This is a genomic window from Frankia sp. Allo2, from assembly GCF_000733325.1.
Taxonomy (GTDB): Bacteria; Actinomycetota; Actinomycetes; order Frankiales; family Frankiaceae; genus Frankia; species Frankia casuarinae.
Map to the genome: position 1 here is coordinate 42,076 of NZ_JPHT01000020.1, position 47,656 is coordinate 89,731.

General features: G+C 69.3%; 27 protein-coding genes, 1 tRNA gene, 2 pseudogenes and 2 riboswitches. Of the genes and pseudogenes, 15 read left to right on the forward strand and 15 right to left on the reverse strand.

The genetic code is table 11. The features are described from left to right. The coding region (locus tag ALLO2_RS14405) for a HAMP domain-containing protein (protein ID WP_157493406.1) at nucleotides 1-1,140 on the reverse strand (1,140 nt) is incomplete at its 3' end. A gap of 172 nt (nucleotides 1,141-1,312) precedes the next feature. Here ALLO2_RS14405 and ALLO2_RS14410 point away from each other — a divergent pair. Beyond that, on the forward strand, nucleotides 1,313-3,613 hold the full coding sequence (locus ALLO2_RS14410; protein WP_035732678.1) for a SpoIIE family protein phosphatase: 2,301 nt from the start codon (nucleotides 1,313-1,315) through the stop codon (nucleotides 3,611-3,613). 225 nt (nucleotides 3,614-3,838) lie between these two features. After that, nucleotides 3,839-4,684 carry an ATP-binding protein gene (locus ALLO2_RS14415; RefSeq protein WP_011438421.1) on the forward strand — a complete coding sequence of 282 codons (846 nt, stop codon included), beginning with the start codon at nucleotides 3,839-3,841 and terminating at the stop codon, nucleotides 4,682-4,684. Between the two features lie 238 nt (nucleotides 4,685-4,922). On the opposite strand, the gene ALLO2_RS14420 is transcribed toward ALLO2_RS14415, so the two are convergent. Both ALLO2_RS14420 and ALLO2_RS14425 read right to left on the reverse strand, forming a co-directional pair. Beyond that, on the reverse strand, nucleotides 4,923-5,369 hold the full coding sequence (locus ALLO2_RS14420; protein ID WP_011438422.1) for a hypothetical protein: 447 nt from the start codon (nucleotides 5,367-5,369) through the stop codon (nucleotides 4,923-4,925). Between the two features lie 372 nt (nucleotides 5,370-5,741). Then, nucleotides 5,742-7,160 carry a diaminopimelate decarboxylase gene (locus ALLO2_RS14425; RefSeq protein ID WP_023840993.1) on the reverse strand — a complete coding sequence of 473 codons (1,419 nt, stop codon included), beginning with the start codon at nucleotides 7,158-7,160 and terminating at the stop codon, nucleotides 5,742-5,744. Between the two features lie 618 nt (nucleotides 7,161-7,778). On the opposite strand from ALLO2_RS14425, the gene ALLO2_RS14430 reads away from it, so the two are divergent. From ALLO2_RS14430 to ALLO2_RS24610, 6 genes are all read left to right on the forward strand, one after another. Continuing rightward, nucleotides 7,779-9,401, forward strand: coding sequence for a diaminobutyrate--2-oxoglutarate transaminase family protein (locus ALLO2_RS14430; RefSeq protein WP_035732680.1), 1,623 nt, complete (start codon nucleotides 7,779-7,781; stop codon nucleotides 9,399-9,401). A 161-nt stretch (nucleotides 9,402-9,562) separates the two neighbouring features. Beyond that, nucleotides 9,563-11,242 carry a pyridoxal-dependent decarboxylase gene (locus ALLO2_RS14435; RefSeq protein WP_051875276.1) on the forward strand — a complete coding sequence of 560 codons (1,680 nt, stop codon included), beginning with the start codon at nucleotides 9,563-9,565 and terminating at the stop codon, nucleotides 11,240-11,242. Then, a complete protein-coding gene (locus ALLO2_RS14440) occupies nucleotides 11,239-13,257 on the forward strand; it encodes an IucA/IucC family siderophore biosynthesis protein (RefSeq protein ID WP_035732682.1) in 2,019 nt (672 codons plus the stop codon). Before ALLO2_RS14435 ends, ALLO2_RS14440 begins: the two co-directional genes overlap by 4 nt. 71 nt (nucleotides 13,258-13,328) lie before the next feature. Then, nucleotides 13,329-14,771 carry a SidA/IucD/PvdA family monooxygenase gene (locus tag ALLO2_RS14445; RefSeq protein WP_035732725.1) on the forward strand — a complete coding sequence of 481 codons (1,443 nt, stop codon included), beginning with the start codon at nucleotides 13,329-13,331 and terminating at the stop codon, nucleotides 14,769-14,771. Then, entirely contained in the window at nucleotides 14,768-16,918 is a 2,151-nt protein-coding gene (locus ALLO2_RS14450; protein ID WP_035732684.1) for an IucA/IucC family siderophore biosynthesis protein, read from the forward strand. The genes ALLO2_RS14445 and ALLO2_RS14450 overlap by 4 nt, the downstream gene beginning before the upstream one ends. Nucleotides 16,919-16,929: 11 nt before the next feature. Then, nucleotides 16,930-18,642 carry a glutamine synthetase family protein gene (locus tag ALLO2_RS24610; protein WP_304413241.1) on the forward strand — a complete coding sequence of 571 codons (1,713 nt, stop codon included), beginning with the start codon at nucleotides 16,930-16,932 and terminating at the stop codon, nucleotides 18,640-18,642. Here ALLO2_RS24610 and ALLO2_RS14455 read toward each other — a convergent pair. Continuing rightward, nucleotides 18,563-20,824: pseudogene (locus ALLO2_RS14455) on the reverse strand (MMPL family transporter); the annotation flags it as partial. The gene ALLO2_RS24610 and the pseudogene ALLO2_RS14455 sit on opposite strands and share 80 nt — an antisense overlap. A 109-nt stretch (nucleotides 20,825-20,933) precedes the next feature. On the opposite strand from ALLO2_RS14455, the gene ALLO2_RS14460 reads away from it, so the two are divergent. Then, nucleotides 20,934-21,701: a TetR/AcrR family transcriptional regulator gene (locus tag ALLO2_RS14460; protein WP_051623875.1), complete on the forward strand. Its 768-nt coding sequence runs from the start codon at nucleotides 20,934-20,936 to the stop codon at nucleotides 21,699-21,701. 90 nt (nucleotides 21,702-21,791) lie between these two features. Here the strand turns inward: ALLO2_RS14460 and ALLO2_RS14465 are convergent, their stop codons facing one another. From ALLO2_RS14465 to ALLO2_RS14490, 5 genes are all read right to left on the reverse strand, one after another. Further along, the gene (locus tag ALLO2_RS14465) at nucleotides 21,792-22,862 is read right to left on the reverse strand and encodes a hypothetical protein (RefSeq protein WP_035732686.1); all 1,071 of its coding nucleotides are present in this window, start codon (nucleotides 22,860-22,862) and stop codon (nucleotides 21,792-21,794) included. Nucleotides 22,863-23,482: 620 nt separating this feature from the next. Further along, on the reverse strand, nucleotides 23,483-25,297 hold the full coding sequence (locus ALLO2_RS14470; RefSeq protein WP_051875279.1) for a GGDEF domain-containing protein: 1,815 nt from the start codon (nucleotides 25,295-25,297) through the stop codon (nucleotides 23,483-23,485). A gap of 576 nt (nucleotides 25,298-25,873) precedes the next feature. Further along, entirely contained in the window at nucleotides 25,874-26,614 is a 741-nt protein-coding gene (locus ALLO2_RS14475; RefSeq protein WP_232235106.1) for an FkbM family methyltransferase, read from the reverse strand. Nucleotides 26,615-26,945: 331 nt separating this feature from the next. Next, the gene (gene gcvPB / locus ALLO2_RS14480) at nucleotides 26,946-30,164 is read right to left on the reverse strand and encodes an aminomethyl-transferring glycine dehydrogenase subunit GcvPB (protein WP_035732688.1); all 3,219 of its coding nucleotides are present in this window, start codon (nucleotides 30,162-30,164) and stop codon (nucleotides 26,946-26,948) included. 55 nt (nucleotides 30,165-30,219) lie between these two features. Further along, a riboswitch (glycine riboswitch) is annotated at nucleotides 30,220-30,343 on the reverse strand. Beyond that, a riboswitch (glycine riboswitch) is annotated at nucleotides 30,344-30,441 on the reverse strand. Between the two features lie 2,600 nt (nucleotides 30,442-33,041). Beyond that, on the reverse strand, nucleotides 33,042-33,806 hold the full coding sequence (locus ALLO2_RS14490; protein WP_049761006.1) for a PIG-L deacetylase family protein: 765 nt from the start codon (nucleotides 33,804-33,806) through the stop codon (nucleotides 33,042-33,044). A gap of 333 nt (nucleotides 33,807-34,139) precedes the next feature. Between ALLO2_RS14490 and ALLO2_RS27310 the strand changes: the two genes are divergently transcribed. Continuing rightward, entirely contained in the window at nucleotides 34,140-34,451 is a 312-nt protein-coding gene (locus ALLO2_RS27310) for a hypothetical protein (protein ID WP_035732692.1), read from the forward strand. 137 nt (nucleotides 34,452-34,588) lie between these two features. Here ALLO2_RS27310 and ALLO2_RS14500 read toward each other — a convergent pair whose 3' ends face one another. Beyond that, nucleotides 34,589-35,584, reverse strand: a complete 996-nt coding sequence (locus ALLO2_RS14500) for a MoxR family ATPase (protein WP_035732694.1) — start codon at nucleotides 35,582-35,584, stop codon at nucleotides 34,589-34,591. Between the two features lie 1,179 nt (nucleotides 35,585-36,763). On the opposite strand from ALLO2_RS14500, the gene ALLO2_RS26470 reads away from it, so the two are divergent. Then, complete coding sequence (locus ALLO2_RS26470; protein WP_023841005.1) at nucleotides 36,764-36,928, forward strand: hypothetical protein; 165 nt, start codon at nucleotides 36,764-36,766, stop codon at nucleotides 36,926-36,928. A 110-nt stretch (nucleotides 36,929-37,038) separates the two neighbouring features. Here ALLO2_RS26470 and ALLO2_RS14505 read toward each other — a convergent pair whose 3' ends face one another. Both ALLO2_RS14505 and ALLO2_RS28300 read right to left on the reverse strand, forming a co-directional pair. Beyond that, nucleotides 37,039-37,356, reverse strand: coding sequence for a hypothetical protein (locus ALLO2_RS14505; protein WP_023841006.1), 318 nt, complete (start codon nucleotides 37,354-37,356; stop codon nucleotides 37,039-37,041). A 449-nt stretch (nucleotides 37,357-37,805) separates the two neighbouring features. Continuing rightward, nucleotides 37,806-37,955: pseudogene (locus ALLO2_RS28300) on the reverse strand (ISKra4 family transposase); the annotation flags it as partial. A gap of 984 nt (nucleotides 37,956-38,939) precedes the next feature. Here ALLO2_RS28300 and ALLO2_RS14515 point away from each other — a divergent pair. Then, complete coding sequence (locus ALLO2_RS14515; RefSeq protein WP_035732697.1) at nucleotides 38,940-41,609, forward strand: FUSC family protein; 2,670 nt, start codon at nucleotides 38,940-38,942, stop codon at nucleotides 41,607-41,609. 76 nt (nucleotides 41,610-41,685) lie between these two features. Here the strand turns inward: ALLO2_RS14515 and ALLO2_RS14520 are convergent, their stop codons facing one another. Together ALLO2_RS14520 and ALLO2_RS27315 are read right to left on the reverse strand one after the other, a co-directional pair. Continuing rightward, nucleotides 41,686-42,369, reverse strand: a complete 684-nt coding sequence (locus ALLO2_RS14520) for a hypothetical protein (protein ID WP_011438442.1) — start codon at nucleotides 42,367-42,369, stop codon at nucleotides 41,686-41,688. A gap of 374 nt (nucleotides 42,370-42,743) precedes the next feature. Continuing rightward, nucleotides 42,744-42,914 carry a hypothetical protein gene (locus ALLO2_RS27315; protein WP_232235107.1) on the reverse strand — a complete coding sequence of 57 codons (171 nt, stop codon included), beginning with the start codon at nucleotides 42,912-42,914 and terminating at the stop codon, nucleotides 42,744-42,746. Nucleotides 42,915-43,152: 238 nt separating this feature from the next. Between ALLO2_RS27315 and ALLO2_RS14525 the strand changes: the two genes are divergently transcribed. Beyond that, nucleotides 43,153-43,968 carry an SAM-dependent methyltransferase gene (locus tag ALLO2_RS14525; protein ID WP_011438444.1) on the forward strand — a complete coding sequence of 272 codons (816 nt, stop codon included), beginning with the start codon at nucleotides 43,153-43,155 and terminating at the stop codon, nucleotides 43,966-43,968. 85 nt (nucleotides 43,969-44,053) lie between these two features. On the opposite strand, the gene ALLO2_RS14530 is transcribed toward ALLO2_RS14525, so the two are convergent. Next, the gene (locus ALLO2_RS14530) at nucleotides 44,054-46,303 is read right to left on the reverse strand and encodes an MMPL family transporter (protein WP_035732699.1); all 2,250 of its coding nucleotides are present in this window, start codon (nucleotides 46,301-46,303) and stop codon (nucleotides 44,054-44,056) included. A 514-nt stretch (nucleotides 46,304-46,817) separates the two neighbouring features. Here ALLO2_RS14530 and ALLO2_RS14535 point away from each other — a divergent pair. Together ALLO2_RS14535 and ALLO2_RS14540 are read left to right on the forward strand one after the other, a co-directional pair. Next, nucleotides 46,818-46,893: transfer RNA gene (locus ALLO2_RS14535), tRNA-Thr, on the forward strand. 458 nt (nucleotides 46,894-47,351) lie between these two features. Continuing rightward, a partial coding sequence (locus ALLO2_RS14540; RefSeq protein WP_035732736.1) for a helix-turn-helix domain-containing protein occupies nucleotides 47,352-47,656 on the forward strand: 305 nt, incomplete at its 3' end.

Genomic DNA, 47,656 nt, shown 5'->3' on the forward strand with positions numbered 1-47,656 from the left:
GGCGACCCGGGTCACCTCGTCCGCAAACGACGACAACTGGTCCACCATCGTGTTCAGGGTGTGCGCGAGGCCCGCGACCTCGCCCCGGGCGTCGACGGTGATCTGCCGGGTGAGGTCGCCGCGGGCCACGGCCGCCGCGACCTCGGCGATGCTGCGAACCTGGGTGGTGAGGTTGCCGGCCATGACGTTGACCGAGTCGGTCAGGTCGCGCCAGACCCCGGAAACGCCCTTGACCTGCGCCTGGCCGCCTAGCTTGCCCTCGGTGCCGACCTCCTTGGCCATCCGGGTGACCTCGTCGGCGAACGCGGAGAGCTGGTCGACCATCGTGTTGACGGTCGACTTCAGTTCGTGGATCTCACCGCGGGCGTCCACCGTGATCTTCTGACTCAGATCACCCTGCGCAACCGCGGTGGTGACCTGAGCGATGTTACGGACCTGGCTGGTCAGGTTGCCCGCCATCGAGTTCACCGACTCGGTGAGGTCCCGCCACACCCCCGAGACGCCCTTGACCTTGGCCTGCCCGCCCAGGTTGCCCTCGGTGCCCACCTCACGGGCGACCCGGGTCACCTCGTCCGCAAACGACGACAACTGGTCCACCATCGTGTTCACCGTGGTGCCGATCCGCAGGAACTCCCCGCGCACCGGCTGGCCGGCGATCTCCAACGCCATGTGCTGGGACAGGNCCCCCTCGGCCACCGCCGCTATGACCCGCGCCACCTCGTGGGTCGGCCGGGCCAGGTCGTCGATGAGGGAGTTCACCGCCTGCGTCATGTCGGACCAGCCGCCGGGGTTGCCCAGGTCCTCCATCCGCAGGGTGAGCCGACCGTCACGGCGGATCACCTTACTGACCCGGGCCAGCTCACGCGCGTGGCGCTCCTGGATGGCGGCCAGCTCGTCGAACTTGCGCACCACGTCACCGGCGTAGCCGTCCCGCGCCGCGAGGCGGGTCGAGAAGTCGCCCTCGCACAGGCGGGNCAGCCCNTGCAGGAGATCCGCGATCAGCTCGTCGGCGGCGGCCCGCGACGCCCGAGTGTCGTCCACGGGAAGGGATGCATGGGGCACGATGGTCGCGGTAGCGTCACCGCCTGGTGCATCCAGATCATGACGAGCCGAGGGTTGCGGGTCGTATGCGGGGCTCATTGGTCTCCTACCTGAGCTCAGTCGACACGATCGTCTCGGGTCCCGGGCCGGGCGGAGGGCCCGGGTCAAGGGCGGTCTCCCACGGGCACCGGCGTGGGGCGGCGTCGGTGGACAGGTGACACCAGCCGCCAGTATCCGCCTCACGATGGACAACGCAGGAGAGACTGAGTACATGTATGGCGCAGCAGGGGGTGGGACGATGCCGGCGCGCGCCATCGCGTTGCCACCGACGCCCGACTCCCCCCGGGCCGCCCGGCGCTTCCTGCTCGAGGCGTTGCACGGGCAGCTGGACGACGACCTGCTGGACTCCGCGCTTCTGCTCGTCACCGAGCTGGTCACCAATGTCGTCGTGCACGCGGGCACCTCGGCCACCGTGGAGGTGCGCGCGGACGGTGACGGCGTGCGGGTCGGGGTCACCGACCGGCATCCGGTCCGCATCGGCATGGCCCGGGTAAAGAAGGTCGAGGACGCTGACTTCGGCATCGACGGGCTGCGCGAGGACGGCCGCGGCCTCGCCCTCGTCGACGCGCTCGCGACGAGCTGGGGGACCGAGCACGGCCGCGGTGGCAAGACCGTCTGGTTCCGCCTGGAAACCGCCGGCGACGGCTCGCCCACCGCTGCTGTGACCAGTCCCGCTGTGGCTGTGACCTGTCCCGCGCCCCGCCCGGTACCGGCCCCCGTGGTACCGGCGCCGCGTCCGGTCCGGCTGATAGCCCGGGACACCGCCCGTGCCCTCACCGCCGAGGGCGAGGTCAGTGAGCTGCTCGCGCAGCTGGTGGACGCGCTCGCGGTCACCGCCGGGCTGGTGCGGCGTCCCGGGCGCGACGGCGGCCGGTCGGAGACCGTGGCCACGCTCGGGGCCGTCGGCCCGGTTACCGAGGCGCTCTTGTTCCCGCTGGATCCGACGCAGGAGAGCCTCGGCGAACTGCTGCTCTGGCCGGCGGCCGGCGGCCGCCCGAGTGGTTCGGGCGGCACCAGCGATTCGGGCGGCACCAGCGATTCGGGCGGAGTGGGTGTCCCCGGCGACGTCCGCCGGATGGATGCCGCCGCGGCGGCCGGGCTGGACCTGGAACGCATCCGCCTGACGACCCGATGGATGGCCCTGGCCCTCGGCGGCGGCGACATGCGACGCGCCGAGGAGCGCCGCATCGGGATGCTGTCCTTCCTCGCCGAGGCGTCCGATCTGCTGGCGGGCAGCCTGGACCTGAGCCGCTCGCTGGCGCTGCTCGCGCGGTTGCCGGTCCCGCGGCTGGCCCAGTGGTGCGCGGTGTACCTGCACCGGGAGAACGCCGATCCCGCCCTGTGGGCGGCGGCACACGCGGAGGAGAACGCGGCGGGCGCCCTCACCGCTGCCGCGGTCGACCCGGACGGCCCGTTGATGGCGGCGGTGCGCTCCGCGAGCGGAGACCGAGTGCGTTCACTGACCGCGCTCGGCGGACCGGCGCTCGTGATGGTGCTGCGGGCCCGGCGGCGGGTACTCGGGGTGCTCGCGCTCGGCCGCCCCGAGGGCAACGCCTTCGCCGCGGACGAGATCGATCTGCTCGCCGACCTCGCGCGCCGGGCCGCCTTCGCGGTCGACAACGCCCGGCTCTACAGCCGGCAGGTGGAACTGGCCGGCACGCTCCAGGCGGGTCTGCGCCCACCGGAGCTGCCGATGATCGAGGGACTGGATCTCGGTTCCGCCTACGGCGCCGCGCAGTCGGCGGGTCTCGACGTCGGCGGCGACTTCTTCGACCTGCTGTGGGGTCCGCTCGGCTGGACGATCGCCATCGGCGACGTCTGTGGCAAGGGTGCAGAGGCCGCCACCGTGACCGGGGTGGCCCGCGCCGTCCTGCGGCTGCTGACGGGCCGGGGTACGGAGCTCGGCGAGGTGCTGCTCGAGTTGAACCGGACCCTGCGCGACGCCGCGTCGTCTCATCCGAACGGGCAGAGTCGGTTCTGCACCCTGGCCGCCGCCACGATCATGGCGCCGGCCGGCGGACCCGCGGAGGGCGAGCCCGCCGACACCGACACCGACACCAGCACCAGCACCAGCACCAGCACCAGCACCAGCACCAGCACCAGCACCAGCACCAGCACCAGCACCAGCACCAGCACCAGCACCAGGATCCGACTGCGGCTGTTCCTCGCCGGCCATCCCCAGCCGGTGGTGCTGCACGCCGACGGGCGCGCCTCGCTCGTCGGTCGCCCGGGAACCCTGCTCGGCGTCCTCGACGACGACGAGGTCTCGTTTCCGGGGTTCGAGATCGTCCTGCGCCCGGGCGAGTCACTGGTCTTCTACACCGACGGGGTCATCGAGGCCCGCAATGGCGGGAAGCTGCTCGGCGAGGACCGGCTCCTCGACGCGATCGGGGGATGCGCAGGCCTGTCAGCGCAGGGGATCGCGGATCGCGTCCTGGCCGCCGCCGAGCGGTTTGCCGGCGGCAACCTGCGCGACGATGTCGCGATCCTCGTGGCGCGCGTGCCCGGCTGACCGGCATGATGGACGCTTCGGGGTACCTCCGAGGCGCCTCCGCTACGCCCGCGGGCGTCCCCCCGGGCCCCGCGGGCACGAAGGCCCACGGAAAGGAGGCGCCACCGGCACCGCACCGGATGCCAGATCGACATAGCCTCAAGAGGTGCGATCCGGAAACAGAGGCTTCAATCCCCACCCAGTGGGTAGAGCCACCTCGATATCCTCGCACAGGCTTGGTGGTCGATGAGCGCGTCTTCGGTCCCGATGGATGTGGTACGGCAGGCAACGTCCAGTTGCCCACCCGCAACCCACATACTCGCCGAGCTCCCCTATCTGCCCTCCGCCGTCCCGCAGGCCCGCAGGGTGCTCCGCGAGGGCATCCGGCTGGCGGACCTTCCCGAGGACCTGCGCGGCACCGCCGAGCTGCTCGTCAGCGAGCTCGTGACGAACGCGGTCAAATACGGGCAGCCGCCGCTGTGGCTGCTTATCGAGATACGGCCCGGTCTGATCCACGCGTCCGTGTCGGACACCTCGACGGTTCTGCCGCAGCGGCGTGAGGTCGCGCCGGACGCCGAGGGCGGTCGCGGCCTGCTGGTTCTCGACACGTTGGCGGGCAGCTGGGGGACGGTGGCGGTCGAGTCAGGGAAGTACCTGTGGTTCGACCTGCCCGTGCCGGTTCCGCCGGCGCCGGTGGTGGGTCGGCGGTCCGCCTCCGTCCCCGAAGCCGACGGCGCGGCCTCCCCGGGCGCCGGGAGCTCCTCGCTGCCCGAGGGGCCGTCGTCCGCCGACGGGTCGTCACCCGCCGAACCCACCGAACCTACCGAACCCACCGAACCCACCACTGTGACCCGCTCTGCCCCGGCCGCCCGGTACTCCCCACCGATCCGTCCCGCGCCACGTCCCCCGGCCGCCTCCGCATCGGCCCTGCTGTCGTCCGCCTTCGGGATGTCCCCCTTCCCGGTCCTGTCGAGGCGGCCGGGATCGGACCGTGCCGGATCAGGCCGCACCGGAGCGGCACGCGCGGGTTGGGAGGCGGCCCGGCCAAACGACGCCGAGGCGGCCGTCACGATCATCACCAACGGCCCCTGACGCCGTCACGTCATTCCCCGCCCGGCCCTCCCCCGCAGCGGATGGGTCCGGCATGGTTGGCGAATCACCCGATCAGCGGCTCAGCGGCTCAGCGGGTCAGCGGGTCAGCGCAGAGGTTCTGTGACGCCGGTTACAAAAGGGCGTGCGCTACTTGAAAAGCAATGCGGCACTGAATCGTGACGCCGCGTGACGTCACGATCGTCCAAGCGGGCCTCGCCCCGCCGCGGGCCACGTCCCGTCAGACGACGGACGTCCATCCCTGCCCGACGACGCACCGCCAGATGCGGCCACCCGAACCGGTCGAGCCCCCGATGACGAGCTGGCCCGTGGTCACGCAGTCGGCGGGCTGCGGATCGGTGACGCTGATCCGCACCCAGGGATGCAGGATGTCGTTGCCCTGGTGGACGTTGAAGTTGTCCCCGAACACGCCGGCGCCGCCGGCCTTGTTGACGGCGAAGATGGGTTGGTTCAGATGGTCGTAGACGATGAACAGCTGGCCGTTGGGCCCGCCCGTCGACTGGATACGAAGCCCCTCAGCGCTCTGGTTGGTCGCCCGGAACACCCAGGGGTTGCCGGTGAAACCGCTCTGCGCGTAGGCGTAGCCACCGCCGCCGAGCAGCCCGCCGACAAGGGTCGCCGCGCCGAGCACGCTGATGGTCCTGAGACGATGTAGGTACGAAAACATGGGTCTTCTCCCCGATCGATACTCCCGGCCGTGTCCTGATGTGACTCCCGATCGGCAGTCACGGCTGATCTGATAGGAATGCCACTATAGATTGCTAGTTATCTATTCATTGTGACAGAAGTCCTACTTTTGACCAGCCGAACGGGCCAGAACCACGACACATCGGCCCCCGCCGTCCGCAATGTCCCGTTTGGGNGCCAAGTCGATAAACACTGCGTATCGCCCCATCAACAGATTGTCAATAACCCGAAAAATGCGACTTGGAGTAATATTGTCTAGAATGTCAGAAATAACTGCCATGGCGGCTGGAGCGATGAGCTTGAACCTGGTGCTACCTGGTGCTGAAGGAACATTCCTCTCCCGGGTATCCGATCAGCTCGACCGATCGGTGGGGAACGGAGCATGCCGTGTTCCCCGAAGCTCGATGCGCCGGGCCCGGGGGTGGCCGAGGAAATCCGGCAGTGCGAACTCGTAGCCGTACGCACCCGCCATGGGGAAGACGACGACGTCACCCGGCCGCACCCGATCGACCGTGATGTCACGGGCGAGGGTGTCCTCCGGCGTGCACAGCTCCCCGACCACCGTCACCGGACGACCTTCGACCACCGCCTCCCGCGTGTGCTCCGGCTCCGGCCCACCGTTCCGGCCCGATCTCTCCACGACGGCGAAGTTATGGACGATCTCCCACGATGTCGGCAGCGCGAAATGATGAATTCCGCCACGCAGAATCACGAATTCCGTCCCGTAGGAATGTTTGACGTCGATCACCTCGGCGGCGTACCAGCCGGAGTCGGCCACCAGCATCCGCCCCGGCTCGAAGATTACCCGAGTTCCGTCCGGCACCGGCAGCGAACTTAGTCCCTCACCAAATCGGATTAGGTCAAAGGGCCGGTCACCGCGCCGGTCCGGTTCGAACGGAACCCCGAATCCACCGCCCACGTCGACCATCCGCAGCTCGATCCCGGCCACGGCAGCCGTCCGGACGGCGAAATCGAGACACCACCGGACGTAGCCCAGATGGGCGGCGGCATCGAGATTGCCGGACACTGCGTGGACATGGAATCCGACGACGTCGATATGGGCCAGATCCGCCGCGAGTTCGAGCGCGGCGGGGACCTCCGTTTCGGGGATGCCAAACGCACTCGGCCGACCGCCCATTTGGAGGGAGCCTGCCAGGCCTACCTGGGCCGGGTTGACGCGCACCGCCGCCCGCACCCGACGGCCGAGCCGGGCCGCGACGGCGTCCAGGCGGCGCAGTTCGCCGAAGCTCTCGACGTTGACGACGTCGACGTCGGCCGAGACCAGCGCGGTAAGCAGGGTCATCGACTTTCCCGGTCCGGATGCGACCAGGCGGGGACGTCGGGCGGAGTCGACCCGGCCGTACGCTGCCTGCGCCAGGCGCACCTCGTGCGCGGAGGAGACCTCGAAACCGTCGATGCCCCGACCGCTGGCGCCGGTCCTGGCGTCGCTCCTGGCGTCGGTCGGGGTGGCGCCCGGGCTGGAGTCACTCCGTTCCCGCCCCGACCGAGGGATGTCCGGACCGGTCCCACGCAACAGGGCGTCGAGTATCGGCGGAAAGCTGTTGGCCTTGACCGCGTAGCAGACCTCCGCCCACATGGGCAGGCAGGCCCGCAGCGCCGCGGCGTTCCGCGCGGCCGCCGCCGGGTCGTAAAAGTAGGCGCTGACCTCTCCGGCGCCGGCCGGCCAGGCACGCACCGCGGTCAACACCGGACGGGGGAGGCTTTCGGCGGGCAGGGCGCGCAGCGGCGCGGCCGAGGGCGGCAGGTCCACCAGATCGACTCCTCACTCCAATCAGTCGTCACTCCATCAGTCGTCCGAGACTCCATCAGTTGTCCGAGCTCAGCCGCGTCCCTCGCCAGGGACAGGACAATCCCCTCTGCCGCCAGGCGCACTGCCGCCAGGCGCACTGCCGCCAGGCGCACTGCCGCCAGGCGCACAGGAGCGATGGCGTGTGGCGCGGGCTGCCGAGTGCGGACGCATGGTCCAGAAGGGTGGTCCAGACAGTGGTCTCGGATGGGTGGTCTCCACCTGGACCCGACGCTGTCGGTTAGCCCGATGGTGGGGCGACGAAACACGGATCGGATCCGCAAACGGTGCCTGATACATCACACGGNCCGCANCCGGCTTCCGTGCCGCCGGACGGTCGNGGGACGTTCGTCACCGCCATAACCGGTTGTCTGATTCTGATCAACGGGCGTGTAGTGGACATGCCGCAAACACCACAGCCTGAGGCCGATGTTTCTGCCGCAACCCGACTCCCCCGGACGGACTATGAAGAGACCACCACGTCTGCTTGGCACCACCATAACCTTGCGCGGAGCAACCATGGTGCGACTGGCTTAAGTTAGGCTTCCCTCAATCAGCCTGCGCGAAAGGGAGTCGCCCGCGATGACGGTTTCCGCTCGTGACGCCGCCGGCGGCTCAGCCGGCCGCACGGCGCCCCCCGCGACCGTGCCTTCCGTAACCACGAGAGCCACGACGACGCCCCCTGCGACCACGACCCCCCCGACCACGACCCCCCCGACCACGACCCCCGTCGCCGCCAGGTCCACGCCTGCAGCCCCCACCACGGGTCCCAGGTCCGCACCCACGGACGCCGCGAACCCGGCCACGATCCTCGCGCGTCAGCGTCAGCGCGAATCGGCGGCACGGACCTATGCGCGGACCCTCCCGATCGTGCCTGTCCGGGCGTCCGGAACCATGGTTCTCGGCGCGGATGGCCGCCGCTACCTGGACTGCCTGGCCGGCGCCGGAACGCTCGCGCTGGGACACAACCATCCGGTGGTAACCGAGGCGATCACATCGATGCTTGCCCGAGGCGCCCCGTTGCACACGCTCGACCTCGCCACCCCCGAGAAGGACGCCTTCACCGACGAACTCCGTGGCTGCCTGCCGGCCGGCATGGGGAGCGATGTGAAGTTGCACTTCTGCGGCCCGAGCGGCGCCGACGCGGTCGAGGCGGCCATCAAGCTCGCGCAGACGGTGACGGGCAACCAGACCATCCTCGCGTTCACCGGTGGATACCACGGAATGACGGCGGGTGCCCTGGCCGTGACCGGGAACGTCGCCGTCAAAGATCCTCTGCCGCCATCGACATCCGTCGTACGGCTGCCGTTCCCCTTCCCCTACCGGTGCCCGTTCGGGGTGGGGTCCGGTCGCGCCCCCGGTCCGGACGGTGCCGAGTTGTCCGCCCGCTACATCGAACGTCTCCTCGATGACCCGGCCGGAGGGGTAGTCAGGCCGGCGGCACTGATCGTAGAACCGGTTCAGGGTGAGGGCGGGGTGGNTCCCGCTCCTGACGGCTGGCTCCGCGCCATCCGCGAGATCACCCGTCGCCGCGGCATCCCACTGATCCTGGACGAGGTCCAGACGGGAGTCGGTCGCACCGGGAAGTACTGGGCCGCGCAGCACAGCGGCATCACCCCCGACATCATCGTCATGTCCAAGGCGATCGGCGGCGGGCTGCCACTGGCCGTCATCGCCTACCGGTCTGAGCTGGACACCTGGGCGCCCGGGGCACATACCGGCACCTTCCGTGGAAACCAGCTGGCGATGGCCGCGGGCCATGCCACGCTGCGCCTGGTGCGAGAGGACCGTCTCGACGAACGCGCCGCCCGACTCGGCACGCGCCTACTCACCGGCCTGGCAGAGATCGCCCGGAACCGGCCGCAGGTGGGCGACGTACGCGGCCGCGGGCTGATGCTCGGCGCCGAGATGGTCGATCCGACCGCAGCCCCGGACCTCGTCGGCGCGCATCCCGCCGACGCGAGACTCGCCGGTCTGGTACGTGCCGAATGTCTGCGCCGCGGCCTGATCATCGAGCTCGGTGGGCNGCACGGCGCGGTCGTCCGGCTGTTGCCACCGCTGATCCTCAGCGATGAGGAGGGCGATCGCGTCCTCGCGATCCTCGCCGACGCCATCGATGCCGCCGTCCGCAGGCTCTCCGTCCACGCGGCTTTGGGACACCCACCCGCCGATCAGGCCCACGTCCGGTTCGGATCCGCCGGATGATCCCCCCGCGCAGCCCTGACACACCTGTCGCCACCGCGCCGGCCGGAGAGTCCGCACCAGCCGGAAAGCCCACGTCGGCGGAGGAACGGGGGCGGAGGAACGGGGGGTCCACGGACGGTCCACGGAGGCGGGAGATCCCCATCCTCCCGGGGCTACGGCCGATGGTCGATCTCGCGTTGGCCGCCCTCGACGATGGCCGCCGGATCCGCGGCGGCCCGCTGCCCGCCGGTGGTCCACCGGTGGTGCGCGCCATGACCAGAGCTGCCCTCGGCCTGACTCCGGCCGATCCGGCCCCGGCCGATCCGGCCCCGGCCGATCCGGCCCCCCCGGACAGTACAGGGACCCTGCTACCGAGGACCGGAATCGGCCCGTCGGCCGCGCTGACCGGCCTGGTCGAAGCCCTGGCCGCCGGTTCCGCGGACCCGGCGGACCCGTGGTGCGCCGCCCATTTGCACTGCCCTCCGCTGGCGGTCGCGGTCGCCGCCGACCTCGCCGTGAGCGCCCTCAATCCGTCCCTGGACTCCTGGGACCAGGCTCCCGCGGCCACGACGATCGAGACCGAGGTCGTCGCGACCCTGGCCGCACTGGTCGGCTTCGATCCGGACCGGGCCACCGGCACGATCACCACCGGTGGGACCGAATCGAACCTGATGGGCCTGTTCCTCGGTCGGGACGCGGCCCGCCGTGGCCCGACCGGGCAAGACGCTTTGGGCCCGGCCGCCCCAGGTCACGATGCCGGGCACCAAGGAGGCCCCGGGCACCGAGGAGCGGACCGGCCGGCACCTCGGGTGTTCCGTTCGGCGGCGGCACACTTCTCGATTGATCGGGCGGCGTCCCTGCTCGCGATCGACGCGCCTCCGGTGCTGGTCATCGAGACCGACGACCGGCACCGGATGCGCGTCGAGGCGCTCCGTCACGCCCTGGCCGCGCACGCCGGGCCGGCCATCGTCGTGGCCACCGCTGGTACCACCGATGCGGGCGCGGTCGACCCGCTTCGGCAGATCGCCGCGGTGGTCGAGGAACATCGCCTCCGGTTAGGTGGGTCGCAGGACCCGAGCAGGCCATCGGGCATGGAGGCAAGGTCCGGCAGGGCGGCCTGCTGGTTTCACGTGGACGCCGCCCACGGCGGCGGCGCGTTGCTGTCCGAGCGGCTGGCCGGCCTGCTGGACGGACTCGACCTCGCAGATTCGGTCGCACTGGATCTGCACAAACTCGGCTGGCAGCCGGCGCCGGCCGGGGTCTTCCTCACCGCCCGCGACGACGGCTGGGCCAGCCTCGCGACACGGGCGGAGTACCTCAACCCGGAGGATGACGAGGCGGCCGGCTTCACCAGCCTGCTGGGCCGGTCGCTGCGGACCACCCGCCGCGCGGACGCCTTCCCCATCGCGGTCACCCTTCGGGCCCTCGGCCGCGACGGTCTCGGCGCCCGGGTGGATGCCTGCCATGATCTCGCGCAGCACGCGGCACGGACGGTGCGCGCCGACCCCCGTCTCGAACTCGCCTTCCCGGTAACACTCAGCACCCTCGTCTTCCGCTACCGGCCGCCACAGGCCATCTCGGATCCGACCGCGTCCGGCCCCACCGCATCCGGCCCCGCGGGCCCNCCCTCCCCCGACCGGGTGGACCGGATCAACGCCCGGCTGCGCCGGGAACTGCTCGTCGCCGGCCGGGCCGTCGTGGGGCGCACCCAACTCGGTCCCCGTCACGCGGTCTTCCTGAAGCTGACTCTGCTCAATCCCGACGCCACCACGGCGGACGTCGACGCGCTGCTCGGGCTGATCGCCGAGACCGGGGACGTCCTTGCCGCCGGTGGTTCCACCAGGGCCCGGCGGCGGTCGTGACCGGCGATCGACCGCAGTCCGAGGCCATCGCGGACGCGACCATCGCGGACGAGATCGTCACGGAGACTCTGCTGCGGTGCTGGGTGCGGGAGACAGGCGTCCGGTTACCGGCAGACGCCCGGACGCTCGGCATCGACCTACCCGCATCCGGCCTGTCCGTTCGGGCGACGTTGACGCACCACTCCCCGGCCGGATGGCACGGGTTCGGACCACCACGCCTGGTTTCCGCGGCCCGCGAACCAGCCCCGGTGGACGCGGGCCTGCTCGCCGCGCTGCTCGTCCGAGAGGTCGTCACGCGGGATGGGCTACCGCCGGCCCTCGGCGCCCAGGCGCTGGGAAGGATCATCGATTCCGCCGGCTGGATCGCGAGCTGCCTCGCGGCCCGCGGTCCCGGGCCGGACCCGGCCACCATCCCCCCGTTCCTCGCCGCGGAGCAGGCCCTGATCACCGGTCATCCGTTCCATCCGGCGGCCAAGAGTCGCCAGGGGGCTTCGCCGGAGGCACTGGCCACCTACTCTCCGGAAGTCGGCGGGTCCTTTGCGCTGCACTGGTTCGCAGCCCATCCCTCCGTGGTGACCGTCTCGGGCAGTACGACGACCCGCTCCGGAGGGCGGGACCAGGCCCTCGGCACGAACGGCCGGGGCCTGATCCGGCTGCTGGCGGATCTGGCCAGGGAAGACGCTGGGGCCGAGGAGCCGAAGTCCGACCTCTCGGCCGCGTCCGGTTCCGGACCAGACCGACATGGCCCACCCGGGCTCACGGGGTCCCCTCGGACCGGCGGACGCGATCGCCCGGACATTCCCGCCGGTTACGTCGTGGTACCCGCGCATCCCTGGCAGGCGGACGAGGTCAGCAGGCGGGAACCGGTCGCCGAGCTGCTTGCGGACGGCCGCCTGATCGACCTCGGGGTGTCCGGGCACCGGTGGTATCCCACCTCGTCGCTGCGTACCGTCTGGCGGCCGGAGATCCCGGTGATGCTCAAGCTCTCGCTGGGGATGCGGATCACCAACTCGCGCCGGGTGCTGCAGCTCGACGAGCTGCGGCTCGGCGCGATGACCGCGAGGCTGATCGACGCCGGTCTCGGCGCGGCGCTCGCCGCCCGACATCCGAACTTCCGCCTCATCGGGGAGCCCGGTTGGGTGGCCGTCACCCGACCGGGAGGGGAGGGTCGGCCCCGAACCGGCCCCGCAACACCGCTGCGGATCGGGTCCGGCGAGCGGCGCGACGGAGGGCGCGACGAGGACGGCGTCGGGCTGGAGACCGCCGTCCGGGTCAATCCGTTCGGGTCAGTCGACCGGGTGGTGTGCGCCGCGGCACTCATCGCGCCCAGGCCCGAGCGGACCACGGACAGCCGTGGCCGGGCCCGGACGGCGATGCTTCCCCGGATCCTCACGACGCTGGCTGGCTCGCTGAGCGATCCCCTCCCGACGCTGACCGACGCCTGGTTCGACCGTTACCTGACCGTGGTAGCCGCCCCGGTGGTGGACCTCTACCTGCATTTCGGGATCGGCGTCGAGGCCCACCTGCAGAACACCCTGGTCACCCTGGACGCGGCGGGCTGGCCGATCGCCGGCTGGTACCGCGACAGCCAGGGCTACTACGTGGCCACCTCCGCCACGGCGGAGGTGCAGCAGCTGCTGCCCGGCTTCGGTACCGGGCTCAACGCGATCTTCGATGACGCGCTGGTGGCCGAGAGGACCATCTACTACCTGTTCGTGAACAACGTCTTCGCCCTCGCCGGCGCGCTCGGGGTCGCGGGTGTCGCGGACGAGCGCCGCCTGCTCGGGCGGGTGCGTGGCCTGCTCCATCGGCTGGACGAGGATGGCCCACGCGGGNGGGGGCTGCGNCCNCCCGCCGCTCGCCGAGCACTGATCACCAGGCTGCTCGACTCCCCCACCCTGCCATGCAAGGCCAACCTGCGCACCTGCGTGGACGGGCGGGACGAACTGGTCGGACCGGTGGCCACTCAGTCGGTGTACGTGCCGATCCCCAACCCGCTCCTGGAGGCCTCGTGACCTTCCGCGCCCCGTCCACAGCTCGCGGCGAGCGCCCGCGTACCGTCGACGACGGATCGGCGTTCGCGGGTCTGCCGGCGGGGGGCGAACCGCCCTACGACGTGGTCGGGGNCGGGTTGGGGCCGTTCAACCTGTCGCTTGCGGCCCTGGCCGACGGGCTGCCCGGCCTGCGGGCCGTCTTCTTCGACCAGGCGCCGGCCTTCAGCTGGCATCCCGGCCTGCTGTTGGAAGGTACGACCCTGCAGGTGCCGTTCCTCGCCGATCTCGTCACCCTGATCGACCCGACCAGCAGATGGTCCTTCCTGGCGTACCTGCGCGAGCATGACCGGCTCTTCCGCTTCTATCTCTACGAACGGTTCCACATCCCCCGCCGGGAGTATGACGACTACTGCCGGTGGGTCGCCGACGGTCTCGACTCCNCCCACTTCGGCNCCCGTGTCGAGGCGGTCCGCTGGGANCCCGACNCCCGCCTGTTCCAAGTGACGATCGTCCAGCCCCACCGGTCCGATCAGGCAGGGCAGTCCGGCGCGTCCCCGACACGGGTGGTGACCGCTCGGCACCTGGTCCTCGGGATCGGAACCGAACCGATCATGCCGCTGGCCTTCGCGGGGATGCCGAACGGGCGGGCCTTCCATGCGGCCGAGTACCAGCAGCGGCGTTCCGCGCTGGCGGGGCTTTCCCGGGTCACGGTGGTCGGCTCCGGACAGTCCGGGGCGGAGGTGTTCGCGGATCTGCTCCGCGCACAACCGGTGACCGGCCATCAGCTGACCTGGATCACCCGCACCCCCGCCTTCGCACCGATGGAGTACTCCAAACTCGGCCTCGAACAGTTCACCCCCGACTTCGTCCGCTATTTCCACGGTCTGGAGCAGACGACCAAGGACACGCTCGTTCCGGCTCAGTGGCAGCTCTACAAGGGGATCGACGCGGACACCATCGCGGAGATCTACGACCTGCTGTACGAACGGACGATCGGCGGGGCGGACGTGGCGGCGACGCTGCTGCCGGGCGTCGTCGTGGAGACGGCCTCGCAGCGGGACCGGGGCGGTGAGATCACTCTCGGCTGCCGCCACCGCGATCAGAACCGCGCCTTTCCCGTCCACACCGACGCGGTGGTGCTTGCGACCGGATACGCCGCCCGCCGGCCGACCCTGCTCGATCCCATGGCCGGACTGATCGACGTCGACGACAGGGGCCGCTTCCGCGTCGACGCCCGGTACCGGGTGGCGACCGACGCCGGTCTGACCGGCCGTGTCTACGTCCAGAACGCGGAGCTGCACACGCACGGCGTCGTGACGCCCGACCTCGGCCTCGGTGCCTGGCGCGCCGCGGTCATCCTCGACGACCTGACCGGCGGCGACGCCTACCGGCTGCCGTCGCCGTCGGCGTTCACGACCTTCGGGGTCCCCACCCGGTCGGGCCAGCCTGACGGGAACGGCCAGGCCTTAGGCGAGCGGCGCGTACGGCCGCGCGATCCGGCCCCGACCAAGACGGCCGGGACGGCCGGGCGTTGACCACGTCATGGTCCGCGCCACCGCCCGCGGCACCGTCCCCGGGGCGGACCGGGTCGGCGGACCGATGGCGGCAGGCCGGCCGTGCCCTGCTGGCCAAGCTCATCGCCGAAATGGCCTACGAGGAGCTACTCAGTCCGCAACCCGACGAGCCAGCGGATGCCGCGGCCGGGCCGGCGGGCTCCCCGGGCGGGCCGCCACCCACTGCACCGGCACGGACGAGCGATCCCGCGGTGCGCGGCGTGACCCCGGACGGGCGCAGGCACCCCCCGATCGGACGGGGTCCCATCCAGGGTTACCGGCTCCGAGCCGGGGGCGTCACATACGCTTTCACCGCCCGACGTGGCACATTCGGGTCCTGGTGGATCGATGCCGCCACGCTGACCCGCTCGGTTACGCCGCCCGGCCCGGACGGCAGCCCCCCCGAACCGGGCACCGCACCGACCGTTCCGGGCACCGCACCGGCGGACGACCCGATCCGCTTTCTCCAGGACATGCAGGTCCTGCTCGGCTGGTCCGATCCGGTCCTCGCCGACGTGGTACGCGATCTGCTCGCCACCCAGGCAGCCGATCATCATCTGCTCGGAACGGCGATTCCCGCGGTGGATCTCGCCGATCTGCCGTTCGTCGCGCTCGATGGGTACCAGACCGGCCATCCCTGTCTCGTCGCGAACAAGGGACGGCTCGGTTTCGGCGCGGCCGCGGCCGTCTACGCCCCCGAGGCGCGCCGGCCCTTCCGACTGCGATGGGTGGCCGCACACCGCGCGATCGGGCGGTACAGCGCCATCGCCCCCAAGGCCATCGACCTTTCTGGCCAGGGCGCGCCGACCGTGCCCGACCTGCTCACCACGGAACTCGACGAGCAGACCCGCGCCCACTTCACCGATGTGCTCCGCGGCGCCCTGCCGGACGAGCCACGCCGGCCGGGCCCCGCNCCCCTCNCCNCCCCNCCCGCCGGACCACCCGCCGGTACGACGATCGCCGACTATGTCTGGCTACCCGTCCACCCGTGGCAGTGGGAGAACGTAATCGTGCCGCTCTATGCGGCCGAGATCGCCACCGGCCTGCTGGTACCGCTGGGCGAAGCACCGGACCGGTACCTGCCCCTGCAGGCGGTGCGCACCCTCGCCAACGTCGACCGGCCGGACCGGCGGAACGTCAAGCTCGCGCTGATGATCCGTAACACGCTGGTGTGGCGAGGGATGTCGGCGGCTGATGCCATCGCCGGGCCGGCGATGTCGAGCTGGCTGCTCGGGCTTCGCGACGCGGATCCCTTCCTGCGCGACGTGACCCGGGTTCTCCCGCTTCCGGAGGTCGCCGGCGCCACCGTCCGGCACCCGGCCTACGACGCCGTCCCCGACGCGCCCTACCGCCTCCACGAACTACTCGGCGTGCTCTGGCGTGATCCGGTGGAGCGGTTTCTCGACGGCGGGGAGCGGGCGCGCAGCCTCGCGTCCCTGCTGGCGGTCGGCTCCGACGGTCGGGCAGTCGTCGCCGAGCTCGTGGCCCGCTCGGGCCGGCCGGCGCACGACTGGCTCGCCGCGCTGTTCGCCGCTCTCCTGCCGCCGCTGCTGCACTACCTGTACCGGTACGGCGTGGCCTTCACGCCGCACGGCGAGAACGTCCTGTGCATCTTCGATGCCGAGGAGATGCCCCGCCGCATAGCCGTGAAGGACTTCGGCGCGGACATCGAACTGGTGTCCGGCGAGTTCCCCGAGCGGCGGGGGATGCCACCGGAGGCGGTCGAGCACTGCCGGCGGTGGCCCGGCCCGGTCCTGGCCCACTCCCTGCTCTCGGCGGTGTTCGCCGGGCACTTCCGCTTCTTCGCGGTGCTCGTGGCGGATCATCTCGATGTGGACGAGAACCAGTTCTGGCGGCTCGTGCGGGCGACGGTCGACCAGTACCACGCGAGGTTCCCGGCCCTGCGGGAGCGGTTCGCCTCGATCGATCTCCTCGGGCCGGCGTTCGGTCGGGTCTGCCTGAACCGCGAGCAGTTCGCGGGCGCCGGGTTCCACGATCGCGCCGACCGGGACGGAGGCTTCGACCTGATACACGGCGAGGTCGCGAACCCACTGCACGATGTGTCCACCCTCACGACGGGCCCGGCGCGACCGGCAGCCCCGACGGAACCGGCGCCGCCTACGGCATGAACGGAGAACGCATGACATCGTCGCCGGTTCCGACCCCGCCATCGGCCCAGGTTCCGGCCCGTCCCGACCCCCCGGACCCGCTTGAGCCACCTGAGCCGATCGGGCGGCCCGCACCGCGGGTCCAGCCCCGCCCGATCGGCCCCGGGTCATCGTCCGATCAGGCGCTCGGGGAGAACGCGGCCGGCCGGGGAGTGCTGCGTGACCTGCTGGCCGGAGCCGAACCGGTCGAGGAGATCATCGTCGCCACCGTCGACCTGCAGGGCCGGCTCGTCGGCAGCGCCGTGTCCCCGGAGCACTTCACCGGACCGGTGCTCGCCGATGGCCTCGGCGCCTGCACCTACCTGCACGCCGTCGACGTCGACATGAAGACCGACGGAGGCTACCCCCACTCGCCCTGGTACGACGGCTTCGGTGATCTACGGCTCCAGCCCGACCTCACCACGTTGCGCCGCGCACCCTGGCATCCGTCCGACGCGGTGGTGTTCGCGGACGCGTTCTGGCCGGACGGGTCCCCGGTGGGCGTCGCTCCCCGTGCCGTGCTGCGTCGACAGCTCGACGCGCTCGCAGCCTCCGGTCTGACCGCCTTCGCCGGGACGGAGCTGGAGTTCCTGGTCTTCCGCGAGTCCTACCGTCGAGCTGCGCGGCGCTCCTATACCGATCTCACCCCGGCCAGCCGTTACAACATCGACTACGCGCTTTCCGGCACGGAAGGCCTGGACGATCTGGTCCGACGCCTCCGGCGGGCGATGGCCGGCATCGGGGTGGCGGTCGAGTCCGCGCGCGGGGAGGTCCATCCGGGACAGTTCGAGATCGTGTTCCGGTATGCCGATGCGATGCAGGCCTGCGACAACCACACCCTCTACAAGACCGCCGCCAAGAAAATCGCCGCGGCGGGCGGGCAGGCCCTGACCTTCATGGCGAAGTACGACGAGGGCGAGGGGAACTCCTGCCATGTTCATCTGTCCCTGCGCGGGACGGACGGGGCGTGTGTGTTCGCGCCGTCCCCCGAAGGTGAGGGGGCGCTCGTCCGGCACCCCGGCTTGGCCCCACCNGGCATCGCACCCCCCGGTTTCCCACCCCCCGGCTCTCGCGACGACATCGCCGGGATGTCCGCGCTGATGTGCTCGTTCGTGGCCGGGCAGCTCGCCTGCATGGCCGATTTCGCGTTGCTGTACGCGCCCAACGTGAACTCGTACAAGCGCCTGGCACCGGGCTCATTCGCTCCGACCGGAGTCAGCTGGGGACGGGACAACCGGACCTGCGCCATACGGGTGGTCGGCGACGGGCCGGGCCTGCGCGTCGAACATCGGGTGCCGGGCGGTGACGCGAATCCCTACCTCGCCGTCGCCGGGATGATCGCGGCCGGCCGTTACGGCATCGAGCACCGTCTCCCGCTCGAACCCGGACGGGTGGGCAACGCCTTCACCATGCCGGACGTGCCACGGCTGCCCGCGACGTTGCGGGAGGCGGTGGACCGATGGCGCGCCAGTGCGGTGGCCCGGGCCGCCTTCGGTGATCGGGTCGTCGCCCATCTGGCCCATGCGGCCGAAGTCGAGCTCGCCGGCTACGAGCGGACCGTCACCGACTGGGAGCGCCGGCGCGGNTTTGAACGNTTCTNNCCCCNCCCTGCNCNGGGANGGANTNTTCGCGTAGNCCNAACCGCCGATACAAAGTCCGCAAGGGGCCAGGGGCCCACCAGTTGTAGTCGCCGGCCACCCGCATGAAGGCGGGGACCAGCACCCCGCGGATGAGGGTGGCATCGAGCACGATCGCGAGCGCGGTGGCGATCCCGAACATCTGGATGAACCGGACCGACGAGGTACCGAACGCGACGAAGGTGACGGCGAGCAGCGCGGCGGCGGTGCTGACGATCCGCCCGACCCGGGCGAGCCCGGTGGCGACCGCCTCGGTGTTGGGCGCGCCGGCGTCGTGCGCCTCCTTGATCCGGGAGAGCAGGAAGACCTCGTAGTCCATCGAGAGCCCGAAGGCGATACAGAAGAGCAGGACCGGCATGGAGGTGTCCAGCGGGCCTGGGGTGAAGTCGAGGAACCCGGACAGGTGGCCGTCACTGAAGATCCACACTGNGGCGCCGAACACGGCGCACATCGCCAGCCCGTTGAGCACGATGGCCTTCACCGGTAGCAGCACGCTGCCGGTGAACAGGAACAGCAGCACGAAGGTCGCCAGCGCGATCAGCCCGAGGGCGACCGGGAGACGGTCGGCGATCGTGGTCTTGCCGTCTACCAGGACGGCGGATGCGCCACCGATCAGCACGCTGGTCCCCACGGGCGCCGGCACCGCACGCGCGGCCCGGACGAGGGCCTGCGCATGGTCCGACGCATAGTCCACCGCAGGTACGACCTGGAGGGAATCCGCTCCGGCGATCGCGAACCGGCGGCTGGCCGGACCGGGCGGTACGACCCGGCGCCCGTCGATGTGGGACCCGAGGGCGCTGTCGACCCGGGCCACGTCCGGCAGTTCGGACAGCGCGGTCGCGTAGGAGGCGAGCGCGGACCGGTCGATCATGCCCGGCCCGGTGGCTTGGACGACGACGTCGAGCGCGCCGCCGATGTCGGCGGCGAACGCGCCCCGCAGGGCGTCACCGACGATCCGGCTGTCCGCCGAGCCCGGCTTCAGCACCCGGTCGTCCGGGGTGCCGAAGTTCACGTGCAGAAAGGGCGCCCCGAGGACGAGCAGAACCGCGATCACCGGCAGGCCGGTGAGCACGGGGTGGCGCATCACGGTGCCGGCGACCTGACGCCAGAACGGCGAGTCGGCCGCCTCCCGCACCACGACCGGCGCCGACCCGACCGGCGCCGACCCCGCCGCGCCCGCGGGCCCGATCGCCTCGCCGCCCCGGGCACGACCGGCGCGGCGACGCCGCACGAGCCCGAGCAGACCGCCGATCCCCCAGGCGTTGACCCGCTCGCCGAGCACCATCAGCAGCGCCGGCAGGGCCACGACGGCGGCCAGCATCGCGACGAGGGTCACCGAGATCCCGGCGTAGCTCATCGACTTCAGGAAGAACGGCGGGAAGACGAGCATCACGGCCAATGCCACGATCACCGTCGCCCCACTGAACAGGATCGTCCGGCCGGCCGAGCGGACCGTCCCCTCCACCGCGGTGGCGCGGTCCCGACCCGCCGCCAGTTCCTCCCGGAACCGGCTGACCATCAGCAACGAGTAGTCGATGCCCAGCCCCAGGCCGAGGGCCGTCGCCAGGTTCACCGCGAAGATCGACACGTCGGTAAGCNCACCGATCACCGAAAGCGCGGCGAAGCCACCCAGCATGCCGAGCAGCCCGATACCCAGCGGCAGCAGGGCGGCGACCACGCCCGCGAACGCGATGACCAGCAACGCCAACGTGATGGGAATGGCGAACGACTCGGCGGCGGCGAGGTCGGCCGAGACGTGTCCGCTGATGTCCTCCCCGACCGTCGCGGCCCCACCCGGTCGGACCGTCACCGCCCCCGGCGCGTCCGCCCACGACCCATAATGATCAACGATGTCGGCGGCCTGGTCATCGTCCTGGACACTGGCGACGACGAGCGCCTGCCGACCGTCCCGCGAGCGCAGCGCCGGACCGCCCCCCGTCCAGTAGGACACGACGTCCCTCGCCCCGGCCTGGGCGGCGAGATCGGCCGCAACCTCCTTCCCCGCGGCGACGACCGCCGCGTCGTCGACATCGCCCGCCCGGGCGGTCACCAACAGGAGGAGGTTCGGGCGGCCGTGGAAGCGGGCGTCCAGGACGTCCTCGGCTCGGGAGGAGTCCGACGCTGGATCGTCGAACCCCCCCGTCTGGAGTTTGCCGAAGGCACCGCCCGCGAGCCCACCGGCGCCGAGCAGCACGAGGAGCGTAAGGACGAGGACCAGACGCGGGCGGCGCGTCACGAGCGGAGTAAACACGGAACCCTCCGAAGAGCAGGCGATGCTGAAGAGAACAGTGTTCGCGATCGCTGCTCGTGTCAAGACGCATCCGTTCGCAAAGTTGACAGCGTTCTCGTCGAGACCCACCATGACCGTGGTGAGCAGTCCGGTTCCCCGTCGCGAACGACTGCGGCAGGCCACTCTCGACGAGATCAAACAGACCGCGCGCGCCCAGCTGGCCGAGCGTGGCCCGGCTGCGCTCTCCCTACGGGGGGTCGCCCGGGTGATGGGCATGGCCCCATCGGCCCTGTACCGCTACGTGGACAGCCGGGAGATCCTGCTGGCCGAACTGGTCGCGGACGGGTTCGCCTCGCTGGCGGAGGCCCTGGAGGCGGCCTTCGACGCGGCCGATCCGCATGACCACCTACGACGCTGGCTCCAGGTCGCCCGCGCGCAGCGCCGCTGGGCCCTGGACCACCCGACGGAATACGGACTGATCTTCGGTCCCGGCATTCCCTGTGCCACGTCGACCAACGACCGGATGATCACACAGCTGCACCGCGCGGTCGCGGTGCTGTTCCGCTGCATGAGCGAGTCGACCGGGGCCGGCATGATCGACACCGCCGCGGTGGACGCCCAGCTCACCCCGCCGATGCGCGCCAGCCTGCAAGCCTGGGGACGCGACCACGACGTCGCGATCGACGCCGCCGGACTCGCCGTGTGCCTGGCCGTCTGGACCCAGTTGCACGGCTTCATCTCCTTGGAGATGTTCGGGCACCTCCCCCCCGCCCTTGACGACATCGACGAACTGTTCGACCGGCAGATGGCGGACGCGATCATCCGCGTGTGGCGAGGCGGGTACAACCTCGCCACGGTGATGCCCGTCCCGCCGGCCGGCCGACCGGTCGCGAAGTGACCACCCGGTGCCGGCCAGTCGGTCCGGTGATTGACGGTCCGGTGGTCGCCGGGCAGCGGTTCAGCTGCCCGGCGACCGGCCGCCGGACGGTCAGGCCGAGGTCCGCATTCGCCGCCCCAGTGCGTCGAGCGCGACCCGACGGGTACTCTTGATCTCCGGCAACCGCGCCTGATAAGCCGGTGCCGTGGCCAACGGCTGGTAGAAGCCGAGCCGCGGAACGAAGTCGGTGTCGTCGTAGCCCGGCGGCCGGTGCAACGCATACGTACGACCCGGGAAAAGCAGGTCGTAGTTGTCGGCGATCTGCCAGATGGCGACGTGCGGGTCGACCCGCCGACGCTGAAAGTACGCCTCCAGGACATCGATTGTGAAACTAATCTCATGGAACTGTTTGACCAGGCTGTGGTAGTGCTGGCCGACCTGATACTTGATCGGTAGTTCGACCTGGAGACTATCGGAGTAGTCGAGCAGATCGAGAGCCAGAACCTTCAGTGACGTCTCGACGCCGTACCCCCGCGAGAACGCCAGCGCCGCGAAGACGTCCGCGTCGATGACGAACTCCCCGATCAGCGGCTGGATTGTCCGAGTGATGGACGGCACATACCTGGCGAGCTGTTTCGACAACAGCGACCGCAGCATCTCGGTGGTTCGCCCCCCGGGCTGCCCGTCGCCAGTCACTCTACGCGAACTTCCGTTGACGAAAAGCGGGGCGTTATCGGCAGTCGCGGCGGCAGCCAGGACACCCACTGTATATGGATCATNGCTTTCCAGATCGGCGTCATGGAAGATGAGCCGACTCCCGAACGCAAGATAGGCGAGACTACGCATCGCACCCGCCTTGCCGCCGGTCGTGGTGGCCTCTCGGCCCGCGTGACGCTGCAGGACCGACTCCCCACGCACGACCCAGCTGGCGCCCGCGTCGGTCGCGATGCGCATCAGGCCATGTTCGTCCCCGTCCGACGACGGGTCGACAACCACGCCGATCTCGTCCAGCACGCTACGCTCCTGCATCCAGCGTTGCCGGTTGAGTGCGATGATGTCGCCGAGAGTTCGAGCCGCCTCCGGGCCACGGGCCGGGATGAGCAGACTCAGAGTGATGCCCTTGGCGAGTTTGTCGACCTCGATTGAGTCGAGGTCGAGGCTGGTGGGTTCGAGCGTTCGCACGGACGCCCCTCTCTCGTGACCTTTCTTCGGTACGGACAGCCCGTACCGGTGATGACGTCCAGATGGGGATCTGGTGCGGCATTGCCGGCGGTATCAGACGGGCTGGGTAGGGAATCCCCCGGCCACCCCGGACCGCATGATTGCGTACCTCCGTTCACAACGCCTCATCCGCCCGAGTCGTAGCCGGTACCTCCCCGCGTGTTCCGGTTCACCGCTTCCGCCTCTCGACCACCCGGGAACGATCGGTCCGCCACATGCAGGTGCTGGAGCGTCAAAGTATCGGTCTTACGACCGTGTCCGTCACTCCCCATCTTTCTCGAGGGGGAACAACCACCGCTTCTGGGACAAGGAGCGAACACTCGGCGCCGCACCAGCACGGCGCATGACCCCGCCGTGCCACGGAGAGTACCCGACCAAGCGCCCGGAACGGTTACTCCAGGACCGATCCGAAANAACTNCCCCCACACGGCCCGCCGATGCCACCGGATGGGCAGAATCGCTCACGGCGTCCTACTCTCTTTCGATCATGGCCATGGAAGGAAGACCGGCGCGCGGCCGGACCATCCCGAGGACGGACGATCGGGCGGCGCTCGCCGACCTGCCCGCCGCCGTGGCCGCGCTCACCATCGCGTACGCCGGGACACCACGGCGGATACGGCATCCGGGGCTGGGGGCTGTCTACTCGAACCAACCCTCTCGCCGACGTCATGCCCACCGACGTCATGCCCACCGACGTCATGCCCACCGACGTCATGCCCACCGACGTCATGCCCACCGACGTCATGCCCACCGACGTCATGCCCACCGACGTCATGCCCACCGACGTCATGGCCCGGTCTGGCGGAGCCGACCGCGACCCGGTCCCGTCCCGCGGCCTTGGCGGCGTACAGCGCGCGATCCGCGGCTGCGACGAGCGCGAAGGTGTCGTCCGCGTGATCGGGGAGGGCCGCCGCTCCGACCGAGACCGTCACAGCGATCAGCAGCGACTCCTCGCCGGTGTCTCCCCGGACACCGGCACCCGACCGGGCCTGGCCGCGCGCCCTCGTCGGCTCCGCAGACCCCGCAGCCCCGGACTCCCCCGTGCGGGCCGGCGGATCCGGAACTCGCGGCGCGGGCAGGACGATCCGGACGGGTTCTCGTCCGACGCCGCGGCGCAGACGTTCGGCGATATCGGCGAGGGCGTCTCCCCGGACATTCAGCGTGAGCAGCGCGAACTCCTCACCCCCGTAACGGGCGACGACGTCACCGGGACGGGTCACGACCAGCAGTCGCCGAGCCACCTCCGTCAACACCTGATCACCAGCCGGATGGCCGAATCGGTCGTTCACCGACTTGAAGTGGTCGACGTCAACGAGGATCAGCCCCATTCCGGATCCGGTGCGTCGTACCCGACCGGCCGCCAACCTCATCTCGGTCTCCAGATAGCGGCGGGTACGCAGGCCGGTCAGCCCGTCCGTGATCGCCAGACGCCGCTGGTCGGCCTCCAGGCCCGCCATCCGAACGATGATCAGAATCATCATGATCGCACTTACGGCCACGGCGACCAGCAGATCCCGTAGATCACCACGGATCACCTGCACGGCCAGCACGGTCGGAGCCACCAGCCCGGCACTCGACAGTGCCACCAGGCGCCGGCCGCTGCGCGCCTGCGCACGCGGGGACGCCGGCCGCGTGAGGTCGACCATGGTCGGATGCAACCCGGCGGCGCCGAGGGCGAGGTTGCCTGTCAACCAGATCGCGTCGAGGTAGTTGCCGACCTCGAAGGTCCCGTTCGTCTGCTGCACGACGTAGATGGTGTCGGCGGTCAGGTTGGCGAGCAGATTGCCCGCCAACAGGAAGAAGGCGGGTGGGCGGCTCCCGTGCCCCAGCACGAGACGGATGGCCACCCCCAGCAGCGCCAGATCCATCGCCGGATAGGCCACCGAGGTGACGCCGACGAACAGATCATGGTCCGCACGCACCTGCGGCGCGATCAGGTAGAGCCAGGACAACAGAACCGCCGCGAGCAGGAACATCGATCCGTCGAGCAGGCCGGCGATGTCCCGTTCCTGGGTCCGTCGCCGGGTCAGCAGAACGAGACCGACGACGAACAGCGGATAGTGGCCCAGATATAACACATCCGGCAAGGCCGGATACTCTGTGATGTCAAGCACATAGTGAAAGATGTAGAAGGCACCATCGCCTATGGCGTACATCACCTGGCTGATTCCGATCAGCAGCCAGGGACGTCGGTCGGCCAACTCCTGGCGTCGCAGGCCGAGGAACACGGCCCCCGCGGCCGAGGCGCTGAGGCAGAGGTAGATGACCAGCCGGACGGCACGTGGGCCGCCGGTCGTGGGAAACTGGCCGTAGACGAGGATGGCGATCAGACCGAGACAGAGATAGACAAGCCAGACGTGGCTACGCCAAGCGCGCCGCCACGATGGAGCCGGCATCACCCCTCGGTTCGCGACGCGGGATCCGTGCGGGACAGCGGACGTGGCAGCGGCGCCGGGGTCCACCGGGAGGTCCGGGCCGGTGCGTCGTCCAGCTGAACGTGATGCCGTTGATGGGCGTTCGTTGTCGGGTTGACCGAGGGAATCGAACCTGTCGACCGTGCAGGACCGGCTGGCGGTGAACAGCCGCCCCGGAGGGACCGGGCCATGAGCAGCCTCTCAGTGTGGACGTACGGGTGGTACGCGTACCGGCCACGTACGCCTGTGGTGCCTTGCGGCATTCCGTTGCCGCTCACGGCACCTACAGCGCCACTGAGCCCACCCGTCTGGTTTCGACGGGTCGGACGCCGCGACCTACCGAAACCGTATCGAATGGTTGCTCTTCGTACAGGAACATTTGAAGCCCGATGGGCACTATTGTCCGATCATTTGTCCGATCATTGTGCGGGATTCGCCCCGTCCGGACGGATCTCGACTGGCGCGGTCACGAAGGGCGAGCTTCGCCCGGACCACTACGAGCCGATGATCGGCAAGTCAGGCCGACGACCGCCGTCGCGGACGTTTCCGCGACGCGGGTCAGGGGTGGGCGACGAAGTTGAAGTGCGCCCCCGACGCGAAGGTCGTCCGGAACATGGGCAACGTGTAAGGACCGTCGCCGTCCAGATCGAAGATGCGCAGTCCGAGATCATTGTCGACGAGCGTGTACATCTCGTCGGCCGTCGTACCGTAGTCCCGGGCACCGGCACCGAACTCGAAGACGAGATGCGGCCGGCTGGAGCCGATCAACTTCTGGCCGCCCTTGAACACCCCGTACTCGGCCCCCTCGACGTCAACCTTGATCAAGGTTGGCCGGTAGTCGGCCGGCATCGCGTCGTCCAGCGTCTCGACGGCCACCTCGATCCGTTCGACGTCCTCACTGTCGGGCACCCGATCACGCAGCCCGCTGTAGGCGGGCCTGCTGCGGACGTAGGTGAAGGGCAGCACCCCCGGCTGGTCGGCGAGCGCGGCCTGTCGTACCTCCACCGCCGGGAAATCGGTGGTCAACGCCGCGGCCATGTGCGGCAACGGCTCATAGGCGACGTGCCGGCCTCCCGGGGCGTGCCGGAGGATGGTCCGCAGAACGTCACCCTTGTGCGCGCCCACGTCGATACAGTTCGAGTCCTCCCGGAGGACGAAGGACAGCAGCAGCGCCAGATGCCGGTCGTCGCTGCGATTGCGGCGGGCGGTAGGAACGACGTTGTCACGCACCAGCTTCAGCGCCGGGCCGAGGCCGATGTCGACCGCCACCCGCCGGGCCCTTGCCAGCTGCTTTTCCATCCGAGGATCCATCCGCCGCGACCTCCTGTTGTTCAAGCGGTGACCTGCCGGAGTGTCATCGCCGAATGACCCATTATGACAGTCAGTACACCACTATTGGGCGAACATGATCCACGGTCAAGACCAGTAACAGGAATTTCAAGTCCACTTCATTCCCGCTCGACCCCGCTCGACCGATAATCCTTACGTCACGAAAGAGTTCGACTTCTGAACCCTTCCGCAAGGGAAGGGTTCAGAAGTCGCGGCAGACTACCCAGCGAGACCGTTCGACCTCGCATCGGCCGCCGCCGCGATGGAGAAAATCGACGGCGGCCGCGCCGGCATCCCGTCCTCAGCGGGCTCCGGCGAGAATCTGCTCGTCGACCGGCTCCGCGGCGAAGGATCCCACCGGTGGGCAGGTGCAGACCAGGTTGCGATCACCATAGGCGCCGTCGATCCGACGTACCGGGGGCCAGTACTTGGCGGCCCGCAGCGAAGCGACGGGATAGGCCGCCACCGATCGCGGATAAGCGTGTGACCATTCGTTGGCGGTAACCATCTGTGCAGTATGCGGAGCATTATGCAGGGGATTGTCGGTCCGCGGCCAGATACCGTCTCCGACCTTGTCCGCCTCGGCCCGAATGGAGATCATTGCGTCGCAGAAACGATCGATCTCGCCGAGATCCTCACTCTCCGTCGGCTCGACCATCAGTGTTCCGGCAACCGGGAATGACATGGTCGGAGCATGGAAACCGTAGTCGATGAGACGCTTCGCCACGTCGTCCACGGTGACGCCGGTCAGCTTCGTCAACGGCCGTAGGTCCAGAATGCACTCATGGGCGACCAGCCCGTCCCGGCCCGCGTAGAGCACCGGATAGTACGGATGCAGCCGGTGGGCAATGTAGTTGGCGTTCAGGACGGCCACCGAGGTTGCCCNGCGCAGGCCGTCCGCCCCCATCATCCGAATGTAGGCCCACGGAATCATAAGAATTCCGGCCGAGCCCCACGGGGATCCCGAGATCGGGCCCACTCCGGTGGCCGGTCCTGCCTCCGGCCGCAGCGGGTGGTTCGGCAGATAGGGCAGGAGTTTCTCGACCACGGCCACCGGGCCGACCCCCGGACCCCCGCCCCCATGCGGGATGCAGAACGTCTTGTGCAGGTTCAGGTGGCTCACGTCGGCCCCGAACTGCCCCGGCCTGGCGAGCCCCACCAGAGCGTTGAGATTCGCTCCGTCGACGTACACCAGACCGCCGGCCTCATGCACGATCGCGCACGCCTGCCCGATGCCCTCCTCGTACACACCATGGGTCGACGGGTAGGTGACCATCAGCGCGGCCAAGGCGTCCGCGTTCGCGCGGGCCTTGCGGGCCAGATCGTTCAGGTCGACGTTTCCGTCGTCGTCACAGGAGACGACGACCACCCGCATTCCCGCCATCGCGGCGCTCGCCGCATTCGTCCCGTGCGCCGAGGAGGGAATGAGACAGATGTTTCGCACCACGGATCCNGGAACAGCATGATCGCGGTGATAGGCCCGGATGGCGAGCAGCCCGGCGAGCTCACCCTGGCTGCCGGCATTTGGCTGGAGGGAGACCCCCGCATATCCGGTGATCTGCGCGAGCCAACGCTCCAGGTCCTGAATCATCGCGAGGTATCCGGCGGCCTGGTCCAACGGGGCAAATGGATGGATGTCAGCGAATTCCGGCCAGGTGACCGCGGCCATCTCAGTGGTCGCGTTGAGTTTCATCGTGCACGACCCCAGGGGGATCATGCCCCGGTCAAGAGCCAGATCAAGATCGGACAGTCGACGCAGATAGCGGAGCATCGCGGTCTCCGACCGATGGTCGTGGAACACCGGATGCTGCAGGTAGGGATCCGTACGCACCAGTTCGGCGGGCAGCGCCACCGGCTCGTCCGCCGCTTGGTCCGCCTGGTCCGCCTGGTCCGCCTGGTCCGCGCGGGCCACGAGATGATCGTTCGCCGCCGCGACGGACCCGGTCCAGGCCCCGGTCCGGATCTCGGTCCCGGTCCCGGTCCCGGTCCAAGTGATGCCCGCCGTCGCCTCCGGGCCCACCCCGAAGGCCGACCGGACGGCCTCCAGCTCGGCCTGGCCCGTCGTTTCGTTGCAGGAGATACCCACGTGGTCGTCGTCGACCAGCCGCAGGTTCACGCCCCGCGCCAACGCGTCCGCAACCACCTGGGTGGCCCGGCCCGGCACCGCGGCGAGGACGGTGTCGAAGAACGCGTCGTGCACCACCGTCACACCGGCGGCGCGCAGGCCTTCGGCGAGGCGCACCGCGTGCCCGTGGATGCGACGCGCGATCCCGGCCAGGCCCTCCGGGCCGTGGTAGACCGCGTACATGGAGGCGAGTACCGCGGGCAGCACCTGGGCCGTGCAGATGTTGCTCGTCGCCTTCTCCCGTCGGATGTGCTGCTCACGGGTCTGCAGGGTGAGCCGGTACGCGGGTGCGCCGTCCGCATCGACCGACACCCCGACGAGCCGCCCCGGCAGGGACCGTTCCAGCCCCTTGCGCACTGCGAGGTAGCCGGCGTGCGGGCCTCCGAAGGACAGCGGTAGTCCGAACCGCTGCGTGCTCCCCACCGCGATGTCCGCGCCGAGGTCGCCAGGCGCCCGCAGCAGGGTCAGCGCCAGCGGATCGGCGGCGATCGTGACGACGATGCCGCGCTCCCTCGCCGATGCGATCACAGCACGCACATCCCGCAGGACGCCCGCCGGCCCGGGATAGGACAGCAGCAGGCCGAAGGCCGCATCCAGCTGCGCCGGGCCCACGGCCGTGAGTCCGGCTGCGAGATCCGCGACCACCACATTGATCCCCAGCGCCTCCGCCCTGGTCGCGACCACCGAGACGGTCTGCGGGAGGGTGTCGGCATCGATGAGGAACGTCGCGCGGGAACCCTTCGCCGTCCGAAACGCGATCTGCATCGCCTCGGCCGCCGCGGTCGGCTCGTCCAGCAGGGAGGCTCCGGCCACCGCAAGGCCGGTCAAATCAGTGATCATCGTCTGGAAGTTGAGCAACGCTTCCAGGCGGCCCTGGGAGATCTCCGGCTGGTACGGCGTGTACGCCGTATACCACGCGGGGTTCTCCAGGACGTTGCGCTGGATGACTCCCGGCATCACCGCGGGATGGAATCCCAGCCCGATCATCGAGGAAACCGGTCGGTTCCTGCTACCGAACGCGCGTAGGGCCGCGAGCACCGCGGGCTCGCTCAGCGCCGCGGGAAGATCCAGATCATGGTCACGGATGCTTGCCGGGACGGCCGCGTCGGTGAGCGCGGCCAGTGATTCCACCCGCAGCGCATCCAGCATCTCCCGTTGGGATGACGGGTCCGGGCCGATGTGCCGATCGGCGAACCGCGGGATGGCCGCGGCGGGCAGCCGCCTCGCACCGTTCCTGCCCACCGCCGCGGCACTGCCCTGTCGCGGCGCCCCCGACCGCGCGTGCGACGACGCGGGACTGATGGTGGCGGTCGTGGCGGTCGTGGCCGGTCCATCGGCAGCCGTGGCCGGTCCATCGGCATAGGGGGTGTCGTCGTACTGGGTGACGTCAGGCATGATGACTGCTCCGGAGGTCGGGCGACGACGGATCATGCCGGCGCCGCGGCGGGCCTCCCCCTCTGTCATTGACCTGAGAGCTTCACCAGCGCCGCCGCCGGCAGTCCGGGGAGCTGCGGGCGGGGAACGCGGCTTTCACCGTCGGCGGGACACCCCACGGCGTCCACTTTCCAGAGTTGCCTGACCCGGCGGTTGGGGGCCTGAGAGTTTATGGGGAGAGCTTGCTCCTTCGGCGTCCCGAACGGCGAGCGACCGGGACTCTCCCGCACGGGCGTGAGCGGCATCGGTATGGAGTTGTGGGACGGGGCACGGATGACCCGGGGATGCCTACCAGTAGCGAATGATCGACTCCCAACTGGCGCCGGTCCCCTCGACGCCGGCTGCGTTCAGCCACGATTCCACTCCCCGAACACTAGCTGCGGGGGCCCCGCGGGCCAACCAGCGTCCCCCACCGAAACCTGTCCGCAACATGAACACACGAACCCGTGGGGCCGTGGGCCCCGACCACGGGCTCACGGGCTCACGGGCTCATCGTTCGTCCGCCATCCGATCCCGCGGGCGGTGGCAGCGGCCTCGGCGTCAAGGCCGCCCGCCGGTAGGCGATACGACCGCGGATAACTATATATTTAGACACATGTCACAACTCTACAAAAAATATCAAGAAACATCAAGATTCCGAGATGTGCTTCAGGACTGACGTCGAAAAACCGGGCCATGCCCCCTGGAATGCCCTCCCGATGCTCTCCCACCCGCGCGGACGACACCTACACAGATGAAATGCGAGGTATCGCCGGGTCGCCGGACTGCACGCGCATCATACGGTTCATCTGCNCCATCCGACGCCGACGCCCGCCATGAAAGGTGCGGCCGGGCAGGCCGAACGCGGACACAGACACGAGGGCGTCATCACACGAGCTGGATAGGAAGACGGCCAGTAAGCCGTCATCGTCGACTACCCGGCAAAAAATTCGCCATGGCAATTGATCATGTGGCAACCACCGCCTGGGGTTGAACCGGTGCGGCGTCTGGACTTAACCTACGGATGCCGGCTGCGCGAGCTTCATTGCACTAGCTTCATTGCACGGCGACCACTCTGGGCGATGGCAAGTAGGAGGAGAACTCCTCTTTCCGCCGTCCAACATCACGGGGAGGTAGAGCTCGATGCAGGGCCTTCGGTCACTGTTCAGAGGTCGATGCGCCCTTATCCCGTCACTCCACACGCAGGGCACGGATGCGTATCCGCATCCCGGCAGCCCGGCGGTCGCCGGGGTGCCAGCGGGGAGACCGGTACAGCCGTTCCACCATTGGAACCCGACCGGGCCATGAGATCGCTCCAGAGAGCACAGTCCTTCGGCCAGCTGGCATCCCTGGTCAGCCTGATCGGGGTGGGTGTCGCGCTCAGCGCGCTGTTTCAGCTGTTCCACCTGCCGAATATCTCGAAGGTGCACGGCTATCGGATGGCCATCGCGGTGCTGCTGGCGGTCGGCCTGTACGGCGCCACGCTGGGGATCGCCCGCGCGGCCTGGGCGGACATCCGCCGGATCGTGCTCGTCGTCACCGTGGGCGTCGCCCTCAAGGCCCTGCTGATCGGTGGCGCCCTGGCCCTCGCGCTCGGCGACCCGCTGTACCTTCTTCTTGGCGTGGTGGTCGCCCAGATCGATCCCCTGTCGGTAGCCACGCTCACCTCGGGTTCGCGAATGTCCGAACGCGGTCAGGATCTCCTGCGCAGCTGGGCTGCCTTCGACGATCCCGTGACGGTACTCCTTACTGTGTCCCTGGTCACAGCGGTCGGTTCGACGTTCGTCAAGGACCAGCCCGCGATGACGCCGGATCTCGGTGGACCGTCGGGAGTCAGCGGTTTCTTCGTCGGCTTGGCGCTCAACCTCGGCCTCGTCACCCTCACCGCCCTGCTGTGGCGGGGCGCCAAGAGAAACGCGACCAGCGCCCTGGCATTGACAACGGGTCTGATCATGGTGGCAGCAGGGTTCTTTCTCATGCTGGCGGTAGCAATCGGTGGGCTGATCCTCCGTCCCGATGCCAAGCTCTTCCCCGAGCGCGGGGACGACTTCTTCCCCCACCTCGTGGAGAGGACCGTACGGGTCGCGTTCTATGGTGCGGCGGTCGCGCTCGGCCTGCTTCTCTCCGGCGGAATCGCCTTTGTCCACGGGGCCGCTCTGGGAGCCGCAGCCTTCGCCGCACAGGGNCTCGTCGGCTACCTTCTGACCCACCGCATGTCCCGACGTGACCGGGTTTATCTGGCCGCTTCCCAACAGAACGGCATCACGAGTATCGTGCTGTCCCTGGCCTTGGAGCCGGCGATTCCCGGGGTCGCCGCCGTCGTCGCTCCGGCGATCGTCACCATCAACCTGCTGCACTGGCTGATCAATCGCTGGATCGGCACCAGGCCGAGCGTCTTCGGAATCACCGCCGCGGACGACGCGGCCTTCGACGACCGCGGCCTTCGACGACCGCAGCCTGCCGCTGCGGGAGATGTCCCCGCGGGGCAGCGACCTGCTGGCTGTTGAGTAAGTGATGCGATGTGTGAGTGAACTTGAAGCAGGGGGCGCAGCGTGCGGGTGCCCACTACGTCACCGCCTACCGCTGGTTTCGGGAAGGGAAGCTGCCCGTACCGGCGCGCCCGGTCGGGCAGCTGATCCTGGTCGAGCCGTCCGCCGTCGAACGCCCCGCGGGAGCCGCCGCGGTGTACGCGCGGGTCTCCCCCGCCGACCGGCGTCCCGGCCCTGACCGTCCGGTTGNCCGTGTCACCGCATGGGCAACCGGACGTGAGCTCGAAGACCTGCTCCGGCTGTGGGGCCGCCATCCGGCAACAGGTGGCTGCGAGCAAGGCGCCTACTCATGCTTCATGACCCGCAACGGTCAGACGAAGACCGTCTCGGCTGGGCGCAGGAGCCGCGCCAAGGCCTCGGCCGGAAGCACCGCAGCATCGGCCGGATGGGTTGAAAGCGGAGCAATCTGGGTGCGGTAGCAGTCGACCGCTCGCTGCTTGGCCCGATGCACGTCGACGGGAAGATGCACCCGTCGCGCCCTGGCCCAAGGAACTCGCGGGTCGTCCGGCACCGCCCAGTGCCAGGTCCAGATGGGGTACTCGAGCAGCCGGGTGCCCGCCCGCGCGGCGGCGATCTCCGCCGCCCGACCCGTCGCCTCATGATCTGGATGACGATCCCCGGCATACGTCGCNAGCAGCCACCCGTCGGCGGTGAGCAACGGTTCCAGCTGGTCGGCCAACAACTCCTCGTGCCCGGCGACCCGCCCGTCGCGCAGGCCGACCCGATGCACCGGTACCTGGGCCAGGCCGAGTTCGGCGAGAGCGGAATGCTGTTCCGCCACCCGTCGCCGCGCAAGCTCGGCCGGCGACAGCGTCGGAGATCCGGGATGGGATGCATCACCATCAGTCACAGCAACAACGGTGAGCGACACACTCAGCGTAGACAGGATGGTCATCAGACCACCGATGCCCAGCACCTCATCGTCCGGGTGGGGAGCCACGATCACCGCGTTTGTGGGCGGAACGGTCAGGTCCAGCTCCGCCCACCCCGGATCCCATCCCTGCCAGACCGATTCGGGGGTCCCGCTGTCGTCGGCGAAGGGCCGACGCTCGTCCGCCACGCGTTCCTCCTGCATCGTTCTTCCATACGGCATGCGGCGCGGCACCGCACGGACATCGGTGCGGTCATCGGCAACGCCACACGCACGGGGCGGCATAGCGCCCCCACGACGCCGGCAGGCACCATCACAGTCCCATCTTCCGGGCACAGTCCCATCTTCCGGGCACAGTCCCATCTTTCGGACAAAGCCCACTCTCCCGGGTGCGCCCACGTCGCAAGCAGGGTGGGCGGGGCGGGACTGCGCTGGGCTTGAGCGACGGGCCGAAACGCGACGGGCCAGAACGCGACGGGCCAGAACGCGACGGGCCAGAACGCGACGGGCCAGAACGCGACGAGACGCGGGAACTGCGTGGAGCCGGTGATGATCGAGGGGTACCGATCGTTCGAGCTGATAGGGCACGGCGGTTTCAGCACGGTCTACCGCGCGGAACAGGAGATATTCGATCGCCGGGCCGCCGTCAAGGTGATGCATTCCGATCTGCGGGATCCCGCGGCCGAGCGTCGTTTCGTGCGCGCATGCAAGGCGACCGGGCGCCCCACCGGACATCCGCGCCAACACGGATACAGCCAGGCATGGGAGTACCTACCGGCTACAGTCGTCACCCTGGACGGACAGAACGAGCCCATTCCGGGGGTACCGGCCTGTTCGGGCTATCTGTAGCCGTTGCGCGAGTACGGCCGGGAACGGGCCCCTCGGTCGAGGCCACACCGTCGAGGCCATGCTGTCCATCCGGCGGAGTCCAAGGTCCATCCGCCGGCCCGTCCGGCACCCGATGTCGGCCGACCGGAGTGCCACGGTCAGATGCCGACGAGACGACGCGGGGACGGGATGGTCTCGACGACCTCGTCCACGACGTCCTCGGCGATGACGCGGCGCAGTTCCGCCTCGGGGCTCAGCACCAGCCGGTGTGCCAGGACCGGCTTGGCCAGCACCTTGACATCGTCGGGGGTCACGAAGGCCCGTCCCTGCGACGCGGCACGCACCTGGACGGCCCGAAGCAGCGCGATACTGCCTCGTGGGCTCGCCCCCAGGCGGACGACATCCGGCAGCGTGCGGGTCGCGGCGACCAGATCGACGATGTACCGCCGGAGGGCGGGTGCCACATGGATGGCGAGTGTCCGGGCCGCGTGGGCCACCACGTCCTCCGCCCGCATCACCGGTCTCAGATCCTCGNTGCGCCGACCCACCTGCCGACCATCGAGGATCTCCAGCTCCGCAGCGAGGGAGGGATATCCCATCCGCAGTCGCATGAGGAACCGGTCCAAGCGGGCCTCGGGCAGGCTGTACGTGCCGTCCAGGTCGATCGGGTTCTGCGTCGCGACGACCATGAAGGGCCGCGGTACCGGATAGCCGGTCCCATCGACGGTGACCCGCCCCTCCTCCATGGCCTCCAGCAGAGCCGACTGCGTCTTCGGCGAGGCGCGGTTGATCCCATCGCCGATGACAAGATTGGTGAACACCGGGCCCGCGCGGAGTCCGAACTCGCCGGCACGCTGGTTGTAGACCATCGTCCCGATGATGTCCGCGGGCAGCAGGTCGGGCGTGAACTGGATGCGATGACAGCCGGCGCCCACCGACGCGGCGAGGCTGCGGGCCAGGGAGGTCTTCCCCAGACCGGGGNCATCCTCGACGAGGAGATGGCCGTCGGCGAACATACAGATCGTCGCGAGATCCACCACCTCACGCTTGCCGCGGATGACCTTCTCGACGTTTGCGACCACATCATGGAAGGAGGCTGAGAACGTGGCAACCGCGGACCGGTCGCCAGACGTACTGTCGCGGCCGTCGCCCATGCGGGTCACGCGCTGCCTCCTAGCCCAGTGGTGTCGGGGAACGAGGACCGTCCGAGCGATGCGGACAGCGTGCTCAATCACCGGAATGGGCTCCTCGTGGGTTGATGGAGGCGGACCGTGCCGGGCGAGGGGGCAACCGGCCCGGTCCGCCCACGGGCGGCGGGGGGAACCGCCCGGGTACGGCGGCCCGCGGCGGCCGTCGCCGCCGCAGAGCCGATCCGTTCCGCTGCGATAGACGACGAGCCGACCCGCTTCGTTGTTCCATAACCCGACTGAATTGTCGATCCAGTGATCCTATGACCGGATGGTATCGTCGATCGCTTCGATTCGTGCAGATCTTGCTACTCTCCGTAGAGATCTGGGTGTGACATCACGAAAGGCGGCACGAGGGTCGCAACCTGTCGACCGAGAGAGGCGTCTTACGCGACAAGAACGACAACCCCGCCCAGACGGACCATCCCGAGATGGGCAACATCAGCCCAAGATGCTTATGGCCTGTCCGCGTATTGTTGGGTGATACGTGGAGATGTGGTGAGCGATGTACCCCTCCTACGGCGCTCACCCGGAGGTGTCTGTGTGGGCGGGGTGGCCCGCCCACACAGACACCGGCACCGCAGCCAGACGGCGTCGGGCCCATGAACGAAAATCGATGGCCAGCCGGTCCAGGCCCCTCAGTTCGACGACGCGGAATCCGACAACGTCGTGCAGGCCGCGGTCGTGCAGGCCGNGGGACCCGGGTCGAAGCCGGCGGTTGCATGGNGAGGACATGGGNGAGGACGAGGTAGGCACCGCTGGGCAGGGCGTCCACGAGGCGGCGGACAATGCCAGGCTTCAGGAACGGTCCGGATGCGGTCGGTGGCGGGCGGCTGGACGGCCGTCGGGCCACCCGGGGCGGTAGGAAAGGAAGTGCGTGCGCACGCGGGCGGTCACCGAGATCCATAAACCCGCGGAGCAAGATCCGTGAACCCGCGGAGGCCCTACGGATAGTGAGGTGCAGAACCCGCGACGCATCATTCGTCACGTTTTGTAGCTTCATCAGAGATACATTAACGCGAAGGAAACACTGATTTACGCCCCAGAAACCCTACCGTGCGAGCCTCCTTCTACGTATCNCCCGGCTTCCNCCCTCGAGCCGGGCAGGCCAACCGGTAATCTCAGCACGGTGAGGTGATTACAGCTATGCACGACATTGTGACGATAGCCGCCACTATTAACGAGCGTCCCACTCTCGAGGAAACCGACGCGATGCTGGCCGAATTGCGGCGGCTACCACGCGATGGGAAGACCATCGAGCTGATCGATGAACTGCTCGAATTCCGGTCGCTCCTGAAGGCGACGGCCTGAGCTGTACCCCCGGAGCGACCGGAATCGAACGATCGGAACCAGTAATTATCCCGACAACCCGGCGGAGTTTCGTGTTCCGGACGGTGTCGTCGGATCACCCGTCTGTCGGGTTACTGCTGACCCCCGCCGAACGGCTGGCCCTGCTGCTGCTGCTCGCCGCCCAGCCCCGAGGCGAAACGCTCCCCAGCGATTCCTCCACCCTGAACACCCGCGCCTACTCCCGCAAGCTCCAGGAGTCGGTTCTCGACGTACCGCTCGCTGTGGTGCGTCTTGTCCGCGATCCGCTGGACGAGGTCGTTGACGCTCGTCGCAGAGTCAAGGTCCGCCGGGCTCACCTGACCGAACTGGTCAAGGATACGGTAACGAATCTGCCGCCAGTTCTGCCGCAGCTGCTGTTCCACCTGCTGCACCTGCTGCTGTTGAGCCATTTTCCCTCTTTCTCCTCTCNAGCAGAACATCCGGATGCGTGTCGGCCAGCACCGGCCGGCACGGGAGGGACGTTACCGCAGCCGAGTCGGGCGACGTCAAACCCGAGAACCGATATGAATGTATCCTCATGCATCCGACGTCCGGCACCTGCGAGTCGCATTCAGAGCACATCGCTTCGTGCTGGTTGAGAAGATGACCGCAGCAGGGTGGAACTCGCACCAAGGGAACAAAGTGCCGCACTGTACAGGATTCTTGAAATCTCGGTTGAACAACGTTTCAGAGCGGCGGAAATCCTGGACGATGGGCGGGTGGTCATCCGTCCGCATGCCCCTCGGCCTGCCGGCAGGTGCCGGTCCAGAAAAGTCAGTACGTGGACCCCGCCGCCCCGAGAGTTAGACAGACCACCATCAACCCAAACGGACGCTCGCTCAGTGAGCCTCATACCTCATTCGAGTCCCCAGCGGGTGGCGGTGAGGTCGAGGCGGTCCTTGACGAGGTGGCGGCAGGTGCCCTCGACGACGCCGGTCGCGATCGGCCAGCCGTTGGCGAGCGCGGTGTCGTAGCCGAGGTAGGCGGCTTTGGCGGTCAGGTAGGGGGCTTTGGCGGTCAGCCAGTTCCGGGCCAGCTCGACCGCCTGGCGCTCGCCGACCCGCTGCCCGGTGAACCGCTCCACCGTGGCGACCGGCGCCACCCCGGCCCGCGTCTCCCGTTCGGCGAGCCTGTCCAGACAGGCCTGCAGCAGCGCCCGCTGCACCTCCCTGCCCCGATCGTGGATCAGCTCCTCGAGCGCGTCGGCTGTCGNCCCCGCCGCGGCGCTGCCCGCCAGGTCCGCCTCCAGCGCGGAGTACAGTGCACGCGCCGCCGCGAACAACCCCGCCCGNGCGGCTTCCGTCGCTACTCTGCGCCTGGCTCTGGGTGCCAGCCAGCGCCCGATCGGCCTGGGCGCACCACGAACATGGTCCCTCGGCGACAGGCCATCGAGCACAGCATCGAAGTCCGTGCACGACCGGCTCGACACCCCAGGTCAGCGGACGCTCCGGCTCGGCCGGGTCGCCGGTGTTGACCTCCAGGCCGTGGATGAACGCGAACATAGCTCGGCCAGGCTGACAGCCGCGCCACGACGATCGGCCCCTCGGCAATGACCTCGTGCCAGGCCTCCGCATACCGACAGGCAAGATTCTCATCGACGGAGGCAATGACGTCGACCGGTGCCGCCGCGCGGACCGGAGATCCTCCACATAGATCAGGAGGACTATTCAGAACCCTTCAATCAAGATCCTTAGCGGCGCCCTGCCCTACGACAATGCATGATCTAGATCATCTGAGCTGAGAGGCCTGGATAAGCCTCCTCGTAGGTGCCCCTGATCGAGGACAGCACGGCCGGCGAGCGCGGTGACCACCAACGTTCACGAGGTCGGATCCGCATGATCGCGCAGCGGCCGAACTGTGGGAAGCCAGGCACGGTTCAGGGACCGCAGACCGTACTCAGGTCCCCCAAATTCACCGGCCGTCGGCTAGGACAGTTCGGCTAGGACGGTTTAAGTAGGTACGGCGATGGTCCAGGGCAGAGGTGGAGGGGCCGATGCAGGACGGATGGCTGGGACGGCTCACCAGAGCGTTCCCCGACGACCCCGGGCTGATCAACCTCAAGGCGGCCGTCCGGGTTGCCTTCATCGCCCCCACGCTGCTGGCCGTCACCTATCTGGCTGGTGGGGACGTGCGGCTGAGCCTGTTCGCCTGGTTCGGCGCCTACACCCTGCTGGAGTTCATCGACTTCACCGGGCCGACCAAGACCAGGCTGTTGGCCTACGTCGCGTTCGTGCTTATCACCGTCTCGCTCATCGTCATCGGCGCGTTGTGCTCCCGGACACCTTGGCTGGCGGCACCGGTGACCGCGCTGGTCGCCCTGGTCGTGCTGTTTTCCGGGGTCCTCAACGCGTATTTCGCCGCCGCCGGACGGGCCACGCTGATGGCCTTCGTCCTGTCGGTGATGACGCCTGGCCCGGTGTCCGCCATTCCGGAACGGCTCGCCGGCTGGGGGGCCGCCATGGTGGTGGCCGTCACCGCGGCCATGGTGCTGTGGACGGAGCGGCCCCCAACACGGCTGCGTGCCGCGCTGGCCCAGGCGTGTCGGTCGATGGCCGCCGGGGTGGCGTGGACGACCATGCCTTTTCCGCAGTCTGACGGGACCGGGGCGGACGGGACCGGGGCGGACGAAGTTCCCCGGATCTGGACCGACGTGTTCCACCTGCGCCGCAGGTTCGCCGAGACCGCGCACCGGCCCAGCGGTGTCGGCGGGCGCACCGCGGCGCTGGGGNATCTCGTCGTGGACGTCAACTGGCTGGTCCCGTTCGCCGAACCGCGTGCGGACCGGAATCGGATCGCGGCGGCATGCTTCCCCCGCGAAGCTGCCGAGATCCACACCGCCGCCGCTGCCACGCTCGCCGCCGCGGCCGATCGACTCGACCGCGGTCCACGGCCGAGCGAGAGGCTCGGCCTGGACCGTTTGGAGCGGGCTGAGCGGAGGATGCGCACGGCCCTGCTGGACTACCTGGAGGGGCAAGTCAGCCGGCCGGCGCCGGACGCTGACGGGTGGAGCGCCCGATCGGCCCAGAAGATGGATGATCTCGTGGTCGCCGAGTCGGAGCAGCCGCCGGCGGACCTCGCGATCGCCGAGGCGTTCCGGCTGCGCAGGCTGGCCCGGGGGACCCGGGAGCTGGCGACGAACGTGCTGCAGGTGACCGCGCCGGCACCGGCGCTGCGCTCCTGGGTGCGGCCGCGTGGCTGGCCCGCCAGGCTAAGGCGGCTCACCCGGCGAGGCGCCGCCGCCACCGATCTGGCCGCCGGATATGCCAGCATCCGGTCGGTGTGGTTCCGCAACAGCGTCCGCGGCGCCGTGGGGCTCGCCCTCGCTGTCGCCCTGGCCCAGAACACCGAGGTGCAGCACGGCTTCTGGGTCGTGCTGGGTACCCTGTCGGTGCTGCGGTCGAACGTGGTGGCGACCAGCTCGACGATCCTGCGGGACCTGCTGGGCACCGGGATCGGCATTGTGGTGGGTGGCCTGTTCGTCGCCCTGATCGGTACCCACACCGTAGTATCGTGGCCGCTGCTGCCGCTGGCTGTGTTCGTCGCCGGCTACATGCGACGGAAGTCGTTCTTCGCGCTGGGCCAGGCAGGCTTCACCGTTGCCATCCTCATCCTTTTCAACATCGTTGAACCATTAGGCTGGCGGGTGGGGCTGGTCCGCATTCAGGACGTTATGATCGGCTTCGGGGTTAGCCTGGCCGTGGGAGCGCTGCTGTGGCCGCGAGGAGCGGCGGCGGTAATCCGGCACCGTGCCGCCGCGGCCTATCGGATGGGCGCGGCTTTCCTCGCCCTGGTCGTCATGCGGGCACCCGGTGATGACGATCCGCCCAGCGCCCGGCCGCGAACCTCGCCCTGGCTGGACCCGGCCTATACCGACATGTCGGGCCATCCGGACGGCCCCGCGGACACCATCGGTGTGCTCGTGAGCCGGGTCGGCGCCTCCCGAACAGCCGGCGCATCCCAAACAGCCGGCGCATCCCGAACAGAGGACGCCGACACCGCGGGCTCGGACGATGCGGCCCTCCGCCGTCCCAGCCGGGACCAGCAGGTGGCCGCCGCGGCCCGCGATGCCATCCGCGCCGGGCGGCTGCTCGACGACGCGGTCCGTCAGTACCTGTCGGAGCAGCCTGACGGCCGGCTCGACGTCGACGCGCTCATGACCGTCGTCGGCGGGGCGCTGCGGCTGCGCCGGACCGCGCAGCTGCTGCACGCCGGCGACGTGCCCTGGCCGGCCGACATCCTGCGGGCCGGGGGCGGCGTCAACATGATCGCCTCGACCATAGAGATCTCCGCCGCGCTGCCCGATCTGGCCGCAGCCCAGGAAGCGGTCACGGTGGAGACGACCGAGCTGTGCGACTGGTATCTGCGGTTCGCCGAGGCACTCGGCGGCGGCAAGCCTCCGCCGCCGGCAGACCCGAACCCCACTCCTGGCCCGGCCAGCATGGCGGCGCTGGCCGTGGTGCGCCATGGCGCCGCCGCGCACCGACGCCCGGAACTACGCGCCGGCGTGGCGCTCGCAGCACGCGCGACCTATCTCGACATCCTGCGTGGTCTGCAACCGATGCTCACTGACGCGGGCCTGGCGCTCGTTCACCAGGGCCCCGCTGGACGCCGCGGCTGGGCGGCCGACGTACGACCCCGGCGGACTCGCCGGATGCCACGCTGATGAACCCATCCGTTCGCTGACTTCGTTACGGTCGCCCGTCGTGGCGCAGGTGCCCCACCTGCGCCACGACGGCCGATCAGTTCACCTGGGCGTGCCGCCGGCCATCGGGCGCCGGGACGAGCCGGCCGCAGGCCGCCGGGTCGGTCGCCTCCTCGGGCAGGGCCGGATTGAGCTCGCTGCGGCCGGGGCCGTCGTAGCGGCCGTTGTGGCTGAAGTCGACACCGTGCTGTTCGATCACGCCCTCACCGGCCCGCAACTGCGCGGCGACCGCCGGGGTGACCGTGAACGTGCGGTGGTAGGTCGCATTCCCAACCGGGAACCTCGCCACCGCCAGCTCGCTGGCCGGGCTGGTGTCGCCGGACGTGGTCAGCGACACCGCGACCGGGCCACGCCACGGGTTGCCGTCAACGGTCCGGAAGTGGCCGTGGACGCCGGTGCCGGTCACGTTCGGCGGTGGACAGACGTGGCGGCCACCGATATGGATGTGCTGCGCGTGCGGCAGAGCCGGCGCCAGCCCGCGACTGAAGATCGAGATGGTGAGTTGGTCGCCCCGCAGGATCGCGGTAGCGGTGCTGCGGGCGCCGGAATGGTTCAACGGCATGAGTGTCGCTTGAAGGAAGGTCTCCGCGGCGCCGGAGCCGGGCGTCGGCCCGCCGCGGCCACCGTCGGCGGCCGCGGGTGTCGCGGCAAGCGCCGACAAGACCCCCAGCCCGACGGCAGGCAGCAGCACCTTTCGAATCAACTGACTACTCACAGTCATGAAGTCATAGAAGGACGTGGGCCCGGACGCGTCAAATCGACCGACCGAAACCTGCGGGGTGCCAGAACTGGGTCATCGGCGTTGATCTAGGCTTTTAGGCGGCCCGTTCGTATTCGTTGATCAAGCCGCCGAGGGCGGGGCGACGTGTGGTCCTTTTCTTGGTCAGATCAGCAACGGGCTGGTCGGGCCGTGGTGGCTGAAGATCGCGGCTACGGTGGGGCGTCGTTCGCTGTAGCGGGCCGCGTAGGCGTCCGCCTGGGAGTTCGGGGCGGGATCGCGACCGCGGTGATGCCGGCGTCGGCGAGGACCGCGTCGGCGAGGACCGCGTCGAACGATGCGGTGAGTCGAACGATGCGGTGAACTGTCCCGCCCGGTCACGGATCAGGAACGGACTTCGGGTGGATGCGGCGCAGCACTGCGACCTCGTGCCGCAGCACGAGCAACTCGATGTCCTTGGATGCCGACGACCGGCCGAGCAGCACCAGCCAGCCCCACACACCCGAACGAAGATCAGACAGAACAGATAGAACAGATAGAACAGCCACACCGACGCAGGTGACCATGATGCCGGCAGCCGCGCCGCACATCGTCCCAGCTCACAGGCCCAAGCCGACTTCTGGCGCCCCACAGGCCGGCCGAGAGTACATGTCCCAGCAGTTGATCCGCCGCTATTTGCGATGATATACCCTAAAATCGGTAGCCGAGGTTGGCCCACAGGCCACACTCCGACTGGATCTTCCTGCTTCGCCGGGTTCGCCCGGCCGAGCCAGCGTAAGGAGAGACGTGGCTGAGCAGCACAATGGCACCGGGAACCCGACGGGCCATTCGAAGATCGACACGACGACGCCGCATTCAGCTCGGATCTGGAACTACTGGATGGGCGGCAAGGACAACTACCCGGTGGACCGCGAGGCCGGCGACGCCTACATCAAGGTGTTCCCGGGGATCGTCACCCTGGCCAAGGAGTCCCGGCGGTTCCTCATCCGGGCTGTGGCCCACCTCGCCGGCGAGAGGGGCGTCCACCAGTTCCTCGACATCGGCACTGGCCTGCCGACGATGCAGAACACCCATGAAGTCGCCCAGCGCATCGCACCCGATTCCCGCATCGTGTACGTCGACAATGACCCGCTGGTACTAGTACACGCCCGCGCCCTGCTGGTCAACACCACACCGGAAGGTGTGACAACCTATCTCGACGCTGATCTCCACGATCCGGACCGGATCATTGCTGGTGCCAAGAACGTACTGAACTTCAACGAGCCGATCGTCGTCATGTTCATGGGGATCCTGGGGCACGTCGCCGACTTTGATGAGGCACGGGCGATCGTGGCGCGGGTGGTGGCCGCCGTCCCGTCCGGCAGCTATCTACTGCTGTGGGACAGCACCAACACCAGCGAGGGCTTCGACGAAGCCCAGCAGGGCTATGACGACACGGGCGCGGTCCCCTACATCCTGCGCAGTCCGGATCAGGTTGCCCGTTTCTTCGACGGTCTGGACCTTCTAGAGCCGGGTGTGGTGTCGATCTCGCAGTGGCAGCCGGACGGCGCCGAGGGCTTTGCCGCAGTGGATGGATACGGCGCCGTGGCCCGTAAGCCGTAGAATTGGATGATCTAACTTTTGAAGGTTTCGCGCGGCCCTACCTACCGATAACGGGGAAGTAACGCAACACGCCCGGGCCCCATCCCTATGTACTCCTCCGGGAGAAACGGCCGCCGCGCGTGCCGTTGCCCGCGTGGGATGGCGCCGACGGCGGGTCGTACGACCTCGTGGCCGCCCTCGCCGGCCGGCGCTGCGCGGGTACGCCGCCAGCGGTTTCACGGCGCCGATCCAGGTGCACCAGCGCAGGGAGGACGANCGCTCGCACCACGAATGCGTCGAGCGCCACACCGACCGCCAGACCCACCCCGAGCAGCTTCAGCGTGCGGGACGGCTGCGCCACGACCACCGACAACGCCAGGATCATGATGAGGTTCATGGTGAGGACGACGTGCCCCACGTCGGCGTGGCCGCGGCTGACCGCGTCGCCTTCGAGCGCCCGCCAGCCTGGCGCATCGGTTTCGCGCAGTCTGCTCAGCAGGCTCAGGTTCATGCCCGGGGATAGGCCGAACCCGACGACCAGCACGAAGACCAGGATGAACGGTTCGATCGGACCGGCCTGGAGGCCCAGTTTCCCGGCGAAACGGTCCTGCTGGAAGACCGTCGCCAGGACACCGACCGTCGCAAGGCCGCACGACAGCTCCGAAACGGCGAGCACGGCGGCGGTGACGCGCGAGGACGCCGTGAGGAAGGTCAGCGCGCCCACCGCGAGCAGGACCACGAACGCGAACATCGGCAGCGCGTCGCGGAAGTCCGCGGCCATGTCGGCGAACAACGCCGCCTGCCCGCCCACGTAAGCGCGGCTCACGGTGGGCCGCAGTACCGCCGGCAGGACGTCGTTGCGCAGTCGGTGCACCAGATCGTAGGAGTCCGTCGACCGGGGCCCCGCCTGCGGCAGTACCTGGATCAGGGCCAGGCCCGACTCGGGACTGTCGAACGAAACGTATGCGTGTTTGACCCCCGGCGTCGTGTTGAGGGCGGCGACGACGTCGGTCACGGCGACGGTCCGGCTGCCCTCCCCCCGGTCGACGACGACGAGCATCGGCCCGTTGAGACCGCTGAAGAAGTCGCGGCTGACCACGTCATACGCGCGTCGCGCGGTGGCCGACGTGGGCTCCGCGCCCGCGTCGGCGCCACCGAGCCGCAGGGTTACCACCGGTGCCGCCATGGCGACAAGCAGCACACACGCCACGGCCACGGCGACAGCCGGGTGGCGCCCCACCTGCCTGGCCCACCACGATCGCACGCCCGGCCGGTGCGGTAGGCCACGACCCGTCGTGGTCAGGGAATGCCGTCCGACCCAGCCCAGCATCCGGGTGCCGCCGAGGACGAGCAGCGCTGGCAACAGCGTGAGGGTGACCAGGGCGCTGAGCACCCCGGCCACCCCGGCCGCGAGGGCGACTCCCGTGAATGGGCCCAGGTCCAGCAGGAGCACGCCGGTCATCGCCACGCTCAGGCACACGCCACCGGAGGCCAGGGCGGCGACCGACTTCACCATCGCCTCGGTGGCCGCGTCGACCGGGCCCACACCCCGTGCCAACGCGGTCTGCGCCCGGTACACGACCAGGACGGACCCGCCCAGGCTGACCCCGAGGGCGATCATGCCGCCAAGCAGAGCGGCGAAGGGAGTAGTCAGGACATGGTGGGACAGTACTGTCGTGACGGCCACGGTGGTGACGGTGGCCATGGCCGCGACGACAGCGGCGATCATGGCGGCCACCCTCGAACGCAGGGTCAGGCACAAGACCGCCAGCGCGACGGCGAGAGCGGCCAGCAGCGGTCGGATCGGGACGCCGGCCGAGGTGAGCGCGGTCGCGCCCGGTCCGCCCAGCTCCACCTGAAGCTCGGGACCGCCGTAGGACCGGGCCGTGGCCGAGACCCGTTTGATCGCGCCGAGGTCGAGTTCGAGCGCCGACGCTTTCATGATTACCGGAGCCACCGCCGTGCGCCCGTCGGCACTGACCGGTGACACACCCAGCACCATCCTGCCTAGTGGTCCGAACGGGTCGGCGACGGTGAGTACCCCCGGCAGCTTCCCGACATCGGCGAGCAGCTCCTCGACCTGTCGGTGCACCAGCGGGTCCGCCAGCGTGCCGCGCCTGGCGTGCAGCACGATCTGTTCGGTGTCCGGCAGGACGCCGCCCGGAATCACCTTGCGCGCCAGATTCATTGCCCGCTGCGACTCGGAACCGGGAACCGTCACATCGTGGCTGTATTGCGCGTGACCCGCGATCACGAAGAACACCGCGGGCAGGAGGAGCACCGCCCACATGCCGACCGCGATCCAGCGACGGCGGGCACACAGACGTGCGACGCCTGTCAACGCAACGATCAGCATGGTTGGCCCTTCGCTATTTTGGACAACCTATCTCGCGGACAAGCAACGTCAATCACTCTTTGGTGGGGCTCTTTGGTGGAGCTCGTCGTCCGATAATTCTGGAGACGATTCACGGGAGACGGCACTTTACGGCGTTCCCGCACGCCTGGCCTCGTGCTCGACCGTACCGCCACGAACTGCCCGACAACCGCTGTGACAAAATTTGTTCACCGATTCCGGCACCACATTTTTCGGTGGCAAGAATGTGGACGGCGGTATCGGTGCCGCTCGGGGTACCCCGATGGCGGCGCTGACCGGGTCGACTGGGTCGACCGGGCCGAGCTGGAGCTCCTCGCCCGCTTCACGATCGAGGAGCGGGTGCCGACACGTCGACCGGTTGTAGGTGCTCGCCGGGTTCGCGCCGGGCAACCGGCGGGGCACGCCACGGGTACCCTTTTGATCTTGCCGGGCCGGCGGCGAACCGGCCGGTGGCCTCAGCGTCTCAGTGCGGCGGTCGGGNATCGTGAGATCGCCCGCCGGCGTGGCGCAATTGGTAGCGCACTCGACTTGTAATCGAGCGGTTAGGGGTTCGAGTCCCCTCGCCGGCTCCAGACAGATGGTCTCTGACCTGCGGTTTTGCGAAATCGAAGATCATCTATTCAAGATCGAAATGGGTTTGTGTGCGCATTGTGTGCGCATTCGGCAATTGTGTGCAGGGAACGATCATGAACGGGGTGTCCTCTCCGGGCGCCTGGGCCGGGACCTGCGGTCGCGACACCGCCCCGACGACGGTTACGTTCCGTTATCGCCTGCCGTTCTGAGGGCGGGTGGGATCGGCGAGAACGATGCGTGGCGGCTGACGGTAGCCGGTCCGCCATCCCACCCCACGCCACCGCGGCACGGGGATCGGACGTTCACGGCGCCGCCAGGGTCGATGGCGGCGCCGTGGACGTGAACATGGCGACGGAGCAAGCAACCCGGTGTTACAGATCTTGAATGGTCGGGGTCTGTTTGATCACATCCGGTCTGTCCGGGTATGACCCGGCCGTGTCCGACGCTTGTATCGGGCATGAGGTATGCGGATGGTNGCGGGCTTACCGCGCAGGGTCGTGCCCGTCGGGAAGTGGTCCGGGTGCAGGCGGCGGACCTNTTCGCCGCCGGGGTCGATCCGGTCGAGGTCGCCGGGCGGCTGCGGGTGAGTACGAAGTCGGCCTACCAGTGGAAACGGCTCTGGCAGGCCGGTGGCACGGCGGCGCTGGCCTCACGAGGACCCAGTGGTGCGTCATGCCGCCTGTCGGACAGTCAGCGTGACCGGCTACGGGTCGAACTGGACCGCGGTCCGGCCGCGCACGGCTGGCCCGACCAGCGCTGGAC

Excerpts from the sequence above, each read along its gene's own strand:
- ALLO2_RS14410 (WP_035732678.1), top strand. The coding sequence starts at position 1,313 with ATGTATGGCGCAGCAGGGGGTGGGACGATGCCGGCGCGCGCCATCGCG.
- ALLO2_RS14415 (WP_011438421.1), top strand. The coding sequence starts at position 3,839 with ATGAGCGCGTCTTCGGTCCCGATGGATGTGGTACGGCAGGCAACGTCC.
- ALLO2_RS14420 (WP_011438422.1), bottom strand. The coding sequence starts at position 5,369 with ATGTTTTCGTACCTACATCGTCTCAGGACCATCAGCGTGCTCGGCGCG.
- ALLO2_RS14460 (WP_051623875.1), top strand. The coding sequence starts at position 20,934 with ATGACCGTGGTGAGCAGTCCGGTTCCCCGTCGCGAACGACTGCGGCAG.
- ALLO2_RS14470 (WP_051875279.1), bottom strand. The coding sequence starts at position 25,297 with ATGCCGGCTCCATCGTGGCGGCGCGCTTGGCGTAGCCACGTCTGGCTT.
- ALLO2_RS14475 (WP_232235106.1), bottom strand. The coding sequence starts at position 26,614 with ATGGAAAAGCAGCTGGCAAGGGCCCGGCGGGTGGCGGTCGACATCGGC.
- ALLO2_RS26470 (WP_023841005.1), top strand. The coding sequence starts at position 36,764 with ATGCACGACATTGTGACGATAGCCGCCACTATTAACGAGCGTCCCACT.
- ALLO2_RS14505 (WP_023841006.1), bottom strand. The coding sequence starts at position 37,356 with ATGGCTCAACAGCAGCAGGTGCAGCAGGTGGAACAGCAGCTGCGGCAG.
- ALLO2_RS14520 (WP_011438442.1), bottom strand. The coding sequence starts at position 42,369 with ATGACTGTGAGTAGTCAGTTGATTCGAAAGGTGCTGCTGCCTGCCGTC.